Genomic DNA, 57,532 nt, shown 5'->3' with positions numbered 1-57,532 from the left:
TTGATTATTATTGGTGGGGGCTCAGCTGCTTTATCTGCAGGTATCTATGCAGGTCGCGCAATGATGGATACCTTAATTATTGAAAAAGACAAAATTGGCGGACAAGTAACGACGACTTCTGAAATTGTGAACTATCCAGCGATTCGTCACACAACAGGTCCAGAACTAATGGAAGAAATGCGCATTCAAGCACAAGACTTCGGTGTAGCTTTTACAAACGACGAGATTATTGATGTTGATTTTAGTCAAACGATAAAAACTGTTCAATCGGCGAGTCAAACCTACCAAGCATATGCAGTATTGATTGCGACAGGGGCCTCTGCTCGTAAAATTGGTTTCCCTGGTGAAAGTGAATTTACAGGACGCGGCGTGGCCTATTGTTCTACTTGTGATGGGGAGTTTTTCCAAGGTCTGGATATTTTTGTGATTGGTGGCGGTTATGCAGCAGCGGAAGAGGCCGTTTATTTGACACGTTACGGTAAATCAGTAACGATGATTATCCGAGAACCTGATTTTACATGTGCAAAATTAACTGCGGAGGCGGCCAAAAATCACCCGAAAATTAAGATTGTTTATAACACAGAAGTGAAAGAAATTACGGGAGATGATTTTGTCCGGAAAGCTGTGTTTGTCAATAACCAGACGGGAGAAGAAACGGTTTATGAAGCACCAAAAGACAGTACATTTGGTCTGTTTGTTTTTGCTGGAAATAAACCAAGTACAGAAATTTTTGAAGGGAAAATTGCCTTAGACCGTGGGTATGTGCCAACAACTGAGAATATGGAAACCAATATTCCTGGCGTTTATGCAGCAGGAGATTTACGAATAAAAGAATTACGTCAAATTGTGACGGCGGTTGCAGACGGTGCAATTGCCGCCACTCATGCGCAACGTTACGTGACAGAACAAAAAACACAGGCGGGCCAACCGATTGTAACGAAGCGAATGACTGAACGATTAGCTAATCAATCTGCCCCTGAAACAAACAGTCAGCAATCAAAAGAAAAACAGCCAGCGAAAGTTACTGGTAAGCATCAGTGGTTCCCAGAAAGTATGCGCCAACAATTAAGCGGTATTTTCGCTAAACTAACCAAAAAAGTGACATTGCTTCAGTTTTTGGATGCAAGTGATGAAAAATCATTGGAACTTCAGTCATTCTTAACAGAATTTGCAAGTCTGGATCAGAAGATTACTTTAGAAACGATTTTGAAAGATACTGAGCCAGCCAAAGAATTGCTGTATGGGATTGAAAAAATGCCTAGCGTTGTGCTCTTAGATGCGGCAGGAAACTATACAGGAATTAAATTTAGTGGTATTCCTAGTGGACATGAAGTAAACTCGTTGGTTTTGGCGGTTTATAATGTCGGCAGCGAGGGGCAGCCGTTAGAAGCAAGTCTGCAAAAGAACATACTTGCATTGCCAAAAAGAAAAATAGAAATCTTTGTTTCACTAACATGTCATTTCTGTCCCGATGTCGTGGCCGCTTGCCAACGGATTGCATCAATTAATCCTCATGTTGAAGCAGAAATGGTGGACATTAGTCTATTTCCAGAGTTGAAAAAAGAAAAGAAAATTATGAGCGTTCCAGCAATGCTGATTGATGGCGAACAAATGATTTTTGGTTCAAAAACAATGACCGAAATTATTGAAGCCTTGGCTTAAAAGAGGCGGAAAAAAGTAAATAGCCTAAAGACCTAAGTCATTCAAAAAAGTGAGAAATACGTCGAGATGATGTATTTCTCACTTTTTTCGCATAGTTAGTCAAGTACCTTTTTTGATTAAGCGATTGAGTTTCCTAAAAAGAATTAAAAAGACACAACAGCAAATGAACAATAGGCTTCCTGTTAGTGGTAAAAAGATACCTTGCATGTAGCTATCGATATGCATTAAACCAGGCACCTCGCTGAAAAAATCATGGATAAACTGTTGAATGAGCTTATTAGCTAGAAAAGCAGCTAAAGGCAAAACAAAAATCAAATAATAGATGGGTTGTAAGGCATAGCTAATTAAAATTTGTAATTTTGTCGTACCTAAAAGAGCTAAGATCAGTAAGTCGTTTTTTTGCTCTAAAAAAGTTAGGAAGAAAGCTCGGCAAATATAACTAATCAGGAAGAAAAAGAGTGTTCCAGTGCTGATTCCAGCCAAACCTCTGAAAATTTTCAAGGGAGGAATCACTGCATAATTATCAAGAAGAATCATTTGTGAAAGCCATCGAGAAAACAACAAAGTCAATAATAGAGCAGAAAAAGTCAGAAAACTAATAATAAAGATAAGAATCAACGTACTAAATTGGTTTTTTGAGCGCCACGCATTTTTGAGAGAGTCTGTGAATAAGTAAAGAATCGAATACATCATCGCGTCCTTTCTGAAAAATTTTTGTTTTAGCGGAAAAGTTATGTAAAAGAAAAAACGTTATCTCCTGCCAACTAGCCAATGAAAGAGATAACGCCTTCGCTGGAAACAAGAACTGGATTATTTCACCAATACTAATTTTTTTAAAGGTTCAACCCCAAATCGTTGTTCTTGCTGTAAAAGAATTTCGGCACAAGCACGGCTATCTTCTAAAGCATCATGATGATTATTTAAAGTGATATTGAGGTTTTCACAAACGGTATTTAATTTATGATTAGGAAATTCAGGAAACAGTTTGCGACTCGTTTTGACAGTACATAAAGAAAGGTAATTAGGTTGTTCTAAGCCATAGTAATCTAAACAGCCAGCCAAAACGCTACAATCAAAACTTGCATTGTGAGCGACCACTAACCGATTTGGCTGAAAACAATGCTGAATTTGTTGCCATACTTCAGGGAATTTGGGCGCATTGGCAACATCTGATTCATGAATGCCGTGAATTTGCGTATTTCGCCAGAAAAAAGGTGTTTCTGGTTTGATTAACGTGTAAAATTCATCCACAATCCGACTATTTTCTACTTTAACAATTGCAATGGAACAGGCACTATGTTTATCATAACTAGCTGTTTCAAAGTCAAAAGCGTAAAAGTTCATTAAAAAAACTCCTTTCAACGCGTTGAGTAACACTTAAAAATCAAGTACAACTTCCACTGGACAATGATCACTACCAAGAATATCTGTATGGATTTTAGCACTGACTAAACGTTCATTCAAGGATTCTGACACAACGAAATAGTCAATCCGCCAACCTGCGTTATTTTTTCGTGCATTAAAGCGATAACTCCACCATGAGTAGATGCCCTCAGCTTCTGGATAAAAATAACGGAATGTATCAGTGAAACCACTGTCTAATAACTCAGTAAATTTTTGCCGTTCTTCAGGCGTGAACCCCGCATTTTTTTGATTGGTTTTCCAATTTTTTAAATCAATATTTTGATGAGCTACGTTTAAATCACCGCAAAGAATTACGGGTTTTTCTTGATTTAATTCGTTTAAATAGGCACGAAAAGCATCTTCCCATGTCATTCGATAAGCTAAACGCTTTAGTTCAGCTTGTGAGTTTGGTGTGTAGCAAGTGACTATGAAAAATTCTGGATATTCTAACGTGATCACGCGGCCTTCTTGATCGTGAGCCTCGATACCTAAGCCATAGCGAACACTTAACGCTTCTTCTTTAGCGAAAATTGCTGTGCCAGAATAGCCTTTTTTTTCGGCGTAATTCCAATACTGATGATAGCCAGGAAGTTCTAAATCAATTTGCCCAGCTTGTAATTTTGTTTCTTGTAAACAGAAAAAATCTGCATCTAATTCATTAAAAACATCCATAAAATTCTTTTTAACAACCGCTCGTAAGCCGTTGACATTCCAAGAAATACATTTCATTGTTGAAACTCCTTTCAAATAAGAAACGCTTTTGCTCGTTTCAGTGCAAACCAGAACCAAAGAAAAGGTCGCTTGGTGCTTTCTTCTATTCTAATACTTTTTAAAGAAGTTTTAAATACTTGAAAAGAAAAAGAGAAAATGACTGATTTTTGGAAAGAAGTAGTCTATGATAAAATAGTAAAAAGAGCAGAAATGAGGACAAACGAATGAAAATTGGAGTCATTGGTTTAGGAAATATTGCACAAAAAGCGTATTTGCCAACTTATAGTGAATGCCGCCATTTGGCAGAGTTTGTGTTAGCAACTAGAAACCCAGAAACACGACAAAAAATCGCTGATCAGTATGGCTTTACAGAAACCGTTGGGACCATAGAAGAATTGATTGAAGCAAAGATTGATGCTTGTTTTGTCCATGTAGCCACAAAAGTGCATGGTGCAGTCGTTCGCCAATTATTACAGGCTGGTATTCACGTCTTTGTGGACAAACCTTTAAGTGAAGAGCTTGCTGAAGTCAAAGAATTACAAGCATTGGCAGCAGCAAAAAATCTGTGTCTGATGGTTGGTTTCAATCGTCGTTTTGCCCCTTATACGGAAGTATTGAAAAATATTCCTGAAAAACAAACTATTTTTATTAAAAAGAACCGCATCAATACAACGAGAGAAACAAGTTTTATGATGTATGATTTATTTTTACATGTCGTTGATACCGCAGTTTATTTAGCGGAAGGACCGCTCCACGTGGTGCAGTCAAAATTAGTGGAAGAAAACGGTTATTTAAAACGAGCAATTTTACAATTAGAAACCGAACAGACAACGATTGTTTGTTCCATGGATTTACACTCTGGGGCCAATACTGAAACTTTTGAAGTCACCAGCCCCACAGGTACTTATCGCTTGGAAAATTTAACGCATTTGACCATCCAAACAGAAGAAGAATACCAAGTAAAAGAGATGGGAGATTGGACGCCAACATTGGAAAAAAGAGGTTTTTACCAAATGGTTACTGCTTTCATCCAGGCCATTCAAAAACCGCAAGAGCAAGAGTTAAAACAAGAAAAAGTCTATGAAAGTCATGCGTTATGTGAAGAAATGCTACGCCAACAACAACGGCATGTTCTTTAAAGAGGACTAGCAACTTTCTTTCTATCATGCTAGAATAAGACAGATATTTTGAAAAGAAAGGACTAACTTTCGTGAACACTAAAGCTATGTTAGAAACATTAAACGAAATTACTTTATTAGTAGATGAACCATTAAAAAACGTAACCTTTACTAAAACAGGCGGCCCAGCTGATGTGTTGGCCTTACCCAAAACAAAAAAAGAAGTCGAAGAGATTGTGGCGTATTGCCGAGAACAAGGACTTTCATGGTTAGTATTAGGCAATGCTAGCAACTTGATTGTTCGTGATGGCGGTATTCGCGATGTCGTGATTATGCTAACAGAAATGAAAGAAATCAAAGTAGCCGGTACCACCATGATTGTGGATGCTGGTGCCAAGCTGATTGATACAACCTACGAAGCCTTAGCAGCTGATTTAACTGGTTTTGAATTTGCTTGTGGCATTCCAGGAAGTGTCGGTGGTGCTGTTTATATGAATGCTGGAGCATACGGCGGGGAAATTAAAGATGTTTTCCAGTCTGCAGAAGTGCTGTTGGCAGATGGAACTATCCAAACAATGACGAAAGAAGACCTGAATTTCCGTTATCGTCATAGTGAAATTCAAGAATTACATTGTATTGTCTTGCAAGCAACGTTTGCTTTAGAAAAAGGAAACCATGCAGAAATTAAAGCCCAAATGGATGAATTAACGGAACTTCGTGAACTGAAGCAACCGCTAGAGTATCCCTCTTGTGGCAGTGTCTTTAAACGCCCTGTTGGTCATTTTACAGGAAAATTAATCCAAGACGCAGGCTTACAAGGCTTGAAATGGGGCGGTGCTCAAATTTCCGAAAAGCATGCGGGATTTATTGTTAACATCGATCATGCAACCGCAACAGATTATGTGGAATTAATTGCACATATCCAAGAAGTGATTAAAGAAAAATTTGATGTTGAATTACAAACGGAAGTTCGAATTATTGGTGAAGAAGTCTAAAAAATAAGCTAGGGAGGTAAGTCATTTTGACTTGCCTCCCTAGCTTTAAATCCTAAGATAAAGGTCGTAAATTTTACTCGTCTTCTAAATTTTCCAATTCTACAACTTTAAAATTTTTCCGCTCTAAATGTTCTACAATGGCTGTACACGTTTCGGCAGTTGTGCCGGCTGGTAAAGTAATAAGTGTGCGACGAACAAATTCTTCACTATCAACATCCAATGTAATACAGCTGGCGATGCTGCTATATTTAGCAATGATTTTTGAAATGGCTGCTAAGTCGCCTTGTTGACCAACTGAAGCAATTGTTAAAACATAGCTCCCTTGTTTTACATTCCAAGATTGCGCTAAAATATTTAATAAGGTGCTGTGTGTTAAAATGCCGTAAAAATAATTATTTTCATCTAAAACAGCAATGTAAGGCAGTTCTTTAATAGTAAAAAATACCTTGAAAAATGAAGTGTTGACATAAATAAATTTTGTAGCATTTTTTAACAAATAGGTAACAGGTAAACTCATATCGCCACCGTTTGCTTTGTGGCGGTAAATATGCATTTTATAGATATTTCCTCGGAAAATTTTTCCAGATTCGTCTAAAATTGGGACACAACGGTAACCTGAGTCTTCTAAAATAGAAAGAGCTTCTTCTAGAGTACAAGATTCATTGACGGTTGTTAAATTATCTTTTTTAATAACTACAGATTTTAATAACATAAACAGGCCTCCTAAGGGTTCATTTTTAATAAATTTATCATATCATAACTTAGCAGAAAACAATAGCTGAGACCTCAGAATAAAAGCAATTTTGTTAAAATAAATAGAAAATAAAGAAAAATCAGATATTTTATAAAAGAAATCAAGCACATATTCGCGATAATGGTAAAAAATTACGTAAGAATCGGCACAGCGCTTCTTTAAAAAGTAAATTAAACTTTGACAACTTTTTCGAATAATGGTACTGTTAAGAAGTAAATTTGTGAATAGAGGAGGTCGAAGAACATGGCAACAAAGAAAGCAGCTCTTGCTTGTTCCGTTTGTGGCTCTCGCAACTATTCTAAATCCGTTAGTGAAGGTAAACGTGGCGAACGCTTAGAAATCAATAAATTCTGTAAATATTGTAATCAATACACGTTACATAAAGAAACGAAATAGATTTAGAGGAGGGTATCAACATGAAATTTTTCCGCAGCGTTGCTGATGAGATGAAGCAAGTAACTTGGCCAACAAAAAAACAATTGCGTAAAGATACATTAGTTGTAATTGAAACATCTATTTTATTTGCAGCATTGTTCTTTATCATGGATACTGTTATCCAAACGGCATTTGGCTGGATTTTAAAATAATTAATTCTAGTATTTCCCGACGAGGGGTGCTATAATAGTATTCGAGAAAAAGCTTCGGGAAACTGAGCTTTTTTTATTTGCTCGAAAAAAATAAACTAAAACATTTAAAGGAGCCGAATCAGTAATGGAAACTTTTGAAAGAAATTGGTACGTATTGCACACCTATTCAGGCTATGAAAATAAAGTAAAAGCAAACATTGAATCACGTGCACAAAGCATGGGGATGGGCGATTATATTTTTCGTGTCGTTGTACCAGAAGAAACAGAAAAAGAAGTCAAAAATGGTAAAGAAAAAGAAATCGTTCATAAAACTTTCCCTGGTTATGTGTTAGTGGAAATGATTATGACCGATGATTCTTGGTATATTGTTCGTAACACGCCAGGCGTAACTGGTTTTGTAGGCTCACATGGTGCTGGTAGTAAACCCGCTCCTTTATTACAAGAAGAAATTAACCACATTTTACGTTCAATTGGCATGAGCACCCGTCAATCAGACTTAGAAGTAGCGCTAGGCGATACAGTGAAAATTATCGAAGGTGCCTTTTCTGGTCTTGAAGGTGTTGTGACAGAAATCGATGAAGAAAAACAAAAATTAAAAGTAAACATCGATATGTTTGGTCGTGAAACAAGTACAGAATTAGACTTTGAACAAGTCGATAACATTGATTAATAAACAAGCTGACAAACTATTGTTCAGCTGATTGATACAGATTGTAGGGTCTGGAAAAGCAGTCAACTGACTTCTTTTCCAAGCCCTTTTTTATTTCATCGCAGAAAGGAATGAAAAAATGAAACAGGCCAAAAAATATCGTTATTTTTCTTTGCTAATGGGTCTTGTTCTATTATTAAGTGCTTGCCAAATTGGAGCAACCACGAAGAATGACAACCAAGCCCCCACAAAAGAAGCAACCGTTGAGTTAAACCGCACAACAACACCAACGCTCTTTTTTCATGGTTACGCGGGAACTAAAAATTCGTTTGGCTCGTTACTGCATCGCTTGGAGAAACAAGGTGCCACAACTCAAGAATTAGTGCTACTCGTTAAACCTGATGGGACCGTGGTTAAAGAGCGAGGAGCTTTAAGTGGCAAAGCGACGAATCCCAGTGTTCAAGTTCTATTTGAAGATAATAAAAACAATGAATGGAATCAAACAGAATGGATAAAAAACACATTACTCTATTTACAAAAAAATTATCAAGTGAACAAAGCCAATATTGTCGGGCACTCTATGGGTGGTGTTAGTGGTTTACGTTATTTAGGAACCTATGGGCAAGACACATCGTTACCTAAAATTGAAAAATTTGTCAGCATTGGAGCACCTTTCAATGATTTTATTGATACGAGTCAACAGCAAACCATCGAAACGGAACTAGAAAATGGCCCCACAGAAAAAAGTAGCCGCTATTTGGATTATCAAGAGATGATTAATGTTGTTCCAGAAAAACTGCCCATTTTATTAATTGGTGGTCAATTAAGTGCAACAGATTTAAGTGATGGAACGGTACCGTTATCTAGTGCCTTAGCAGTCAACGCCTTGCTAAGACAGCGAGGAACTCAAGTCACTAGCCAGATTATTAAAGGAGAAAATGCACAACATAGCCAATTACATGAAAATCCTGAAGTAGATCAATTGCTAATTGAATTTCTATGGCCGAGTAAAAAATAGCAAAAAGGCACATGTTCCATAAAAAATGGAACATGTACCTTTTTCTATACTTTGGCTAGCGAAATAGCTTTTTTCAGCTATAATAAATAAAATTATTTATTTTTAGGAGATATTGGAATGTAATCCTCATGATTTAAATAAGCACAAATCAAGGCTTCAAAGGTGATTAATGTTTGGCCAAAAAACATTTGTGGCTGAGCGACACTTGTTGAAAACGGGCTGTAAGAGTCAGTTGAAAAAACGAGATCTGCCAGTCGACCAAGAGTTGAATTTTTGGCACCAACAAAAGAAATGATAGGATGTTTTTTCTCTTTCGCAAGCAGAGCTGTTTCTTTTAGGTATTTTTCTTCACCAGAATGTGAAAGAATGATAAAAAGAAAATTCTGATTATTTTGACTATTTATCGAATGAGTATGGGCTGTTGTGATACTGGGGATGCCATGAAAATTGAAAACTTCACTAATGTAAGCCGCCAAATGTCGTGAAAAGTCATGACCTAAAATAACAAATAAATGACTCTTGTGTTTGGCAAGCAGTCGACAAAACTCGTTGGTTGTTTCAAATGAAGGCGCTGTTTCAAAAGGGATTGGCTGAGAAAAATGGGCTTCTTTTAATTTGTAAATAAGTTCATTATAACCTGATAAATTTAATTTTTTGGCTAAACGGATGATGGAACTAGGCGAAGAAAAGCAGTGTTTGGCAACTTCTCGAATACTCAAATCGGCCGCATTCGTACTTTGTTGATCCAAATAATACAAAATCTGACTTTCTGTTTTCGTTAAATGATACGTTTCTTTTAAGTAATCTAAGTTCATGAGCAAACCTCCTTTATCAGATTATAAATAATTTTGTGGGAAAAAGGTATCAAAAAATAAAAAAATGAGGTGTTTTTATGAAAAGGGCAACAAAGCAAAGGCTGTCTTTGACAGCAATCATGGTTTTACTTCTCTCGGGCTGTGGAAGTGTTGGGAAAGAAACCAAAAAGCAAGAACAACAGGTATTACGGGTCGGGATTGATTCGGAATTATCAACGGCAGACGTGTCGTTGGCAATGGATAATACAGCAGCAGATGTAATGAGCCAAGTAGGGGAGGGACTTTTCTCCTTTGACGAAAAAGGAGAAGCGAAACCAGCATTGGCAACTGAAAAAGTACAGCCCTCTAATGATGGTTTAATCTATACTTTTACGATTCGAAAAGATGCAAAATGGAGTAACGGCGAGCCAATCACAGCCAATGATTTTGAATATTCTTGGAAGCGCACAGTGGACCCAAAAACAGCTTCCCCGCAAGCGTATTATTTTGAAGGGCTAAAAAATTATCGTGCTATTGTTGACGGTGGCAAATCTAAAGAAGAGTTAGGGGTAACAGCCATTGATGACCATACCTTGGAAGTAGAGCTAAGCTATCCTATGAGTTATTTTCAACAATTATTGGCGGTGCCAGCTTTTTATCCATTAAATGAAGCATTTGTCGAAAAAACGGGCAAAAACTATGGTACATCAGCTGAGTCAACACTTTACAATGGCGCCTTCACATTAGAAGGTTGGGATGGCACGAATAATACTTGGTCCTATGTGAAGAATAAAAATTATTGGGATCAAGCGAATGTTTCGCTAGATAAGGTGGATGTCCAAGTCGTTAAAGAAGTCAATACTGGGAAAAATCTTTTCGAAGGGAAAGAATTAGATGTTGTAAAAATTTCTGGAGAAATTGTTGCACAAGAACAAGGCAATGCAGCTTTGAAAATTCGTGAAATTCCTGGAACGTATTATATCCAATTAAATACGCAAAAAGATCTTTTGGCAAATAAGAATGCACGTCGAGCGATAGCATTATCATTGAATTCTGAACGTTTAGCTAAAAATGTTTTAAATGATGGCTCAAAAAAAGCACTTGGCTTCGTGCCAACAGGTTTCACTAATCAAGAAACGCAAAAAGATTTTGCAGAGGAATTAGGAGATTTAAATCCTAGTGAACCAGAAAAAGCGAAAGAGTTATGGCAAACGGCTAAAAAAGAATTAGGAATTGAAAAAGCGGAGCTAACCATTTTAAGTTCGGATACAGAAAATGCAAAAAAAATCAGTGAGTATGTTCAAGGAGCTTTAGCAGATAATTTAGAAAATTTAACAGTCAATGTTTCGCCAGTTCCTTTTAATAATCGTTTAGAAAAAAGTCGCAGCGGAGATTTCGACATTGTGGTTGGTGGCTGGACGCCGGTGTATGCTGATCCAATCGATTTCTTAAACTTATTGCAATCAAAAAATTCCAATAATTTTGGTAAATGGTCTAATAAGACCTTCGATCAGTTGCTTCAAGAAGCAAACGTAACTTATGCAAACAAATATGAAGAACGTTGGAAAACATTACAAAAAGCGGATCAATTGGTTGCGGAAGAAGCACCCCTAGTTCCTCTTTATCAATTAACAGAAGCACGCTTAGTGGACGATTCTGTCCAAAATTTAGTCTATGGTCCATTAGGTTCAGGCTATTACAAATCAGTCTCTATCAGTGACAAGTAAAGGTTGGGAAAAAATGAAAAAAAGTCAAGCTGTTCAATTAATTCAGGAACTTTCAAATGCTAATGGTGTTTCAGGTTTTGAAACAGAAGTCGTTAGAATCCTTCAACACGCAACTGCGGATTTTACTATTCAACGGCTAGATGCCATTAAAAATTTATATCTTGAGAAGAAAAATAATCTAAGTGAAGGTCCAGTAGTGCTTTTTGATGCTCATAGTGACGAAGTGGGTTTTATGATTCAAGCAATTAAAGAAAACGGTTTGTTGCGTTTTCTTCCGTTAGGTGGCTGGGTCCCTAATACGATTTCTGCACAAAAAGTTCGGATTCGTAACCGGGAAGGCACCTATCTGCCAGGCGTAGTTACTAGTCGGCCCCCTCATTTTATGACACCAGAGGAACGTCAGCGGCCATTAACCATTGCTGATTTGACAATCGATATTGGCGCTACCTCAAAAGAAGAAGTAATTGAAACGTACAAAATCGATCTTGGTGCACCGGTCATTCCAGATGTGACGTGTTGTTACAACGAACAGACAGATCTTTTTTTAGGAAAAGCTTTTGATTGTCGCATTGGCTGTGCTTGCTTAGTGGACGTCATGGAGGAGTTGAAAGAAGAGACACTTCCATTCAAGTTAGTTGCGACAGTAACTGCACAAGAAGAAGTTGGCGAAAGAGGAGCACTTATTGCCGCAAAACAAGTCAATCCTGATTTAGCTATTGTTTTCGAAGGCTGCCCTGCTGATGATACGGCAGAAACGCCAGAGATGATTCAATCAGCAATGGGAAAAGGACCGATGTTACGCTATTTTGATGTTTCTATGATTACGAATCCGGAATTTCAAGAGTATGCACTAGAGATTGCTAAAATACACAAAATTCCTGTTCAAGTTTCTGTTCGAAGTGGTGGTGGAACCAATGGCATGGCGATTACACAAGTTCAAGGAGCCCCGACGATTGTTGTAGGAATTCCTGTCCGTTACGCACACACACACCATTGCTATGTGGACTTTCAAGATTACCAAGCGGCGAAAGAATTAGTCATTCAATTAATCAAAAATTTAGATGCTGACAAAATTCAAGCACTGGTTCAGCCATTGTCAAAGGAGTGGAACAAATGAAAATTTATGTGTCATGCGATATTGAAGGATTAGCAGGTATTGCGACATTTGATATGGAAAAAGAGGATACCGTTTTATTCCGAGAATTATATCACCAACATGTGGCTTGGTTGATTGAAGGGATTCAAAAGAGTGCTAAAAATGAACAAATTACAGAAATTACTATTGCCGATTCGCATAGCCGTGGATTGAATTTAGCTTATGCGCGCTTAGCAGAAATGGATGAACGAATTTCCTTAGTGAGCGGCTTTCCTCGCATGGATTATATGATGAGTGGCTTGGATAGTAGCTATGATGTAGTCTTTTTCTTAGGTTATCATGCTGGTATTGGTAAACAAAAAGGGAATATGGATCATGGGTATAGTGCTAGTGTTGCTTATGATTTAAAAATAAACGAATTAGCGATGAATGAAACGACAATTAATGCAGCTTACGCTAGCGAATTAGGTGTCCCTGTTGGTTTAATTATCGGTGAATCAGGCTTAGAGGAACAACTTTTTCAAGAAAAAATGATGCCCGAAGTCCCCTTTGTTTCCACCAAAGAATCTCTGGGACGTTATGCAATCAAAAATAGACCCATGCAACAAGTTCGGGAAGCTATCGTAGCAACTACAAGTCAGGTGTTAACTTCCTTTGCGTTGTCTGAATTACCCCGATATGCCTTGCAAACACCTGCAACTGTAAAATTGCAATGTGTGACGACAGCACAAGCAGATCGCATTGAAATGTTACCAATGATTAAACGCATTGATGGTAGAACCGTTTCATTTGTGGGTGAAACGATGAAAGATGTCATGAATGGAATTGTCGCTGTGGTTGGTTTAGGCGGAACAAGTGATTAAAGAAGAAGCTTACGGAAAAAACGAATGGACGTTTTTTTCTGTAAGCTTCTTGCTATAGTTATTTCTATTTTTGTTTCTCTAGAATTTCTTTGCTTAAACGTTGTGCAGTTGGTGTCACCGCAAGACCGCCTTCAGCGGTTTCCTTGAAAATTTGTGGCATTTGGCGACCCACTTGGTACATTGCGTGGATGACTTCATCTGGTGGAATGACACTTCGGATCCCCGCTAAAGCCATGTCAGCTGAGATGAAGGCTTGAGAAGAACCTAATGCATTTCGCTTCACGCAAGGGACTTCAACAAGTCCTGCAACAGGATCACAAATGAGGCCCATCATATTTTTTATCGTAATAGCCACAGCTTGAGCAGATTGATCAGGCGTACCGCCAGAAGCCGCAACTAAAGCGGCACTGGCCATTGCACTAGCAGAGCCGACTTCAGCTTGACAACCACCTTCGGCACCACTGATTGAGGCATTGTTGGCAATCACTAAGCCAAAAGCCCCAGCTGTAAATAGAAAATCCAATTGTTGCTGATGGGTTAACTTTAAGCGATCAATAACTGCCAACAAGACGCCAGAAACTACTCCGGCACTGCCTGCAGTTGGTGTAGCACAAATCAAGCCCATTTTTGCATTAACTTCATTAACAGCAATCGCATTTCGCACGGCTTGTAAAATGGTCTCACCGCTTAAAAAGTTGCCTGAATGTATGTAATCATTTAAGCGGGTTGCATCGCCACCAGTTAGCCCTGTTACTGAGGTAACACCAGCGATTCCTTCAGCGACAGATTGTTTCATAACGGCTAGATTTTTTTCCATTGTTTCAATAATTCGTTCACGAGAATACCCGCCATGAGCCATTTCTGTTGCAATCATTAATTCGCTCACAGAAGGGTACTCTTTCGCTTGAGCTACCAAATCTTCAATTGAATAAAACATCGTATTACTCCTTTACGTTCATTTAGTCAAAATAGTTAACGCTATATATATGAGGGATTTCAGCTAATTGCATGACAATGTCACCGACTTCGGCTTGATCAACTTCAATAATCATAATCGCTTTTTCCCCTTTAGATTCTCGGGTAACGGTCATTGTACTAATATTGATATCGCTAGCTGAAAGGATGTTGGTCACCTTAGCAATCATGCCAGGAACATCTTGATGGACAACAATAAATGTTGGCGTGCCCATACTTAAAGACAATTTGAAGCCATTTAATTCAGAAATTTGAATGTTTCCACCACCAATTGAAATTCCTGTCACAGATAGTTTTCGGTCGCCAGAAGAAACCACAATTTTAACGGAATTAGGATGGTCTGCTTTTTCACTTTTAGGAATAAAACAAACTTCCATTCCTTGTTCATAGGCAATTTCCAAAGAATTGGCTAGTTGCTCATCATCTGGTTCCATGCCTAAAAGGCCGCCAACTAAGGCGATATCTGTTCCGTGACCACGATAAGTTTTGGCAAAAGACTCATATAAATAAATGTCAACGCTATCAGGTTGCTGTCCAAAAATACTGCGAACCACTTTTCCAATTCTTGCCGCTCCAGCTGTATGAGAACTGCTTGGACCAATCATAACGGGTCCGATAATATCAAAAACACTATTAAAGCGTAACTCTTCCATTTCAGCACCTTCTTCATTAGAATATGTTTTCATTGGAAGTCTAACACAAAAAATGGCGGGGAACTAGGCAATCGCTTGTGTTTTAGCGAATAATTTAAATTTTTATCAGAATGAAAGCAAGAGGCCTTCGTTGACAAATCAGTGAAGAGATGCTAAATTCTAGATAATAAAAGACGAAAAGAGGGATTCGTGCGTTGAAAATTTAAGTTAATTTTTTAGAGAAACTGTATAACTTTGCCTGAATATAACGGGTGGAGTGTGCGGATTTTCGGAAATTAGCTTAAAGAATTCAGCCACGGGTCTTTTTGTATACCTTGGATTGATGCCGCTGATTTCCGTAAAGCTGCATCAATTTTGCTTTATGGAGGTATATTTATGTCGAAAATTGAACTAAAACAACTATCTTTTGCCTATGATAATCAAGAAGTATTGCTTTTTGATCAGGCAAATATCACGATGGATACCAATTGGAAATTAGGATTGATTGGCCGCAATGGCCGTGGGAAAACAACCTTATTAAGATTGTTACAAAAGCAGTTGGATTACCAAGGAGAGATTCTTCATCAAGTCGATTTCGTCTATTTTCCACAAACAGTTGCAGAAGAACAACAGCTCACTTATTATGTCTTACAAGAGGTGACTTCTTTTGAACAGTGGAAATTAGAACGAGAATTAACGCTTTTAAACGTTGATCCTGAAGTTTTATGGCGGCCCTTTTCTTCTTTATCAGGCGGCGAAAAGACGAAAGTTTTATTAGGTCTTCTTTTTATTGAAGAAAATGCCTTTCCTTTAATTGACGAGCCAACAAATCATTTAGATCTAGCTGGCAGACAACAAGTGGCTGAATATTTGAAGAAAAAGAAACACGGATTTATTTTAGTCAGCCACGATCGGGCATTTGTTGATGAAGTAGTTGATCATATTTTGGCGATTGAAAAAAGTCAATTGACACTGTATCAAGGGAATTTTTCTATTTATGAAGAGCAAAAAAAATTAAGAGATGCTTTTGAACTGGCAGAAAATGAAAAAATCAAAAAAGAAGTCAATCGCTTGAAAGAAACCGCTCGTAAAAAAGCGGAATGGTCGATGAACCGTGAAGGTGATAAGTACGGCAACGCTAAGGAAAAAGGAAGCGGGGCGATTTTTGATACAGGAGCCATTGGTGCCCGGGCTGCGCGCGTAATGAAGCGTTCGAAACACATTCAACAACGCGCCGAAACACAATTAGCAGAAAAAGAAAAACTATTAAAAGATCTTGAGTATATTGATCCTTTGTCAATGGATTATCAGCCAACGCATCACAAAACATTATTGACGGTGGAAGAGCTTCGTCTGGGCTACGAGAAAAATTGGCTATTTACGCCAATTTCTTTTTCAATAAACGCGGGAGAAATTGTCGGAATAACAGGAAAAAATGGCTCAGGAAAATCGAGCTTAATTCAGTATTTATTGGATAATTTTTCTGGGGATTCAGAAGGCGAAGCCACTTTGGCTCACCAATTAACCATTTCTTATGTGCGCCAAGATTATGAAGACAATCAAGGAACTTTATCCGAATTTGCAGAGAAAAATCAGTTAGATTACACCCAATTTTTAAATAACTTACGAAAACTTGGGATGGAGCGCGCTGTTTTCACTAATCGAATTGAACAAATGAGTATGGGGCAACGGAAAAAAGTCGAAGTAGCCAAATCATTGTCTCAATCAGCTGAACTTTATATTTGGGATGAACCCCTTAATTACTTGGATGTGTTTAATCATCAACAATTAGAAGCGCTAATCTTATCTGTGAAGCCTGCAATGCTAGTGATTGAGCATGATGCACATTTCATGAAGAAAATAACAGATAAAAAAATTTCCTTGAAATCATAAAAACATCTTGAAAAAGTAAAGGGAATCCTGTATAGTAATAGGGTATGTTTTAAATGTACGTTGAGTGGGAGGGGAAATCTCAACCCCATTAACCACGCACGAGAACTTAAGGAGGTATTTTCGTGGCTAAAAAAGTAGAAAAAATCGTTAAATTACAAATTCCTGCGGGGAAAGCAACACCAGCTCCACCAGTAGGTCCAGCGTTAGGTCAAGCAGGTATCAACATCATGGGATTCACTAAAGAATTCAATGCTCGTACAGCTGACCAAGCAGGCTTGATTATTCCAGTAGTAATCTCTGTATATGAAGATCGTTCATTTACATTCATTACTAAAACACCACCTGCTGCAGTCTTATTGAAAAAAGCTGCAAAAATCGAAAAAGGTTCAGGTGAACCAAACAAAACTAAAGTTGCAACAGTTTCAAGCGATCAAGTGAAAGAAATCGCTGAACTTAAAATGGCAGACCTAAACGCCGCTGACGTTGAAGCAGCAATGCGCATGGTTGCAGGAACTGCACGAAGCATGGGTATCATCGTAGAATAATTTTTATTCCACACTTACTCAAAGAAGTAGCTTCTCAGTTCGTTTCATATTTAAAGATATGAAAGACGTGGGAGGTACAACCGTTATAACCACAATCAAGGAGGAAACAAAATGGCTAAAAAGAGCAAAAAAATGCAAGAAGCATTGAAAAAAGTTGATGCTACAAAAGCTTACTCAGTTGAAGAAGCAGTAGCTTTAGCAAAAGATACAAACATCGCGAAATTTGACGCAACAGTTGAAGTTGCTTACAAATTGAACGTTGACCCTAAAAAAGCAGACCAACAAATCCGTGGAGCAGTTGTGCTTCCAAACGGAACTGGTAAAACACAAACTGTTTTAGTATTCGCTAAAGGCGAAAAAGCTAAAGAAGCTGAAGCTGCTGGTGCAGATTTCGTAGGCGACGACGACATGGTTGCAAAAATCCAAGGTGGATGGTTCGACTTTGACGTAGTTGTTGCGACTCCTGACATGATGGCTACAGTTGGTAAATTAGGCCGTGTCTTAGGACCAAAAGGTTTAATGCCAAACCCTAAAACTGGTACTGTAACAATGGACGTTACAAAAGCTGTTGAAGAAGTTAAAGCTGGTAAAGTAACTTACCGCGTTGACAAAGCTGGTAACATCCACGTACCAATCGGTAAAGTTTCATTTGATAACGAAAAATTGGTTGAAAACTTCAACACAATTAACGACGTATTATTGAAAGCTAAACCATCAACTGCTAAAGGTCAATACATCAAAAACATTTCAGTAACAACAACATTTGGACCTGGAATCCACGTTGACCAAGCTTCTTTCTAATTTGAAAGAAAATAATTAAAAAATTCTTGACTCACTCACTTACCCTATGGTAAAGTGAGTGAGGTTAATAATTAACTGTACCGAAGACAGTAGGTGACGCAAGTCTTAATTTCCTACCGAGGACAATTGTTGAGTTATATACAATTCGGTCCCTCTATGTCTACGGTGGCATGGAGTTTTGTTGTTTTACACGACTTTTTGATAAAAAGCCGATGTAAAACAATACTTGGCGAACGAAGTGAGCGAAGTTTCATTTGATTCTTCTACTTTACATATCGTAAACCAAGTCCAACTCCACCATCAAAATCAGGAGGTGAAATAAATGAGTGAAGCAGCAATCGCTAAAAAAGAAAGCCTAGTTCAAGCAGCCGCTGAGAAATTTGAATCAGCAGCATCAGTTGTAATCGTGGACTACCGTGGTTTAACAGTTGAAGAAGTCACTAACTTACGTAAACAATTACGTGAAGCAGGCGTAGAAATGAAAGTCATCAAAAACTCAATCCTTTCTCGTGCAGCTAAAAAAGTTGGTTTAGACGGCTTAGACGAAGTCTTTACAGGCCCAACTGCTGTCGCATTCAGCAACGACGATGTAGTAGCACCAGCTAAAATCATCGACGAATTTGCTAAAGATGCAAAAGCATTAGAAATCAAAGGTGGCGTCATCGAAGGAAAAGTTTCTTCAGTGGAACAAATTACTGCGTTGGCAAAACTACCAAACCGCGAAGGTTTACTATCTATGCTATTATCTGTATTACAAGCGCCAGTCCGCAACGTGGCTTACGCTGTCAAAGCAGTGGCAGAGAAAAACGAAGAAGTTGCTTAATTGCAGTCTAATTCAAACAAATAAAAAACAAACAATTTTAATTTAAATGGAGGAAATTCAAAATGGCATTAAACATTGAAAACATCGTTGCTGAGTTAGAAACAGCAACTATCTTAGAACTAAGCGAATTAGTTAAAGCTATCGAAGAAAAATTTGACGTATCAGCAGCAGCTCCTGTAGCAGTAGCTGGACCAGCAGCAGGTGGAGCAGCAGAAGAACAAACTGAATTCACTGTTGAATTAACAGCAGCTGGCGATCAAAAAGTTAAAGTTATCAAAGCAGTTCGCGAAGCAACTGGCTTAGGCTTGAAAGAAGCTAAAGCTGTAGTTGATGGCGCTCCTGCACCAGTTAAAGAAGGCGTTTCTAAAGAAGAAGCAGAAGCTTTAAAAGCTGCTTTAGAAGAAGTTGGCGCTTCAGTAACAGTAAAATAATTCATTCATTGAATAATTTTAAAACCTCTTGCTTAGCAAGAGGTTTTTTACGTTAAAAACTGTTGACGATATTGTCGAGGTGTCATCTCTTTTTTCTGGAAGAAAAATTTTGAAAAATAAGAAGGTGAAGAAAAACCTGCTTCAAAACTGATTTCCGTGATGGTTAAGGAACTTTTTCTTAACAGAGAACAGGCTTTTTGCAATTTTAAGTTTTGTACATAAATACTAGGATTTGTTTGTTCATAACGCTGAAATAGCTTAAATAAATAGCTACGATCAATGTTATACTCAGAAGCTAATTGACTAATTGAAAGATTGTTTGAAAAATTTTCGTGAATAGCCATTTTAATTTGGTTAAATAATTGTTGGCTTTGATTTTCGTGCTGTGTAACGGAATGATGCTCTAGATAATTCAACAATTGAAAGCTTTCACTTAAACTGCCAAAATGATTATGTTTCTTCGCTTCTTGGTAAATATTTTTAAATAAACTTTCTAATTTCTTATCAACAGTTCCTTTTAAAATACAATTTTCGGTAGTCAGGCCTATTTTTTCTAAATACTGAGACGAAAGATCTCCAACAAAACCGACCCAATGATAGGTCCAAGGATTTTGCCGATTAGGATAATAAATATTGCGACAATTGGCTGGAATCATAAACAAATCGCCAGCGGTAATGTGTTGTTTTTCCATAAAGGGTGTTGAAAAATAGCCTTCACCATCGCTACAATAATGCAAAACCCAATAATTAATGGGGGCAAACTCAGTTGGTTTTGTCGGGCGGCATTTTTCATAGCCAGCTTCATAAAGATGAAATTCTTGGCTAATAGGTTGATCATTAATCAGGATGCTGACATTATTTGTAAAAACATTTTGCATGCTATCACCTCTTTATAAGAGTATGTAAAGGCTTTCTGAAAGTCAACATCTTTACAAGAAATAGGCAACATTTTTTATTTTTAAAAAACTGGAAGCGTTTTACAATGTGTGAGTACTAATTAATTTGATAAAGAGAGGATGTAGTAAAATGGCAACACATTCACGGGAACGATTAGGTTCTGTCGCATTGATGCTCATGACTTTTTCAGCGGTTTTTGCCTTTCCCAGCATTGTTAACAACAGTATTCAGATTGGCCTAGCAACTATTCCAGGCTATTTATTCGGCTCTATTTTTTACTTTTTACCATTTATTCTAATGATTGCAGAATTTGCTTCTGCTAATTCTGAAAATGAATCAGGTGTTCACAGTTGGTTGGAATCTGTGTTAGGACCTAAATGGGCATTTTTAGGCGCTTGGTCATATTTCTTTGTCAACTTGTTTTTCTTCTGTTCATTACTACCGAATACATTGATTTATGGTTCATACGCTTTTTTAGGTCAAAACGTTTTTCAAGGAAACCATAGTACTAAAATAATTGCAGTGATTTCTATTCTGTTATTTTGGTTAATGACATGGGTTTGTATTAAAGGGGTTTCGTGGATTTCGAAAGTGACTAGCTTAGCGGGTGGTGCTCGTTTATTTATGGGCGTGGCTTTTGTGGTTTTAGCCTTTGTCGTCGTGTTTGGTTTTGGCAATGAGCCAGCACAAGAATTTACCACGACGTCAATTATGCCAACTTTTAATTGGACTTTTTTCATGACGATGGCGTGGATTTTACAAGCTGTTGGCGGTGGTGAAAGTATCGGCGTATACATTAAGGATGTTAAAGGCGGCAATAAAACGTTTGTCCGCACGATGATTGGTGCAACGATTGCGGTCGGTATCATGTATATTCTTGGTGCCGTTGCTGTAGGTTTGGTAGTGCCAACGGACGTCTTAAAAGGAAATTTTTCAAATGGTATTTTTGATATCTTTAAAATTTTAGGTACGTATTTCCATATTCCCGCAGCAATGATGGTGCGCTTAGTAGGAATTATCTTATTTGTCGGAAGTCTTGGTTCTTTGGCTCTGTGGACAGCAGCACCAGTTAAAGTATTTTTCTCAGAAATTCCTGATGGGGTCTTCGGTAAGTGGCTAGTGAAAACGAACGAAGAGGGAAATCCAACCAATGCTTTGTTAGTTCAAGGAATTATTGTGACGATTTTAGTTGCCATTCCAGCATTAGGAATTGGAAATATGGATAGCTTTTTAGAAACGTTAATTAATATGACAGCTTCTACGTCACTAGTGCCTGTCTTATTCTTGTTAATCGCCTATATTGGGCTTCGTTGGAAAAAAGAAACAATGCCGAGAAGTTTCCGCTTTGGTAATCGAACCTTTGGCTTAATTGCGGGGATTTTCTTATTAGCCATTTTTATCTTTGTATTCTTTATGTCAACTGTGCCGGATCCAAAATTAATCATGGAAGAAATCAATGGCACGTTACCGAAAGGAACCGCTAGTCCACTGGGCATGTTGGCGTATAACATTATTGGTTTAATTGTTTTTATGGGCTTTGCTTGGATTTGCTGGAAACGGTATGAAACAAAAGAAAAAAATGAAGTTGGTAAAGGAGAAATGGATTATGAAGACTTGGGAAAATTATAAAGTAGATAGTATCAATCGGTTGCCTGGACGAGCACATTTTTCGAGCTTTCCTTCGAAAGAAACAGCCTTACTAAATGAAAATAAATATACACAAGCATACAAAAATTTAAACGGACGCTGGCATTTTCTTTTTTTAGAAGCGCCAGAATACAGCCCAGAAAACTTTTTTGCGACGGACTTTGATACAAGCCAAATGGATCAAATCACTGTTCCTGGAAATTGGCAAGTCCAAGGATATGGCAAAATGCATTACTCTGATTTATGGTACAATTTTCCCATTAATCCGCCGTATGTACCAACGGAAAACCCAACAGGTATTTACAAACGGACATTTGCTATAGATGAAACATTTCACGATAAAAAAATCATTTTACGCTTTTGTGGCGTAGATTCAGCTTATCATGTTTGGGTGAACGGCCATGAAGTTGGCTACAGCAAAGGTGCACGAAATGAAGCAGAATTTGACATTACGCCTTACGCTAAAATTGGTGAAACAAATGATTTAACGGTGCGAGTCTATCAATGGTCAGATGGTACGTATTTAGAGGATCAAGATATGTGGTGGTTAAGTGGTATTTTTCGTGATGTTGAATTACTCGGTGTACCAGAAAATGGGCTGGAAGATTTCTTTGTTATTTCCGATTTAGATGATTCGTATCAAAATGGCCACTTGGCAATTACCAGTAAATTTTGGCAAGACAAAGGACAACAAGTTCAATTGGAGTTGATGGATCAGCAGGGAAAAACGGTTCTTAAAGAGACTGTCGCAGGAAATCAAGGTACGGTTGAATTTTCAGCGAGTTTACCGTCTGTCACTGCTTGGTCAGCGGAAAAACCATACTTGTATCAGCTATTTATCACTGTTTTTTCTGAAGGGGAAGTCGTCGAAGTTATTCCGCAAAAAGTTGGTTTCAGAAATATTCATGTATCTGGTGAGACTTTCTTAGTCAATGGTGTGGCCATTAAACTAAAAGGAATGAATCGTCATGATTATAATCCGAAAAATGGTCGAGTGGTTAGTCGTGAAGAAATTGAAAAAGATATTCGTTTAATGAAACAATTTAATATTAATGCCATTCGAACCAGTCATTATCCAGCATCTGCTTATTTCTATGATTTATGCGATGAATATGGAATGTATGTGATTGATGAAACTGATTTGGAATGTCACGGCTTTGAATTAACTGGAGAATATGATTGGATTAGTAACGATCCTGAATGGGAAACGGCTTATGTTTCTCGGATGGTACGGATGATTCAACGGGATAAAAATCATCCATCAATTCTCTTTTGGTCGTTAGGAAATGAATCTGCGTTTGGTCATAACTTTATTGAAATGGCCCGTATTGCCAAAGAAATGGATCCGACACGCTTGGTCCATTATGAAGGTGATTTTGAAGCAGAGGTCACGGATGTCTATTCTACAATGTATACGTGGTTGGAACACCCAACTAGAGAATTACTGATGAATACGATTATTGAAAATTCAAAAAAACCGCATATTTTATGTGAATATTGTCATGCGATGGGGAATGGCCCTGGGAATTTAAAAGAATACCAAGAGCTATTTTATGCTCATGATAAATTACAAGGTGGCTTTATTTGGGAATGGTTTGACCATGGCATTGAATCGGTAACAGATAACGGTGAAGTTTATTATCGTTATGGCGGCGATTTCGGCGATGATCCAAGTAACAAAGATTTTTGTATTGATGGGATGTTGATGCCTGACCGTACGCCATCTCCTAGCTTGTATGAATACAAAAAAGTCATTGAACCCATTACAACTAGCGCTATTGACGTTCTGTCAGGTGAATTCTCATTATTGAGTCGGTTTGACTTTGAAAACTTGGCTATCTTTAAGCTGGTTTATACAATTACTGAAGATCAAACAGTGATTCAATCAGGGACAGTAGCAGTGCCAGCAATTGCTGCTAGAGCAGAAGGAAGACTGCACTTACCTTATCATTTAGATTTTCCTAAAAAGGCAGGAGCCGCCTATTATTTAACTCTTTCATATCAATTGAAAGAAACGACCGCCTATGCATCTGCTGGTCATGAATTAGCTACCGCACAGTTTGAATTGCCAATTGCAACACCAGGGATTGAGATCACACCAGTTGGCTCGCTGATGGCAAAGGAAATTGGCCCTCATTTATACATTGAAGGACCAAACTTTTCAATTAATTTTGATAAAGTGAAGGGCGCCTTAACGAATGTGACACGAGATGGTAAAAAATTATTGCATAAAGGGCCGAGATTTACATTTTGGCGGGCACCAATCAGTAATGATATGGAAATTATTGATGAAATGAAGAAGAAATATTTCTTACATTTAGAGCATGAAATTGTCCGTTCTTTTGTGTGGAAAAAAGTTGATGATTTTATCCAAGTCATCGTAAAAACAATTAACGGAACGACTAACAGTGCTTGGCATTATCAATGTACCTATCAGTATTTAATTGCACCAAATGGCGAAATTTTCTTCGACTTAAAAGGTAGTCCTGCTGGTAAAATTGAAAATGCGCCAGATATGTTACCACGTTTGGGTGTGACTCTCCATTTAGACAAGTCTCTATCAGAAGTAAAATATTTCGGTAAAGGGCCGAGAGAAAACTATGTAGATTCACAAGAAGCTGGTTTACTTGGCGTTTATGATGCTACAGTGGCGGAAATGTTCACTAATTATGTTGTTCCACAAGCTAATGGTAACCACATGGCGACTAAATGGTCCGCATTCACGGATGATCGCGGCCAAGGGATAGTAGCAACAGCGGCTGAGTCATATAATTTTAGTGTTTCTTATTTTGATGAACAAGCGCTAGATGTTGCTAAGCATACCAATGAATTACAAGAAAGTGATTATGTTGTTTTAAATATCGATTACAAACAAAACGCCCTAGGTAGCTACTCTTGTGGCCAGTGGCAATTAGAAAAATACCGGACTACGTTTGAAGAATTCCAATTGGCATTCCGCTTAACATCTTTTAATAATAAAGAGATTCAAGCAGCGGATGTCGCACATGAACGAGTAAAACGCCCAACGATTTCTTAAATAAAAGCTCAGAACAGTGCACTTCGGTCTCCTGTTCTGAGCTTTTTTAATGAAATTATCAGAAATTATTGCTTTTTTTTCATGGAAACGAGCAAACTATTTTGTTATCTAATAAAAGTAGTCCATAATAGTAACATAGCGAATTATTCGCTAGATAAAGCATTTAGGAGGAATTATTTTATGCATACTTTATGGGTTTTAATCGTTGGTGCTGTTATCGGTGCTATCGCTGGCGCGCTTACAAGCAAAGGTCAATCAATGGGTTGGATTGCGAATATCGTTGCCGGTTTAGTTGGTTCATTTATCGGAGAAAAAATCTTAGGTAGCTGGGGTCCTCACGTAGCAGGTATGGCAATTGTGCCATCAATTATTGGGGCAGTAATTTTAGTTGCTGTGGTTTCATTCTTCTTCGGACGAAAAAATAGCTAATTAAGTAAATAATTGTTTAATTAGTTAAAGGAGGTCGGGACAGAACCGTTTAGCTCCGAGAACCAAGTAGGTACTGTTTAACATCTATTTGCTTTGCAAATAGTGTTTCTCAGCAATAAGAAGAAATTTCCGAAAATTATCATAAAACACAACGAGGAACGAGTTGATGTTGCATGATACCTACCCGGTGCTTTTTAATTTTTGGAGACCAAGTAGGTATTGTTCATCATCGAATCACTACGTTCTTCGTGATTCTCAACAATTTCGGCTTATTTCCGAAGGACCTTCAACTCTTAGAGCTTTAGCTCTTAGAAGTTGTTGAGATCGGAGCAACGCGTAGTGTTGGTTCTGTTCCCGCCGTTTATCAGTTTTTGAGCGTGGAGCAAAAATCCAAAGTGATTTTTGTCCCACGCTCCTTTTTTTATTTTCTCGTTAATTTTACGACAACTTCACAACGAGCGGTTTGTGGAAACATATCAACAGATTGTAAATAGTTTACTTGATATACTTTGGCTAATTGAACTAAATCACGTGCTAACGTGGATACATTACAAGAAATATACACCATTTTCTTAGGTGGTTGTTTCAAAAGGGCCGTTAATAATTTACGATCCAAACCAGTCCGTGGGGGATCAACTACAATGGCATCAGGTTTAAAGCCTTCTTTGAACCATTTAGGTAATAAGTCTTCAGCTGTTCCAACAGCATAATGTGTGTTCGTAACACCAAGTCGTTTTGCATTGAATCTAGCATCGTCAATTGCGGCGGGAATGGTATCCATACCACGAACTTGATGTGCTTGTTTCGCTAAACTTAAGCCAATGGTCCCGACGCCACAATAAGCATCAACAACAGTTTCATTTGGTTGTAAATCTAAGGCCTTGATTCCTTCATTATATAAAATTTCCGTTTGTTCTGGATTCAATTGGAAAAATGCTCGCGGCGATAAATCAAAGACAACGTCGTTAATGTGTTCTTCAATGCTTTCTTTGCCCCATAAGTGAAGGGTATCATCACCCATTACTAGAGAGGTTTTTTTATTTTGAACATTTTGCATAATAGAAACAACTTCTGGTAATTGTTCATTAATTGCGCGAACCATTTTTTCTTTTTGTGGAAATTTCTTCGATTGTGTAATGAACACTACTTGGACTTCGCCAGTTTGGATGCCCACTCGAACCATTAATGTTCGAAAGATACCACTATTTTTACGTTCATCATAAATTGGTAATTGAAAGTCATTCAATAAATCAACTAATGTATTCATCACCTTGGTTGTCGCAGGCTGTTGGACCAAACAGTTATCAATCGGTACTAATTGATGTGAATCAGCTTGATAGAGACCAGCTTCTACTTGGCCATCGATTTGGCGTAATTGGAATTGGGCTTTATTTCGATAATTCCAAGGATTCTCCATCCCAATTGTTTTTCGTAGTTCATAGTTTTGATAATTGACTGGTTTAAATTTGTTAAGCGCCTGCTTCAATAAATCTTTTTTAAAGTCTAATTGTGCTTTGTAGGCTAAATGTTGTAGTTGGCAGCCGCCACATGTTTCATAGACAGGACAAGGAGGGACCACGCGATCTTTAGCAGCTTTTTTGACAGATTGAAGGGTTCCTTCAGCAAATTTGGGTGTAACATTTGTGATTGTGGCAGTCACTTCTTCTTTGGGTAGCGCCCCAGGAACGAAAATAATTAATTTTTTATAATAGCCGATACCTTCGCCATTAATTCCTAATCGTTTAATTTTTAAAGAAATTTGTTGGCCTTTTTTTACTAGTTGTTGGGTCATATTCTTTCATCCTTTAGTCATCTCACATTTTTCACTTCCTCCCATTTTAGCACATTTTTATTTATTTGGCTTCCAAGGATTCTATGGTATAGTAGAATATATGTTCTGATTTAGAGGGGCAGGAGAATAAGATGACAACAATCACACGAATTAGTAAAGATAAAGGTGAATTTTATCTACTTTGGCTATCTTCCGGCGAAAAACTGCGTGTCTCGGAAGATATTTTAGTACGGCAGCGTCTGCTAAAAGGCCAAGAGTTATCAGATACTTTAATAGAAGAAATAAAAAAAGCCAGTTCTTATGATGTCGGGTTACAAATGGCGATGAATTACTTAAGCTATCAATTACGTTCAAAGAAAGAGATTTTTACTTATTTAAAAGAGAAAGAAATTGTACCTGAAGATCGAGTAAAAATCGTTCAACGTTTAGAAGAGCTACGGTTGTTGGATGATGCAATTTTTAGTGAAAGTTACGTACGGACAGCTATGCGAACCAGTGATAAAGGACCACGAAATGTGGCACAACAATTAAAGCAAAAAGGCATTAGTGAAGAAGATATTCAGCATGGCTTGACCTTTTATACGTTAGATGAACAGCTTAATGTTGCCACAGCAACTGCAGAAAAGGCCATGAAACGCTATCGAACTAAAAGTTTTAAAGATGCACTACAGAAAACGCGTCTGCATCTGATGCAAAAGGGCTTTACAAATGAAATCATTGATCTAGCTTTGGAATCTTTAGCTTTTGAAAAGGACGAAGAACAAGAACAACAAGCGTTAAACAAGGAAGGCGAACGTTTATGGCGTGCTAATCAGCGATTTGATTTTTCTAAAAAAGTCCAAAAAGTCAAACAAAGCTTATTCCAAAAAGGGTTTGACTATGATTTGGTTCAGCAATTTATTAGCGAAAAGGAAGTAGAACATGACGAATAAAGAGCCTTGGGAGGCGTGGAGTCCCGAAAAAGTTAGTTCATTCCAGGAAGATTTTTTAGCTTGGTATGAACGAGAAAAACGCAATTTACCTTGGCGAGCGAATACAGATGCGTATCGTATTTGGATTTCTGAAATTATGCTACAACAAACTCGCGTAGATACAGTCATTGATTATTTTTATCGATTTATGGAATGGTTTCCGACGATTCAAGATTTAGCGGAAGCGCCAGATGATAAGTTGTTGAAAGCTTGGGAAGGGTTAGGCTACTATTCACGAGCACGTAATTTAAAAGTGGCAGCGCAACAGATTGTTTCAGAATTTGGTGGGAAAATGCCTGACACAATCGAAGATATTCGGAGTTTAAAAGGAATCGGCCCCTATACGGCTGGTGCAATTGGCAGCATTGCTTTTAATCTCCCCGAACCAGCAATTGATGGTAACGTCATGCGGGTAGTGAGCCGTTTATTTGAAATTGATGCAGATATTGCAAAAGCGAGTAATCGTAAAGTATTTGAAGCGGCGATGCTTAAAATCATCGATCGTGAGCGTCCAGGGGATTTTAATCAAGCCTTAATGGATCTAGGCTCAGCCGTCTGCACCCCAACTTCACCTAAGTGTGAAAGCTGTCCGCTTCAGCAATATTGTGCGGCCTATCAGGCAGATAAAATGACCGCTTATCCAGTTAAATCAAAAAAAGTTAAGCCGAAAGATGTGTATTATGTCGGCACTATTATTGAAAATAAAAAGCAAGAATTTTTATTAGAACAACGCCCTGAAACCGGTTTGTTAGCCAATATGTGGCTGTTTCCGATTGAAGAAATTAGCAAAAAACAATTTCAACAATTGCAAAAAATGGCGCAACCAGCAGAAACGGAAAAACAATTAACTTTAGAGTTAGAGCCTGTAACAGAGCCTTTGGTCGCTGAAGAACCTGTCAATGTTTTTGCTGACTATGAAACAGTTGTCTGGCAAAAACGTGCCTTAGGCGAAGTCGTTCATATTTTCAGTCATTTAAAATGGCATATCTTAGTCTTTTATGGCCGAAATACAGGCGAATTAGCCACACTAGAGTCGCAGCGATGGGTGGCAGCACAACAATTTTCAGAGTATGTTTTTCCAAAACCACAGCAAAAAATGGTGGAATTGTTCAAAAAAGAACACAAAAATAAATAACAAAAAAGAGAGGCTTTTAAACAAACAAGCCCCTCTTTTTTGTTTCCTCTAGGTTATACCCCTATATAAATTCTGCTATGTTTAGTTTTGAAGGGGACTGGTAAGATAGACTTGTCTCTTGTCTGCTTAGAGGAGTAGTAATTATGGTGGAGACTTTTCAAGAGAGAGGAAGTACAGCCAATGAGTAGGAAGCGAAAAATCAGCTTAATTAGTTTAGTCATCATTTTGTTTTTTGTCACAGTCGGCTCAGCATACTTTGCTGTAGCGGGTAGCTATTTAAAGAAAACAATTGATAAAGGCTATGTTCCCATAAAAAATGATTATAATGAAGCGCAAAATAAAGATAGTCAATCGTTTTTGATTATGGGGCTAGACAATACAATTGAACGGAAATTAGGCACAACTAGGACTGATGCTATGATGGTGATTACCGTGAATAACAAGACGAAGAAAATAACCTATTTAAGTTTGCCACGGGATAGTTTTGTGCAAATTGATGCGAAAAATTACCAAGGGATGCAGCGAATTGAAGCCGCCTATACCTACGATGGACCGACAGCTTCTGTTAACACAGTTGAGAAATTATTGAATATTCCAATCAATCATTACGTTGTGTTTAACTTTTTATCTTTTATTAAGTTAATTGATGCAGTTGGCGGCATAGATGTCAATGTCAAGCAGGCGTTTGATGGTGTCACCAAAGACGGGCCAGGATCCATTCATTTTGATGCAGGGAAACAGCATTTAGATGGTACGAAAGCTTTATCTTATGCCCGTGAAAGACATAGCGATAACGATATTATGCGTGGATTCCGACAACAAGAAATTATTCAAGCAGTTGAAGACAAGTTGAAATCTGGTCAATCAATCATGAAAATAATGGACATTATTGATTCGTTAAATGGAAACATTCAAACTGATGTGGATTCCAATGAATTGACTCATTTAGTCAAAGAAGGTTTGACTTGGACCAATTATGATAAACAACAGCTTTCTTTTGACTGGCGCACTTTTAGTAATGAAGGGCGCAGTATGGTTGAACTATATCCAGATAGTATTGAAAATGTCCGTCATCAATTACGTGTGTCTTTAAATTTAGAAAAGCCAGATGAACGAGATCAAGACGGCTATGTCTTCCATACGAACGGTGAATTTTTATATCAAAGTGATTATACCGTTCAAGATGAAGCAGCTGAGGAAAACGAAATGACTTCCATCAACGGCAATACGTATATTGGTGTTCCTGGCAATACACAGACTGGCCCGTTGCCATCAGTTAAAACGGAAAATGGCTTTATAAAATAATTTATTTTCCAAGTCTAGAAAATCCGAACATAACAGATTAAGTAATCCGCTTACTTATTATTCTTCTAAGGAAAAAACGAAGGATTTTAGCAAGAAAACAGCGTATCATTTGATATAAACCCAACATTCCCTTTATAATGAAAGTAACAAGCAAATTTTTGTTACTTAGAAGGGGAAGGGAGCAAGGAGTTATGTTTAGTTATACAGATACCATTTTGTCAATTATGCAAAGAATTGAAGTATACAACGAAATTTTCAAAGCCATCTCTAAAGAAGTTCAAGAATACGGTTGTAATCAGGCTGCACATCGGAGAGGCCGTGATACTTATATGTTTTGCCGAAATAATGTGAATCGTTTTTTTACAGAAGAAATGATGTTTCGTAAAAATTTAGAGCCGTATTATGATAAAGAAGCAACGAAAATCTTGCTAGAAGGATTAGATACGTATAAAGAAGGAGTATTTTTCTGGTTAGAGGCATTAAGTGAATCTTGCCAAGTGACAGATGAATTGAAATATCAATTAGGAATCCGCCAAAAAGAATCCTCTTATTTATTAATTAATCAAGCTTGTAAAAGAAGCCTGTGAGGGCATTCAAAGCGCTCATAGTGTTCATAAGATGTAAAAAGTTAGGGATAGCTGTCAATCTGGCAGTTATCCCTAACTTTTTTATTTCAATATCATCTGATAAGCATAACGTTCGCCATCGTTAACATCTAAAATCACGTCACCTTGATAAACAAAGCCAGCTTTTTTAATCAGGTGCTGCATAGCGAGATTTTGTGGATGTGTATCGATTCGAATATCAGTAGCACCTTGCAAACGAGCGGCTGTAACCAGTGAGCGCAAAAGCACCAAAGCCAGTCCTTGACCTTGAAAGGAACTTTTTAGAGCAACACGGTGAATTGCTGTATACGTAGCTTGGGAATGAGGTTGCCAAGAACCATTAAAAATCGCTTCATAAGCAGGATCAATCTCCGAACATAAAACACCAACGCCTGCCAAGGCATTATCAACCATTAAAATATAGCAAGTTTGCTGGTCGATATCTTTTGCTAAAATTTCTTGATTCGGGCCATCGCCGTTTTGCCATTGGGGAATGCCACTTTTTTGTAAGGTGCGGCGTCCATCTTCAATGATAGCAAGGATGTCAGGCAAATCAGAAGGTTCTGCTTTTCTTAAGTAAACAGTCAAAAAATATTCCCTCCTCTTAGAACCCTGTCGTTGTTTTCAATTGGTAAATTTTTGAAGGGCGGCCAATGCCAACGGGACGTTCACCTAACTCTTCAAAATATTGTGTCATGGCTTTTTTAAAATTTGAATGGTCAATGCTGCGATAATCAACGCCGAGGAACTTTGCAAAAACTTTACGGGCTTCCGTAATGGTGAAATCTTTTCCTAAGACTTGAAGCACTTGCGGTTCATGTTCCATCTTATCAACAACACGATTAAACGCCTTAATTATAATTTCACTATGGTCGAAGGCTAATGTATCTTTACCAAGAGAGGCCGCTGTTTTCAAGTCTAAAGTAATTTCCACATCTTCATGAGATAACGTGATGTGTTGACCATGCCGTTCAAGATTGAACCAGTGGACTTCTTTGGCATCGTCGCCAGCAATTAAAGGTTCTTCACCAATAAAGGCTAAATAGCTAACTGTCACGACCCAGCCACGAGGATCTCGATCTGGGCGACTAAAGCTGTGTAATTGTTCAATATTTTCTTGAGAAATCACCACACCAGTTTCCTCTTTTGTTTCTCTTAAAACACTATCTTCAGTAGATTCGTTACGATTAACAAAACCGCCAGGAAGCGCCCATGAGTTTCTAAAGGGGTGACCTTTACGTTGAATCAGTAAGACTTTTAATTGATCGGCTTCCTTGTTGTAACAAAGAAGAACCATATCAACGGTTAAAGAGGGTTTTTCATATTCAGGTAATTCTTGTTGATGATACCAAGTTAAAAACTCTGCTAAGCTAGCTTGGCGTTCATAATAATTTTTTTCTTCGGCTTTAGAAGCAAATTGTGGCACAATTGCTCCTCCTTTCAAAAAGAAACATGGTTTTCTTTTATTGTATCATTAAGTGGCTGAAATACAATATTCAAGCGTAAAAAGAAAAGCAAGCCTGGGACAAAAATCACTTTGGATTTTTGTCCCAGGCTTCTACTATAAGAAGTTTGTTCTAAACGTTGTTTATTGTGTTAATTCTAATAATTTATTTTTCAAATCTTCTTCCATATGGCCAAGTTCGATTTCGGCAGCTTGGCGTTTTTCTTTTCCTTCTTGTTGAATACGTAATGTTTCTTGGATAGTTTCAATTAAATCATTTTGTGTTTTTTGTAATGTTTCAATATCGACTAGGCCACGTTCGTTTTCTTTTGCTGTTTCAATTGCAGAAATTTTTAGCATTTCTGAATTTTTCTTCAGTAAGTCATTGGTGGTTTCAGAGACTTGACGTTGAGCAGTCACAGCATCTTTTTGACGGAGTAAGGTCAAGGCGATGACTACTTGGTTTTTCCATAACGGAATCGCTGTATTCACCGATGATTGAATTTTCTCAGCCAAAGCTTGGTTAGTATTTTGGATTAAACGAATTTGTGGGGCTTGTTGAATCGTAATTTGACGAGCCAAGCGTAAATCATGGGTTCTTTTTTCTAAACGGTCTAGGAATTGGTTATAATCATTAACAATTTGGACATCCATTTGATCCCCAGATTCTTCCGCTTTTTTCATGGCTTCAGGGATAATTTGCGTCCGTAGTTCTTCTGCTTTTAATTCCCCAGCGGCAATATAGATGTTTAAGGCATCAAAATAATCTTTATTTTTTTGATACAATTGATCTAACATGGCATTATCTTTTAAAAGACCATCTTTTTCATGGGTTAATTTGACAGCAATTTTGTCAATTTGCGCACCAATTTTTTGATATTTGGCGGTAATTTCGTAAACGGATTGTTTGACTTTACCTAACATTTTTTGAATAAAGTTGCCTTCGCCAGCACGTAATTCATTGGGATTGGCTTCATTTAAACGAAACATTAAATCGGTCAGTGAATCACCAACAGGACCAATGTCTTGTGCTTGAACGTGGTTTAACATCGCTTGCGAAAATTCGCCAAGTTTGATTTGGGCATTTGAACCATAGGTAATTACTGCTTGTGAATCTTGAACGTCAATTTTTGAAGCTAACTCTTTTGCTTGGGCTTGACGTTCTTGTGGTAATTTATCAATTAAACGAGGAGCTGCTTGCTGTTCTTTTAACTCAGATAGTTCATTTTGTTGCGTTGGTGTTAGTTCATCCATTGATGAAAATGGATTACTTAATAAATCGTCCAATGTATTGGTTACAGATGTTGTTTCTTTGGGTTGTTGCTCAGTCATTTTTTTTCCTCCCTAATGATTATTGCTGGTCTTCGTTTACTTGAGGTGATTCCTCAGTTGCAGCTTTTTGCGACAAGCTGCTTTTAGCGATCGACATTTCGACATCTAAATCGTCTAAGTCATCGGAAACGATTTCCTCATAATCATTTTTAACTAATTTTGACAATTGGTCAATGATTTGTGCGCTTTCTTCTAATTTTTCATACGTTTGTTTGTTTTTTACTTCATGTTGTTCGATTTCTAAATGTTTACTTGTTAAGTCAACGATATTTGGTAAATGTGTGTAGAGAAAGTGATTGGCTAAGTGTAACTTTTTAGGTTCTTTCACTAACTCTTTAAACAGAGCTTTAGAAACCTTCGTTGTATCATTACGTAAGTCAATCGCCCGTAATTTAGTTGAACGATTCATGTTTTCTTGTAATTGTATGATTTGTTTTTTGGCTGTGCTCATTGTACTTCTGAAAAAATCAATTTCTTGTGGAGATAACCCCAACTCACGATAATGGGCTTCTTTATCTTTCGTTAAGTAAGGCATTTGATCGCTCTTGTCGGCGGCATTTTTCTTTTTTCGATAGAGAACGAATACTAAAAAGCCTACCAGAATCACAAAAGCGAAGAAGCCATATTCTCTAGCGACAGCAATGATTAAGGCTCCTAAAAGAATATAGCCAATCAGTAATTTTGTATTTAATTTGTTCATTTATATAGTTCCTCCTATCTATCTAATCCTCGAAAGAGTCAGCTCTCGTTACAATAGTTATTTTAGCATACTCTGTGAGAGAAAAGACATACAGCGGAAGATGTATTTTATGATTTAGTGAAATCCTAAGAAAAAAAGTATAAAACGCAAAAAAAGACCCGTCCTAATTGGGGGTAGGACGGGAAAGGAGTTAAAAATGAAAAAGTGTTTTGTTAGGGTTGTTTGTTGGTATGCTTAAATAATACAAGGAAGTTGTGAATTTTTTATGTCTATTTTTTTTCGAAAATGTAATTTTTTTCTAAAGCAATAAATTTTTTTCTTTGAAAAGGGTTTAACTAGAGAAGAAGGGGTGCGATTTTTATCATTTTAGGGTATGATAAACAAGAAAGGTTGGTGAAAGATATGTTAAATTATGAGGACTTCGAAGAAAAAACACTTCAACGTCGAGAAATTTTTAAAGGAAAGATTATTGATGTTTTTTTGGATGACGTGGCTTTACCGACAGGCGGCACAGCTAAACGCGAATTGGTTTTTCATTCAGGCGCAGTAGCTATGATTCCGTTAACCGCAGAAGGAAAAATCGTCTTAGTTAAACAATTTAGAAAACCCTTGGAACAAGTGATTTTAGAGATTCCGGCGGGAAAAATTGATCCTGGAGAAGAAAATCAATTGGAAATGACGGCTATGCGGGAATTAGAAGAAGAAACTGGGTATCGTGCAGGTAAGCTCACCTACATAAATTCAATGTATCTGTCACCAGGATTTGCTAACGAAAAATTGGCTCTCTATTTGGCAACGGATTTGCAGAAAGTCGAAAATCCGCGTCCTCAAGATGAAGATGAAATCTTGGAACTTTACGAGCTAACAATAGCTGAAGCCAAAGCAGAAGTGGCAAAGGGCACGATTTGTGATGCCAAAACACTTTTTGCTATACAATACTGGGAATTGTATTTACTGCAGAGACAGTTTAAGGAGGACACGCAATGAGCAAAGGTCCGTTAGTCACTCGGACAGAACTTCGCAAACGCAGAGAAGCAGAAGAAAAAGAAGCAGAACGTCGTCAGCAGGAAGAACAGAAGCTGGCGGAAAAAGCGTATAAGCGAAAAGAAAAAGAAATTTCGACGTTTTATCGTAAAGAAAAGAAAAAACAAAAACCAATCAACAAGTCACGAGTAGGAGAATACTCGAAGCGTCGAGAACGGAGTACTTGGTTAAACAAGGCAATTATTATTGTAGCGATTTTATTAGCCGTTGTGGCGTATATCGTTTTGAATTTATAGAAAAGAGGAATCACTATGAAAATTGGAATTATTGGAGCAATGGATCAAGAGGTCAAAATTCTAAAAGAAAAATTGACAGACACGATGTCATGGGAACGAGCAGGCGCTTTATTTGTTTCTGGTTCGTTAGGAAGACATGAGGTGATTGTGGTTCGTTCAGGAATTGGTAAAGTGGCCTCAGCTGTGACCACGACTTTATTGATTCATCAATATGGCGTAAATATGGTGATTAATACAGGTTCTGCTGGTGGTATCGGTGAAGGACTAAAAGTCGGCGATTTAGTCATTGCAGACAAATTAGCTTACTTTGATGTTGATGTCACTGGTTTTGGTTATGCCTATGGACAATTGCCTGGTGGTGTGCCTTTGTATTTTGAAACAAGTGAATACTTGCGGATGGAAATTGCGAAAGCTGCTGAAAAAACTGGTTTAGCTATTCGTAAAGGATTGATTGTTACTGGAGATACTTTTGTGGATAGCGCTGAGAAAATCGCCAAAATTAAGAAAGAGTTTCCTGAAGCCTTAGCTTGTGAAATGGAAGGCGCAGCAATTGGCCAAGCCGCTTCACAGTTCAATATTCCATTCTTAGTTGTACGGGCAATGAGTGATACAGCAGATGGCGAAGCAACTCAAAGCTTTGACGAATTCATCGATGAAGCTGGGAAAAAATCAGCCGAAATGGTTATTCATTTTGTCGAAAACTTAGTTTAAAAAGAGAAAGAAACAGCCATCATTTCATCAATGAAATGATGGCTGTTTCTTTCTGAGTTATTGTCATTTAATGGAAGGTTTTTAAATACTGTTCTTTTTGTTTACGCGTTAATTTTTTAAAGGCGGCTTCGGCTTTGGTGGCCGCGCTACGTGTTTCAAATTTCTCTGTATGAATCATTTTGACTGGCCGTCGTTTGGCTAATCGAGTATATTTTGCACCAGTTCCGCTATTATGTTCGGTTAATCGACGTTCTGGCTCAGTTGTATAGCCACCGTAAAAGGAACCATCTTGGCAAAGTAAAACATAAAAATAATGGGATTTCTTATTCTCCATAAAGCATAGCCTTCATTTCTGCTTCGTATTCGTTCTTTTCATTGTATGTAAAAAGAGGTGGTAACACACGAAAACCGTCTTTTTTGCCTTGTTTAATGCCTTCAATTAGTAAAACATTAGCTTCTTTGCCTGGCTTCGGATAAACAAACCGAGCTTTTTTCGGCGCAATATTGGCGTTTTCCATGGCATGTAAAATATCCAGGAAACGATCAGGACGATGAACCATTGCGAGGCGACCATTTGTTTTTAATAAATCCGCCGACACAGTGACCACTTCTTGAAGAGACGTGTGAATTTCATGACGGGCAATCGCTAAGTGCGGGTTTGGATTTTTTTGGCTAGTTGGTCGTTCTTTAAAGTATGGGGGGTTACATAGTACTAAATCGACAGAATCTTTTTTGATGACCTCTGTCGCTTGTTTTAAATCACGTTCATACATCGTTACTTGTTTTTCCAATTTATTTAATAGAATACTTCGTTGACCCATATCTGCCAAACGAGGTTGTAATTCGATTTGGTCGATCTTTGCAGCTGTTTTCCGACTAACGAAGAGGCCGACCGCGCCATTGCCAGCACACAAATCGACAATCTTGCCTTTTTTTGGTAGTTGCGGAAAATTAGCCAATAAGACTGCATCAATGGAAAAAGAAAAGACTTCTTTGCTTTGAATAATTTGAATATCATCCGCATATAATTGATCAATCCGTTCGCCGGATAATAACATAGATTAAGAACCTCCAACTTTTCATCTGATTGTTCATGTATTATACTACTTTTAAACCCGTATGACAAAATCTGTTCCCTAGATTAGTGGGGGCATGTTATTTCTCTGATTGATAGAAGTAAAAAAAGCTTGTCAAAAGGTAGAGCTTTCGGCATACTAGAAAGCGGAGAGAAGAAAGGAAGAAAATTATGTTTTTTACATTTATGCGTGGCGTGGTTCGCGTCATTTTATTTGTGATTAATGGAAATGCACATTATGAAAATAAAGAAAAATTACCAAAAGACCAAAACTATGTCTTAGTTGCGCCGCATCGAACATGGTGGGAACCGCTGTATTTAGCTGTTGCTGGCAGTCCTAAGAAGTTTAGCTTTATGGCAAAAAAAGAGTTGTTTAAAAATCCTGTTTTACGTTTCATTTTAAAACATGCGAATGCGTTTCCGGTGGATCGTGAGAAGCCCGGTCCCAGCGCGATTAAAACACCTGTCAAAATTTTAAAAAATTCTGATTTAAGTTTGATTATGTTCCCTAGTGGCACGCGTCATTCCTCAGAATTAAAAGGTGGGGTAGCCTTGATTGCTAAAATGGGGCGAGTACCTATCGTGCCATCTGTTTATCAAGGTCCGTTAACTTTAAAAGAGTTGTTTAAACGTAAAAAAGTAACGGTTCGTTTTGGGGAGCCAATCGATATTAGCGATATTAAAAAAATGGATAAAGACGGTTTAGCTGAAGTGGAACGTCGGATGCAAGAAGCATTTGATCAGTTAGATAAAGAAATTGATCCAACTTTTAAGTATGATTCAACAGAAAAAGAATAAAACAAACCGCTATAGAATAGGTATGTTACTGGCAGGTAGTCTCATCAAAAGATGATGCTCCCTGTCTTTTTTCTTGCGTTAAGAAAAAAGTTTGTTAAAAATCTAATTCTTCTGTCCGATTTTCTTAAAAAATACCAGAAATTTGTTATAATAATAAGAAGGACTTTTTTAGGCGGTGAAAAAATGAAATTTTTACATACAGCAGATTGGCATATTGGCAAAAAATTACATGGTTTTGATTTGTTGGCAGAACAAAGAGAAGCCTTTAAACAAATCTTAGCAATTGCGAAAGAAGAGCAAGTGGATGCTGTTGTGATCGCTGGAGATTTGTATGATCGCTCTGTTCCAGCGGTTGAAGCAGTCGAGGTTTTTAATGAAATGATGATTCAAATGAATCTCAAAGAGCATTTCCCCGTGTTAGCTATTTCGGGAAACCATGATAGCAGTACTCGTTTAGAAACAGGAGGCCCTTGGTTTAACCAAACGCAATTTCATTTGAATACGCGTTTAGAACAAGCCTTTCAACCAATTGAAATCGACAATACCCAATTTTATTTGTTGCCTTATTTTGAACCGATTGCGGCTCGCTTATATTTTGAAGATGAAACGATTCGAACGATTCAGGCGGCGATGGAAAAAGTTGTCGCGAAAATGCAGGAATCTTTTCTCCCCAACAAAAAACAAGTGTTAGTTAGTCATTTTTTTGTCGCTGGCAGTGAAAAAACTGATTCTGAAACAAAATTAACAGTGGGTGGTTTGGATGTTGTTCCAACGGCTTTGTTAGAGCCTTTTGATTATGTCGCGTTGGGCCACTTACATGGAAAAAATGCGTTGCAGGTACCTAATGCTCGATACAGTGGTTCGCCTGTAAAATTTTCTTTATCAGAAATGATACAAGAAAAGGGTGTTTGGCTTGTTGAAACAGAAACTGAAGTTCATTTTCAATTCCGTGCTTTGAAACCATTACGAGACATTCAACAATTGACGGGCTCGTTTCAGCAGTTAACGGATCCCACTTTTTATCAAGAAGTGAATCGGGAAAATTATTTACATGTCCAATTAACCGACCGAGCGATCATTCCCAACATGATGAATCAATTGCGAAAAATTTACCCCAAAATTATTGGGTTGGAACGTTTGAATGGTCGAGAAACAAGCAACGGAAATCAGAAAAAAGTGGTACAAATAGAACAACGTTCACCAGAAGAACATCTGCATGACTTTTTTAACGATGTGACAGGAGAGGCCTTGACAGAACAACAAGCACAATGGGTCCAAGAAGAACTGAGTACACTTAATCAATTAGAAAGAGGGAAGTAACAGGATGAAACCATTATCTTTAACATTGAAAAACTTCGGACCGTATATTAATGAAACCATTGATTTTACGAAGTTTGAAGATTCTTCACTTTTTCTAATTAGTGGAAAAACAGGGTCTGGGAAAACAACGATTTTTGATGGAATGAGCTATGCTTTGTTTGGTGAAAGTTCTGGAAAATTACGTTTAGGCAAAGAAATGCGTTCCACATTTGCTGACCCCTCAGAAGCCACTGAAGTTACTTTGCTTTTTAAACATAACGAGTATCTCTATGAACTGAACCGCCTTCCCGAACAAGAACTTTTTAAAAAACGTGGCACAGGAGTCCGTAAACAAAGTGCCAAAATTTCTTTAATTGTCAAAGATGCTCAAGGAAAAGAACTACGAGCCTATTCTAAAAGACGTGAAGTGGACGAACTCATTCAAGAATTATTGCATTTAAATGCCAATCAATTTGCTCAAATTGTATTGTTACCACAAGGAGAGTTTCGGACTTTTTTAATTGCTAAAAGTGATGAAAAAGAAAAGGTTTTGCGTAATTTATTCGGAACAGAATTGTATCAGTTGTTCAGCGAAAATTTAAAAGAACGCTTAAAAATTGCCAATCAAGAGATTCAAGAAACCCAGCAAAAAATTGAACTGAAAACAGAACAGTTGCATTGGTCAGAAGAACCTGAACCGACAATGACACTTTTTGAAAAACTTCAATTATTAGAAAGCCAACAACAAGAGGCTCAGCAACAACTATTAGTTGAAAGAGAACAAATTGCAACCTTAAAACAAGCCAAACAAGCAAAAGAGCAAGTTCGTTATGCTATTGAAGAACGGCAAAACTTGCAACAGCAAAAAGAAGAATTACTGGAAAAGAAAGCAAAACAAGCTGAACAGGAAACCGTCATTGAGCGGCTAAAGGAACAGATTCAGCAATTAAAATGGAGCCAAAAACAGCAATCTTTAGCTGAAAAAGTCTTTGAAAAACGAAGCGAAAAACAACAAAAAGAGCAAGAAACAAAGTCCAAACAACAAGCTCTCATGGAAACGCAACAAGCATTGACGGATTGGCAAGCAATCCTGAGTGAGTTGGAAGAACAACAACCATTGATTGCTGAAAAACAAGAACGTCTTCAAACGATTCAACGTCAATTACCACAATACCAAGAATATGAACAGTTAGCCCAACGAAAAATAGCAGAGCAAGCCAATTATCAAGCCATTCAAGAAGAGTATGAATCTTGCCAACAGGAAAAAATAACATTAGAGGATAAAGTGGCGACAGCCAAACAATTTATTGAACAAGAAGGAACACTTGAAAAAGCAAATTTTGAATGTTCTAGTGTAGCAGATCATTGGCAAAATTTTGTAGAACGTTGGCAAAAAAATCAAAAAGCTTGGCAAAAAATTAGTCAAAACCAAGGGGAATTGCACGAGTTGACACAACGGTTTGCAGTTGAACAGCAACAAAAAAGCGCCGAAGAAACGAAGTTGCAGACAAAGAAAAGTCAATGGGCCTCTTTACAAATCCAACGATTAAGCTTGTTACTTGAAGAGGGGGCACCTTGCCCAGTTTGTGGCTCTTTAGAACATCCAAAGCAACAAACTCATCAAGAAGTTTCCCTAGAAGAGATTGATCAAGCGGAACGGGAATTAACGGAAGTTGAAAAAACGGTTCAACGATTTACTGAAACGCTCTCTGCATTAGGGGCGGAAAAGCAACAGAAAGAAAGCCAATTACAAGAACAGGAAGCTGCGTATACTGAGGAACAAGAACAATTAGCAGCCCAGTTTGCTGACTTGCAGTTGCCGTTAACAGGACTAACTTTTTCACAAGTAACACCTGCAGAAATTGCGGAAGTTGAGTCGCAATTAGCTAAAGAAAAACAACAAATAGCACAAAAACTAACGGAAATTTCAGTCGAAAAGGACCATCTAGCGGAACTAGAAGAACAAGTAGCTGAAAATTCCCAACGCTTTGAAGTGCTCCGACAACAAGTAGAAACAATGCAACAAAGTCTGGAAAGAATCACTATCCAGCAGCAAATGATTGCTAGCCAATTATTGGATGCAACCGTCACATACGAAGAAATGACCAAACAACAAACTTTGCTTCAAGAAGAACTCTCTGCATTTGAACGTCAAAAAGAAAACGTGACGACACAAGGAGAAACCTTGAAGAAAGAAGAAATGATCCTTGAAAGTACCTTGACGCATTTGGAGAAAGAACAACAAACACTTCAACAAACAGTCGCGCAACTTGAGAGTCAGTTAAACGCAATTTTAACGGAACAAGGAGTGACAGAGGACCAATTGACGGAGTGGTTGAAAGAGGTACCGACACTAGAAAGTCAGCAAGAACAAATTTCTTTATTTGAACAAGAGCAAACCCAACTGACTATCCAACTCGCTGAAATTGAGAAAAAATTATCTAGTGATACGTTCCCAGAATTATCTTTAATCACCACAGAAATTGAACAAATAACACAACAAATTGAAGAACAAGAAAAAAAATACTATCAACTGCATGAAAAAATGCTGAACAACCAACAGTTGGTTCAAGAAATTAATGCGCAAAGAACAACAATTGAAGACAAGTTTGAGGAAGTTGCTGCACTACAACAGTTGGCAGATACGGTGAATGGCAATAATTCTAAAAAAATTAGTTTTGAACGGTATATGTTACAAACGTATTTAGAAAGAGTGCTGACAGTCGCTAATCAGCGTTTAGACCGCCTGACCAATAGTCGTTATCAATTTGAATTGAATCACGAAGCAGGCAGTTATCGGAATCAAACGGGGCTAGAAATCAATATTTATGATGACAATTCAGGGACGGTGCGCAGCGCTCACACGTTATCAGGCGGGGAAAGTTTTATAGCAGCGTTAGCTTTGGCACTTTCTTTAGCAGAAGTGATTCAAGAACAAGCAGGCGGAGTCTTAATTGATGCGTTGTTTATTGATGAAGGCTTTGGTTCCTTAGATGAAGAAGCATTGGAAATGGCAATGGAGGCGTTAGAAACGATTGAAAATGAAGGCCGCATGATTGGGATTATTAGTCATATTGGCGAATTAAAAGCACGAATTCCACAACAATTACAAATAAAAAGCAATGGGAATGGTCAAAGTACCGTTCGCTATCAGCTAGCTTAGTAGAAGAGGAGGTGAGTCGATGAAATGGAGTATTCCAGAGCGAATCGTTGAACAGGGGCGCGAATATATGCAAGAAGGCCGGGTCTTATCTATCGTTCAAAATCCAGAAAAAAGGATCTGGTTGTCTGAGGTTTTAGGGGAAGAACTTTATCTTGTTGAACTGGATGGTACCGCCAAAGAACAAGATGTTTGTGAATGTCAATATTGGATGGAACATGGCTATTGCAAGCATACAGTGGCAGTTGAACTGGCACTGAAACAACGAGGCGTGTCAAGAATTATTCAAGCGAATCAAACAGTCAGTTTTGAGAAAACAAATCGATCAACAGCTGAAATGTTTACCAAAGGCTTTGCCAAATTAAGCAAACCTTCTGCCGAAGTTCCCTTGCAGCCTTTACGTTTAGAATTTCATTTAGATGTGATTGAAACGAATAATTACTATCCAGAATTATCAACGATTGGTCTTTCTTTAAAAATTGGTTTGGAAGGCACCAAACCTAAAACATATATTGTGAAAAATATTGGTGATTTTTTACAAGCATATGAAAAAGAAATGACTTTTATGGTGAATAAACAACACCAATTTACTTTGCTACATGATTCTTTTTCAATGGAGATTCAAGAAATTTTAACAGAACTTGCGGCAATTTATCATACCAGCCAATTATTAGGTGCAAACGGTATTCAAGTTAAAGGGAAAATCGACAAACGTTATCTATTATTACCAATTGATCGCAGTCAATCGTTAGTTGAAAAAATGAATCGAACGGGTCAGTTTATATTGACCAATCAAACTCATAAGTATCGCTATCTAACGTTCAAAGAAACCAGTTTGCCACTTACGTTTACAGTGCAAAAAACCGAGGAACAAAGCTTCAAATTAACTATTCAGAATCCTATTACAACGTTTCTAGCCCACTATCACTGGGCGATTGCGGATCAAACGGTTTATTTACTAACAGAAGAGCAGGAAGCCATCTACACCACGTTACTTCAATTAATGAAACGCTTGGAAGAGCCGTCAATTATTTATGAAAAAGAAACAGTTTCTGATTTATTTAGTGAAGTGTTACCATTATTGGAAAAAATTGGTCGAGTGTCTGTTGAAGAATCAGTTGAAGAATTAGTCGTCCATCATCCTTTAAAAGCAGTCTTTATTTTTAAGAAAATTAAAGGTCGGATTAACGCTCGGATTGACTATCACTATGGAGAAGTCATTTTCTCGACAAACCCGAAATATGCTCAATTACCTGAAGTTAATCAAGAAATCGTTCGAGATAAAGCAAAAGAAACAGCAATTAAACAGCAATTTCAACAGTTTGCCTATCAGCAAACAACCACAGGCTTTGAAAAAGTCTTACCTGCTGGAGAGTCCTTGTATTATTTCTTTAAAGCCGAGGTTCCAGCTTTCCGTCAATTAGGAGAAGTTCGGATGGGACGGAAATTACGGGAATTGTATTTAGATGCCCAGCATCATCAACCAACGATTGAAGTTGCGGAAGGGGATTCTTGGTTAGATATTCGGTTTGATGTCACTGGCATTGATGAAACCGAAATCGATGCAGTCTTGACTAGTCTGCTACGTAATGATGCTTTTTATACGTTAAAAAGTGGTGAAATTCTTGCTTTTGACTCAGAGGAATTTTTCCATACAAGTGCAATTTTAACGAAGCTGCGAAAAAATATGCATCAAGAAGACAATGTCATTCATGTGCCCAAAAATCAAGGTCTCATGATCGAAAGTTTATTAGAAGACAACGAGCGGGCACATTTTTCAGATTCCTTTAAAAAAATGGTCACGGATTTAACGCATCCAGAAAACTTTGAAGCGCAAGTCCCCAAAACCTTACAAGCAACGTTACGCCATTATCAAGAAACAGGGTATAAATGGCTGAAAATGCTTAGCCATTATCAATTTGGCGGTATTTTAGCTGATGAAATGGGTTTAGGGAAGACACTGCAAACCATTACCTATTTACTTTCGGAAAAAGAAGAAGAGCGCTTGAAAGGGACCGCTTTGATTGTCGCACCTGCAAGTTTAACCTATAACTGGTTAGCCGAAGTCAAACGTTTTGCGCCAACCTTAAATGTTCAAGTGGTTTCTGGCAATCGCCAAGAACGAGCAGCGCTTTTACAAAATAGCACCGAAGATATTCTGATTACTTCTTATGCAAGTATGCGACAAGATGTTCAGCTTTATCAGGAAATGCGTGTCGGCTATTTGATTCTAGATGAGGCCCAAATGGTTAAAAATAGTGGGACTAAAACGGCGCAAGCCTTAAAAAGTTTAAAAGTACCACAACGTTTTGCATTAAGTGGCACACCAATTGAAAATAATTTAGATGAAATGTGGTCAATTTTCCAAATGATCTTACCGGGATTGTTCCCAGGCAAAAAAGTCTTTCGAGAAATTAAGCCAGAAGAAATTGCCAAAATGATTCAACCATTCATTTTACGACGAGACAAGAAAACGGTGCTCGCAGACTTACCAGAAAAAATTGAAAATAATATGTACAGTGTCTTAACAGAAGAACAAAAAACGGTTTATTTGGCCTATCTAAAACAAATGCAAGCAGATGTCAGTCAAATGGATCAGGCAACCTTCAAGAAAAATCGCATGAGTATTTTAGCAGGCTTGACCCGTTTACGACAAATCTGTTGCGATCCGCGTTTGTTTATTGAGGATTACACGGGAGGTTCTGGCAAAGTGGAACAAGTCAAAGACTTTTTAGTGGCTGCCAAAGAAAACAATCGTCGTGTCCTATTATTTTCTCAGTTCACAAGCATGCTTTCTATCTTAGAAAAAGAATTGAATGAATTAGGTTTAGAGACGTTCTATTTACGAGGAAGTACGAAGCCCCAAGATCGGTTAACGATGGCGAATGCCTTCAATGAAGGAGAAAAAGATGTCTTTTTAATTTCATTGAAAGCAGGGGGAACCGGACTAAATTTAACTGGTGCAGATACAGTTATTTTATACGATTTATGGTGGAATCCCGCAGTCGAAGAACAAGCGGCTGGTCGGGCGCACCGCATGGGACAAAAAAAGGTTGTTGAAGTGTGGCGGATGATTGCAGAAGGAACGGTTGAAGAAAAAATGAATTCCTTACAGCAAGAAAAACGCGAGCTGTTCCAAAAAGTGATTCAAGGAAATGAAGAGCAATTAGCGAAAATGACGGAAGAAGATATTCGCACAATTTTAAGCATTGGAGAATAGAAAAAAACCTAACTACATTTCAAATTTGAAGCGTAGTTAGGCTTTTTTATTTTTAAAGATTAAATAATTTCTCCACAGTCGGACAAAGTTCAGTGAAACAAGTGACTTCTGCAAGGTGTGATGCAGGTTGGCAACTTGGTAGTTCACGAGAGCGGTGGTTAAACCAAAGAGAATGCCAGCCACCATTACGTGCGCCTACAATATCATTGTCATAACTATCACCAACATATAAAGTATGTTCAGGTTCCATACAAAATTGATTACAGGCTAAATCAAAAATTTCCTTTTCAGGTTTTTGAAAACCCGTACTTTGAGAAATAATGATATTTTGGCTTGGAACCCATTTTTCAAGATTCAATTGTTTAACTTTTTTAAATTGATGGTCTGTTGGACCATTTGTAATAATCCCCATCGGAATTTCCTTTTCTTGTAAAGTATCAAGAAGCTTAGTAACTTCTGGATGCATCGTAATATTATCCAATTCTTCTTCATAAACTTGTTGGAAAATTTTTCCTTCTTCTTGTGAAATTCCTGGATAGTTTAGATCCTTTAATGTTTCATTCATCCGGAAAAACCGCATGAAATCTAGGGACCATTCATTGGCTAAAACTTTCGGAAACGTTTCATCGCTGTGGTGTCTAAAACGAAGATACAATTCATGCATATCCTCTGTCGCAACGTTCGGGAAAATTTTAGTCATCGCATTTCGAAAGGGTTGTTGCTGATCGTACAGCGTGTCATCAACATCAAAAACAATGGTTCTCATTTAACAAGTGCACCTCTTAACTTTTTTACAAAACTTTTCATATGTTATATTGTAGCTGATATTTTCACAAATAAATAGAGTATTTTTCACTGTATTTCAAGGTTTTTCGCAGAAATCAAAGCCTTGCGGGAAAAGACAATTATAGTTATTTTTACCGAAAAAATGGAAACGATAAATGAAAAAATATTCTGATAATGAAAAGTTTGTGAAAATGATTTTGAGTCAAAGTTACTTAAATAACATGCGTTCTGATAGAAGTTAGAATTTTGCAAGAGACCGTCTTTTTCCGTATAATGAGTGAGAATGAAGGGGGAGAGTTAAGGAGTTATGTTAAAGCGTTTTTTTGGGTATTATCGACCTTATCGTCGATTATTTATTTTGGATTTTGGGTGTGCCGTTTTTGCGGGGCTGTTAGAGTTGGCTTTTCCAGTAGCAGTCAACCAAGTAATTGATAAGATTATGCCAAAAGGAGATTTTCACCTCATTGCATTAGCTAGTGCGGGCTTATTTGCATTTTATATAATCAATACGTTTTTACAATTTATTGTGGTTTATTTTGGTCATATGTTAGGCGTGAATATTGAAACAGATATGCGTGAAGAATTATATCAGCATCTTCAAACACAACCGTTTGAGTATTATGATAATCAAAAAACAGGGAAATTAATGAGCCGTTTGACCACTGATCTTTTTGAAATTTCGGAAGTGGCGCATCATGGTCCAGAAGACGTCTTTATTACGATTATGACGTTAGCAGGTTCTTTTTTATTAATGTTAACCATTCACGTGAAATTAGCCATCGCTACGTTTATTTTATTGCCATTTATCACGATTGCGCTAGGCTATTTTAATAAAAAAATGACAAAAGCGAATACGGATATTTACGATAATTTAGGTGAATTTAATGCTGGGATTGAAGCGTCAGTAAGTGGGATACGTGTCACGCAATCTTTTGCAAATGAACCATTTGAACGAAAACAGTTTAATTATTTAAATCAAATGTATCGAAAATCGAAATTATATTTTTATAAGGTGATGGGTGTCAGTTCCGCCTATAATTACTTATTAATTCGTCTGATAAATTTATTTTCATTAATTTTTGGTGCGTATTATACAATTAAAGGAGAAATTACAGAAGGTCAGTTTGTAGGATTTATTTTATTAGCCAATATTTTTATTCGGCCGATTGAAAAAGTCAATAATATGATTGAAAGTTATCCCAAAGGATTTGCTGGTTTTAAACGTTTTACGGAAGAAATGGACAGACAACCGTCCATCAAAGATTTGCCAGGAGCTGTTGCTGTTTCGCATTTAGAAGGGACGATTGCCTATAAAGATGTTTCATTTGCTTATGAAGATGGCACAAAAGTTTTAGACCATATCAATTTAAAAATTCAACCTGGTGAAACCGTTGCTTTCGTTGGACAAAGTGGTTCAGGAAAAACGACCTTGTGCAATCTGTTGCCTCGTTTTTATGAAGTCAGTAGTGGTGAAATTACGATTGATGGTAGAAATATCCAGCAAATGACCTTGGCTTCATTACGTAAGCAAATTGGAATTGTTCAACAAGATGTGTTTTTATTCCCTGGAACATTACGAGAAAATATTGCTTATGGGAATTTAAATGCTACAGAAATAGACATTCAACAAGCGGTGAAATTAGCACATTTAGAACATGTAATTCAGCTAATGCCAGATGGCTTGGACACAATTATTGGCGAACGTGGCGTGAAATTATCGGGCGGTCAAAAGCAACGAGTGGCAATTGCGCGAATGTTCTTGAAGAACCCGCCGATTTTAATTCTAGATGAAGCGACTTCTGCATTAGATACAGAAACAGAACAAGTGATTCAAGAGTCATTAAACTCGTTAGCTGACGGGCGAACAACATTAATTATTGCCCACAGACTGGCCACGATTAAACATGCTGATCGAATAATCGTAGTGAGTGACCAAGGAATTTTAGAAGATGGAACACATGAAACTTTGTACGCGCAAAGAGGACACTATCGTCGCTTGTACGATGCTCAATTTAGAACATAAAAAAAACCGCGAATAAAAATTCGCGTTTTTTTTTTTTGTTTAGTTAGCGCCGAACTTTTCTTCCCAAACCAACAGCATTTTTCATTCGTTGAAGTGTTTTGTTGGCTACCTGGCGAGCGTTTTCTGCGCCCTCATCTAAAATCATATCTAATTCTTCTGAAGCTAGAAGCTCTTGGTAGCGCACTTGAATAGGTTCTAATAAGGCAACCACTGCTTCTGCTAAATCTGCTTTGAAGTCTCCATAGCCTTTGCCTTCGTAAGCTTGAACAAGCTCCTCAACAGTTTGACCTGTCGCAGCAGAATAAATATTTAGTAAGTTAGTAATGCCAGGTTTTTCTTCTTTATTATATTCAATTACACCAGTTGAATCAGTTACAGCAGAGCGTATTTTTTTGCGAATCACTGCTGGCTCATCAAGCATTGAAATAAAGCCCTTCACATTTGTATCAGACTTACTCATCTTTTTCGTTGGTTCTTGTAAGCTCATAATTCGACTACCTTGCTCAGCGATTTTTACTTCAGGCATCGTTAAAATTTCTTGATTTTTTTGGGCGTAACGTTTGTTGAAGCGTTCCACAAAATCACGTGTTAATTCTAAATGTTGTTTTTGATCATCTCCGACTGGCACTAAGTCAGCGTTGTACAACACGATATCACCAACCATTAATGGAGGGTATGTTAAAAGACCAGCGCTTACGCCAGCACGACCATTTTTTTGAGATTTATCTTTAAATTGTGTCATTCGTTCTAACTCACCAATAGAAGTATTGCACTGAATGATCCAACCAGCTTCTGCATGGGCACTCACTTCAGACTGTATGAAAATTGTTGCTTTTTGTGGGTCTAAACCAACCGCTAGGTAAAGAGCTGCTAAGCTACGAATTTGCTGGCGTAGCTTTTGCGGTTCTTGGGGAACAGTAATGGCATGTTCATCTACAATACAAAAATAACAATTGTATTCATTTTGTAATTCGATAAATTGTTTCATTGCACCAATGTAATTTCCGATTGTCGGAGTACCACTGGGCTGAATACCAGAAAAAATTGTTTTCATTAAATAACCACCTGACTTTAGACTTAAGATAGTGAATAGTTCTATTATACATTTTATTAGAAAAAAATACATGGGAACTTCTTGAAAAATCACCAAGAGAAGTAAATTATAACAGCAACCATAAAAATAGAAAACTGTATTACTTTTTTACAGAATCATAACGAATATCCATAAAATTTCATAAAAATTAACCCTAATTTTACACGGATGTAATGAAGGAAAAATAAACAAAGTTAATAAAAAATGTTTAAAAACCCCTAGTATTTTTATTAGAAATTAGGTATACTGGTTTTAAATAGAGGAACAGTACAGTTCCCTGTTTCAGAAACGCGATGATTCGCGAAAAGGAGTGATGCACAATGTTGACACTTTATACTTCCCCGAGTTGCACGTCATGTCGTAAGGCTAGAGCCTGGTTGCAAGAGCACGAAATTCCTTTTAAAGAAAGAAATATTTTTTCTGAACCTTTAAATATTGAGGAATTAAAAGCAATTTTAATCATGACAGAAGATGGAACAGAAGAGATTATCTCTACTCGCTCTAAAGTTTTCCAAAAATTAAATATGGATTTGGACGAGCTTCCACTTCAAGATTTATTAGAGTTGGTTCAAGAAAACCCTGGATTGTTGCGTCGGCCAATTATGATTGATGAGAAAAGATTACAAGTCGGTTTTAACGAAGATGAAATTCGTCGATTCTTACCAAGAGATGTTCGACAACTGGAATTGCGCCAAGCACAATTAATGGCAGGTTTATAAAAAATATAAAATTTTGTTCTTTATTTGTTAATTGTAATAAAGAACGATTCATATGAATTTAGGGCCAGGGATTTTTATCTCTGGCTTTTTAATACATATTTAGAACTTGTATTCATTTGATTTGGCAGAACGTGGTCAAGGAAAAATAGTATCTTTTTTGGAGAGACTGCGTTAAGATGAAGAGGTAGAAGGAGCGAAAAACCAATCGTTAAAAAAGTTCAAAGTTTATAAAACGTTCGCTAGTTTTCGAGGATTTACAGACTTTCCACTTTACTTTTGTGTAGTTTTCGCTACAATGAACGTAAGAAGTTTCCTGATTGAAGCAAAGAGAGGTGTAGCGCTATGGAAATGGAACATATTAATGAAAATACGATTCGTGTGTTAATTGGCAACGAAGACCTGGCGGATAGAGGGATTACTTTTCTTGACTTACTAGGAAACCACAAAGATGTTGAAAATTTCTTTTATAGTATTTTAGAAGAAGTTGATGTCGAAGATGAATTCCAAGGTAGTGAAGCAGTCACTTTCCAAGTCTTGCCTAAAAATGATGGCTTAGAACTGTTTATTAGTAAAAATGTCGCTATGGACGACTTGTCTTCCTTAGAAGGTCTGAGCGAAGTCAATGCAGATGTTAGCGAATTAATTCGCAAACAAATTGAAGCAGACAAAGCAGCCGCCGATGAACTTGATGAGATGGAAGCCACAGATGAAACAAACAGAAATGTAATCTTTGAATTAGATAATTTTGAAGCGATGATCCAATTATCCAAAGAAGTCTTCATGCAATCTGTTTTGACTAACTTATACACGTACAACGATCGTTATTACTTACAAGTTTTGTTCTTAACCGATGAATTAGAAAAAACAAATGTTGACAATGAAATTGCACAGATTTTAGAATTTGCTCATAAAACAACTGTCACTCAGGATACTTTAGTCGAATATGGCACTTGTATTATGGAACGCAGTGCGCTGGAATTAACACGTTATTACTTTAATGATTAAGCAAAAAAGCAAAAACTTTCGAGTTTTTGCTTTTTTTTTTGATGAAAATTAAGAAACTTTGCGTAGTTTATTTATGAGAGGTGAAAATCATGTTAACAGCTTTAACGGCAGACAACCAAGAATTATTTTCTTTAATCGATTGCTCGATTGATGAATTAACACAGATACGAAGCGAACAAGCTTTTGTGTGTCCAATGTGTCATCAATCGGTCATTTTGAAGGCAGGCCCCATTAAAATACCCCATTTTGCTCATCGTAAAAAGAATAGTTGTTGGTACGAAGCAGAAGCTGAAACAGAAGAACACCTCCGCTTGAAGCAGCTTTTTGCGGAAAAGTGTTTACGCGAAAAGCTGTCCTTTCAAGTTGAGGCATACTTACCCACCTTGAAGCAACGCCCAGATTTACTCATTGGGAAGATAGCCATTGAAATTCAATGTAGTCCATTGCCAATTAAACGTTTGGTGGAACGGACGGAGACTTATCAAACTCATGGCTATCAAGTTGTTTGGATTTTAGGTGAACGATTAGTGCCTAAAGACAAGCTCACGCAATTAACGAAACAATTTCTTTACTTTTCGGAGTCCTTGGGGTTTTATTTATGGACGGCCAATAAGAAACAAGAACGAATAGAGTTACTTTGTCATATTGAAGAGAGTCAATGTCAACAATTTTATAGAAGAAAACAATCATGGGATTTTTACGAAAAAAAATTACTAGAAATCATCCAACTACCGACTGCTAATTTAAATTTACTGCCAGGTAGACAGCATACTGGTCAATTGATGCATGATTATTATCAAAAATTGACTCAACAACTTGGTTACAGAAATGCTCAGTTGCTTAGAACACAAAGCTTTTTATACACGAAAGGTTGTCACCTTCTCCAGTTACCTCCTTGGTTTTACTATCCTGGATTGAAGCTATTACCTTCTTCTGAAGAAGATATTCATTTAAAAATGCTTGTTTGGGAAGCACTAAAAACCAAAGAAGGGCGTTTAGTGACCAAACAGGAACTATGGCGTATCTTGGAAGCTAGTTTTTTGGAAGAAGGGAACTTTATTTGGCAACCACTGCCGAATATTGGCTTAAAAAAGCTTTTTAAAATCGTGGGGAATAGCTTATTGAGCTGGTTACAAGAATGTTATGTGTTAATTAAAGTAAACAATAAGTACCTAATAACTAGTATTTTCCTAAGAGAAGATCCTGAAAAGCTCGTTCATTGGCTAAAAAAAGTGAAAAAACAACATTTTTTTAGTCACACGTGTTAAATTATGATAGTATAATGAGTAAAACGTTTCTTAAAGGAGAGTAAACTATGAGCGAAATTAAACAATTACCAACACGTGATGAAGTTCCAACTCCATTGACTTGGGATTTAACCAAAATTTTTAAAGATGATGCTGCTTTTGATGTTGCGTATAATCAGTTGACAGAGGAGCTAAATCAAGCAGAGTCATTTAAAGGTACCTTAGGGAATGGCGCAGAAGCTTTTCTAGCTGCGTTAGAATACGTTTTAGATGTCTATCGAAAAGTGGAAACATTATATGTCTATTCTCATTTAAAAAATGATCAAGACACTACAAATACAGCTTACCAAGCTTTATATGCCAGAGCTAGTTCTTTATATGCACAAGTTAGTGAAGCTGTTTCTTGGTTTGACCCAGAGGTTTTAACATTAAGTGATGAACAAATCTGGGGATATTTTGAAGAGCAGCCGAAATTAGCTGTTTATCGTCACTATATTCAAAATATTTTAGATGAACGTCCCCATGTTTTATCGATGGAACAAGAAGCTTTACTGGCGGGGGCTAGTGAAATTTTTGGTGCCTCAAGTAATACATTTTCAATTTTAAATAATGCAGACTTAGAATTTCCAACTGTGCAAAATGCTGAAGGCGAAACGATTCAACTTTCTCATGGCGTTTATGGTCAATTAATGGAAAGTGTCGATCCATCTGTTCGTGAAGCAGCATTTAAAGGGTTGTACAAAGTGTACAAACAATTTAGAAATACATTAGCCTCAACTTTAGGTGCACATGTTAAAACGCATAATTATAAAGCAAAAATTAGAAATTATGATTCTGCTCGGGCAGCCTCTTTAGCAAGTAATCATATCCCTGAAAGTGTTCACGAAACATTAGTAGCTGTAGTAAATAAACATTTACCTTTGCTACATCGTTATGTAAAATTAAGAAAAAAATTATTAAACGTAGAAGAATTACACATGTACGACTTGTATGCGCCTTTGCTAGGTGAAGCACCAATTCGTTACAGCTATGAAGAAGCAAAAGAAAAAGCAATTGAGGCTTTAAAACCACTAGGTGAAGACTATTTATCTATTGTTAAAGAAGCTTTTTCAAGTCGTTGGATTGATGTGATTGAAAATCAAGGAAAACGAAGCGGCGCATATTCTTCAGGAGCTTATGATACAGCCCCATACATTTTAATGAATTGGCATGATAGTTTGGATCAACTATTTACATTAGTCCATGAGATGGGCCATAGTGTTCATAGTTACTATACAAGAAATAATCAGCCGTATGTTTATGGCGACTATTCAATTTTCTTAGCTGAGATTGCTTCAACCACAAATGAAAATATTTTAACAGAATATTTATTACAAACAGAAACAGATCCTAAAGTACGTGCGTATGTCTTAAATCACTATTTAGACGGCTTTAAGGGAACCATTTTCCGTCAAACGCAATTTGCGGAATTTGAACATTTTATTCACACGGAAGATGCTAAAGGCACGCCATTAACGAGTGAATATTTGAGTGAGTATTATGGCGAGCTCAATGCTAAATATTATGGACCAGAAGTAGTTAGAGACGAAGAAATCAGTTACGAATGGGCGAGAATTCCCCATTTTTATTACAATTACTATGTTTATCAATATGCAACTGGCTTCTCAGCCGCTTCGGCATTGTCTAAACATATTTTAGCTGAAGAAGAGGGAGCTTTAGAGAACTATCTTAACTACTTGAAAGCAGGAAGTAGTGACTTCCCAATTGAAGTGATGAAAAAAGCGGGCGTGGATATGACGCAAGCCGCGTATATCGAAGATGCAATGAAAGTTTTTGAAGAACGTTTAACGGAATTAGAAGCTTTGGTTGAAAAATTATAGACAAAAAAGTGGGCTATAAGTCGAAATGACTTATAGCCCACTTTTTAACTCTTAAGATAATCAGTTAACCGCTTTTCTCGCAGCATCTTTTTTATAATAAATGTAAATGTCCATTTGGAAAATGATAATTGGAGCGACGTTTAAATTCAAAGGTTGCGTCACCTTGGTCCAGCAACGGTTCGTTATGTGGATGGACACGACAAAGTTGTTTAATTTCATCCATGTTTTCAAAATTTTCGACTAAAATGCCGAAATCGTTCTCGCAAGTATAGTTGTAAACGACTGCGGTAGGATGTTGTTTAATCCCCATTTCTCGAGCAACTTTTTGGTCGGTTTGGAAAGATTCTTTGACAAAATCGGATTGTCGGTCTTTACGATACATATCAATATCCCCGCCGGCCGCTAGAAGTAGTTCTTCTGATAACTCAGGAGAGTAAGCTAGACCGTCTTCAGCTACTGCTTTTTGTAGGCCAATCAACAATTGTCGGCCTTTTTTTCGGCCTTGTAACTGTGCTGCTTTATAGTCAAGAGCGGCTGAGTATAAATCTTCAAAAATTCGATTCCGTCGTTTAATGTCATTAATCGGAATATGTTGACGACTCAAAAATTCATTGATCGTTTTCATGTTTAATAAAGGGATAAAGCGCAATTGTATTTTCTTCTTGTCGTTAACAGACAATTGTATAATTTCTTTTTCAATTTCTAAACAGACGCCGCCTAAAGGATTGACGAACAAATAAATTTCAACCATTCATACTTCCTCCAATGCCATGCTTTTTCAAATACAGGTGCCAGAACGTCAGTGCTTCGAATACTAAGGGGCAGTGGTCCGCATCATGCGTTGAATCTTGTTAGGTGCAAGCGTAATGGGAATGTTCAAATCAGCCATTAATGTTTGAAACGCTTGCTTGCCGCTTTCAGCTTCAGTAACTTCTAACTCTAATTCAAAATCGTGCTGTTGGTTATACCAACTTTCGTCTAACGCAAGTAGTCCTTGAGGAATTTGTTTTTCTGCACGTGCTGTTTTTAATGAACCAATTAAATGGATCGAGGCGATTTCAATCCCTAATTCTTGTAATTTCTTCGCCACAGCCCCCTCAGTAGGGAGGTGATTCCTCTTGATAAAGTGGTTCGCCGTCTCAAGCGATAAAGGGTCATTGATTTCTAATAATCCTTCTGGCGCAGGAACTTTTAAGGTTAACTCACCACGATCTGCTAATACGCGAATTCTTAAGCCCATTCGTTGTGCTTTTAATTGAAAATCGTCCGTATCAAAATAATGATTTGTTTGCGTAAAAAAGTCCGTTTTTTGAATAGCAAAATGGTCGATTAATCGTTTGAAATCTTGCGGACTAACTAATGTTTTAAATTCAATTTCTAAGTGCTCACTCATGGGGTTCTCTCTCTTTCTTAAATCACTCCAATTTTCACATATTATATAGGTGTCCGTCAAGAAAAGTGGTCTTCTCTGTGAAAATTTTTTCTAATGAAAGGCGTTTGGAAATCAAATAGCGAATAACACCCTATTTTAGGGAGGACTGTGGTAAAATAATCAGTGAATGAAATTCAAGGAAATTGAGGGATCTACCATGGAACGAGAGTGGGAGCTGTTTTTAGCGCCATATGAACAGGCGGTCAGCGAATTAAAAGTAAAACTACGAGGTATTCGTAAACAATTTCGGGAGCAAGATAAACACATACCAATTGAATTCGTTACAGGACGTGTGAAACCAGTAGATAGTATTTTGACAAAGACGGCTATTCGGCATATTCCTTTAAATCGGATTGAAGAAGAAATGCAAGACATTGCTGGTTTGCGGATTATGTGCCAATTTGTGGAAGACATTTATCAGGTAGTCGCACTTTTAAGAAATCGTAAAGACTTAAAAATTGTGGAAGAACGGGACTACATTGAAAATAAAAAAGAAAGTGGCTATCGTTCGTACCATGTGGTGGTGGAATATCCTGTGCAATTAGTCACCGGGGAAAAGATTATTTTGGCCGAAATCCAAATTCGGACACTCTCCATGAATTTTTGGGCAACGATTGAACATTCTTTGAATTATAAATATCAAGGTGTCTTTCCTGAAGAAATGAAAGAACGCCTTCAGCGAGCGGCAGAGGCAGCCTATTTATTAGATGAAGAAATGTCATCTATTCGTGAAGAAATTCAAGAAGCACAACATTACTTCTCTCATGGCCGTGGATTGCTAGAAAACGAATACTATAAGCAAATTAAAAACGAAACACCAGAAAATCAGTAAAGGAGTCTGCTTATGAAAGTGGCGATTGTTCATAACTCGGAAGAAAAATCGAAACAAGTCACAAAACAACTGACAACACTATTAGAGCAAAACCAAATTCAAATAGACAATCGTCAACCTGAACTTGTGATTTCAGTCGGCGGAGATGGTACGCTTCTTTCCGCTTTTCATCGATTTAATCATCTTTTAAACGAAGTAAG

54 protein-coding genes, 1 pseudogene and 1 other annotated feature (2 of these 56 running past the window's edge) are annotated in these 57,532 nt (G+C 37.4%); of the genes and pseudogenes, 36 read left to right on the top strand and 19 right to left on the bottom strand.

All coding sequences use genetic code 11. The annotated features are described in order from the left end of the window. Positions 1-1,662: the 3' portion of an FAD-dependent oxidoreductase gene (locus MKZ30_RS10515; RefSeq protein ID WP_129226132.1), read on the top strand. 21 nt of this gene lie to the left of the window's left edge; the window shows 1,662 of its 1,683 coding nt (coding positions 22-1,683); the start codon falls outside the window, past its left edge; it ends in the stop codon at positions 1,660-1,662. Between the two features lie 99 nt (positions 1,663-1,761). On the opposite strand, the gene MKZ30_RS10510 is transcribed toward MKZ30_RS10515, so the two are convergent. The 3 genes from MKZ30_RS10510 to MKZ30_RS10500 form a co-directional block, all read right to left on the bottom strand. Further along, positions 1,762-2,352 carry a hypothetical protein gene (locus MKZ30_RS10510; protein WP_033601219.1) on the bottom strand — a complete coding sequence of 197 codons (591 nt, stop codon included), beginning with the start codon at positions 2,350-2,352 and terminating at the stop codon, positions 1,762-1,764. A gap of 120 nt (positions 2,353-2,472) precedes the next feature. Continuing rightward, on the bottom strand, positions 2,473-3,006 hold the full coding sequence (locus tag MKZ30_RS10505; protein ID WP_010713133.1) for a 3'-5' exonuclease: 534 nt from the start codon (positions 3,004-3,006) through the stop codon (positions 2,473-2,475). A 33-nt stretch (positions 3,007-3,039) separates the two neighbouring features. After that, positions 3,040-3,795, bottom strand: coding sequence for an exodeoxyribonuclease III (locus MKZ30_RS10500; RefSeq protein ID WP_010816721.1), 756 nt, complete (start codon positions 3,793-3,795; stop codon positions 3,040-3,042). Positions 3,796-4,001: 206 nt separating this feature from the next. Here MKZ30_RS10500 and MKZ30_RS10495 point away from each other — a divergent pair, with 206 nt between their 5' ends. Further along, entirely contained in the window at positions 4,002-4,916 is a 915-nt protein-coding gene (locus MKZ30_RS10495; protein WP_002419269.1) for a Gfo/Idh/MocA family protein, read from the top strand. A gap of 86 nt (positions 4,917-5,002) precedes the next feature. Continuing rightward, positions 5,003-5,890: a UDP-N-acetylmuramate dehydrogenase gene (gene murB, locus MKZ30_RS10490; RefSeq protein WP_002387193.1), complete on the top strand. Its 888-nt coding sequence runs from the start codon at positions 5,003-5,005 to the stop codon at positions 5,888-5,890. A 73-nt stretch (positions 5,891-5,963) separates the two neighbouring features. Here the strand turns inward: murB and cbpA are convergent, their stop codons facing one another. Continuing rightward, complete coding sequence (gene cbpA / locus MKZ30_RS10485; protein ID WP_002365057.1) at positions 5,964-6,602, bottom strand: cyclic di-AMP binding protein CbpA; 639 nt, start codon at positions 6,600-6,602, stop codon at positions 5,964-5,966. 285 nt (positions 6,603-6,887) lie between these two features. On the opposite strand from cbpA, the gene rpmG reads away from it, so the two are divergent. The 4 genes from rpmG to MKZ30_RS10465 all read left to right on the top strand — a co-directional run bounded on the left by rpmG (position 6,888) and on the right by MKZ30_RS10465 (position 8,898). Then, on the top strand, positions 6,888-7,040 hold the full coding sequence (gene rpmG / locus MKZ30_RS10480; RefSeq protein WP_002356408.1) for a 50S ribosomal protein L33: 153 nt from the start codon (positions 6,888-6,890) through the stop codon (positions 7,038-7,040). Between the two features lie 20 nt (positions 7,041-7,060). After that, positions 7,061-7,231, top strand: coding sequence for a preprotein translocase subunit SecE (gene secE / locus MKZ30_RS10475; RefSeq protein ID WP_002356409.1), 171 nt, complete (start codon positions 7,061-7,063; stop codon positions 7,229-7,231). 124 nt (positions 7,232-7,355) lie between these two features. Next, entirely contained in the window at positions 7,356-7,901 is a 546-nt protein-coding gene (gene nusG / locus MKZ30_RS10470) for a transcription termination/antitermination protein NusG (protein WP_002384070.1), read from the top strand. 118 nt (positions 7,902-8,019) lie between these two features. Next, positions 8,020-8,898: an alpha/beta hydrolase gene (locus MKZ30_RS10465; protein ID WP_010707189.1), complete on the top strand. Its 879-nt coding sequence runs from the start codon at positions 8,020-8,022 to the stop codon at positions 8,896-8,898. Positions 8,899-8,990: 92 nt separating this feature from the next. Here MKZ30_RS10465 and MKZ30_RS10460 read toward each other — a convergent pair whose 3' ends face one another. Further along, on the bottom strand, positions 8,991-9,713 hold the full coding sequence (locus MKZ30_RS10460) for a MurR/RpiR family transcriptional regulator (RefSeq protein ID WP_002407921.1): 723 nt from the start codon (positions 9,711-9,713) through the stop codon (positions 8,991-8,993). Positions 9,714-9,790: 77 nt separating this feature from the next. Here MKZ30_RS10460 and MKZ30_RS10455 point away from each other — a divergent pair, with 77 nt between their 5' ends. The 3 genes from MKZ30_RS10455 to MKZ30_RS10445 are packed head-to-tail and all read left to right on the top strand — an operon-like array spanning position 9,791 to position 13,378. Next, positions 9,791-11,419 carry a peptide ABC transporter substrate-binding protein gene (locus MKZ30_RS10455; protein WP_033601215.1) on the top strand — a complete coding sequence of 543 codons (1,629 nt, stop codon included), beginning with the start codon at positions 9,791-9,793 and terminating at the stop codon, positions 11,417-11,419. Positions 11,420-11,432: 13 nt separating this feature from the next. Continuing rightward, complete coding sequence (locus tag MKZ30_RS10450) at positions 11,433-12,536, top strand: M42 family metallopeptidase (RefSeq protein WP_025194202.1); 1,104 nt, start codon at positions 11,433-11,435, stop codon at positions 12,534-12,536. Continuing rightward, entirely contained in the window at positions 12,533-13,378 is an 846-nt protein-coding gene (locus MKZ30_RS10445) for a M55 family metallopeptidase (protein WP_010827695.1), read from the top strand. The genes MKZ30_RS10450 and MKZ30_RS10445 overlap by 4 nt, the downstream gene beginning before the upstream one ends. A 64-nt stretch (positions 13,379-13,442) precedes the next feature. On the opposite strand, the gene sdaAA is transcribed toward MKZ30_RS10445, so the two are convergent. Then, entirely contained in the window at positions 13,443-14,315 is an 873-nt protein-coding gene (gene sdaAA / locus MKZ30_RS10440) for an L-serine ammonia-lyase, iron-sulfur-dependent, subunit alpha (RefSeq protein WP_002367199.1), read from the bottom strand. Positions 14,316-14,337: 22 nt separating this feature from the next. Further along, positions 14,338-15,006, bottom strand: coding sequence for an L-serine ammonia-lyase, iron-sulfur-dependent subunit beta (gene sdaAB, locus MKZ30_RS10435; protein ID WP_002414070.1), 669 nt, complete (start codon positions 15,004-15,006; stop codon positions 14,338-14,340). Positions 15,007-15,381: 375 nt separating this feature from the next. On the opposite strand from sdaAB, the gene lsa(A) reads away from it, so the two are divergent. The 5 genes from lsa(A) (at position 15,382) to rplL (ending at position 19,478) form a co-directional block, all read left to right on the top strand. Beyond that, the gene (gene lsa(A), locus MKZ30_RS10430) at positions 15,382-16,878 is read left to right on the top strand and encodes an ABC-F type ribosomal protection protein Lsa(A) (RefSeq protein WP_016613945.1); all 1,497 of its coding nucleotides are present in this window, start codon (positions 15,382-15,384) and stop codon (positions 16,876-16,878) included. A gap of 122 nt (positions 16,879-17,000) precedes the next feature. After that, on the top strand, positions 17,001-17,423 hold the full coding sequence (gene rplK, locus MKZ30_RS10425) for a 50S ribosomal protein L11 (RefSeq protein ID WP_002356424.1): 423 nt from the start codon (positions 17,001-17,003) through the stop codon (positions 17,421-17,423). Positions 17,424-17,534: 111 nt separating this feature from the next. After that, positions 17,535-18,224 (top strand): 50S ribosomal protein L1, encoded by a 690-nt coding sequence (rplA, locus tag MKZ30_RS10420; protein WP_002356425.1) that lies wholly within the window; start codon positions 17,535-17,537, stop codon positions 18,222-18,224. 62 nt (positions 18,225-18,286) lie between these two features. Beyond that, positions 18,287-18,416, top strand: a sequence feature (ribosomal protein L10 leader region). Positions 18,417-18,546: 130 nt separating this feature from the next. Continuing rightward, positions 18,547-19,047 carry a 50S ribosomal protein L10 gene (rplJ, locus tag MKZ30_RS10415; protein ID WP_002388423.1) on the top strand — a complete coding sequence of 167 codons (501 nt, stop codon included), beginning with the start codon at positions 18,547-18,549 and terminating at the stop codon, positions 19,045-19,047. A 62-nt stretch (positions 19,048-19,109) separates the two neighbouring features. Continuing rightward, positions 19,110-19,478: a 50S ribosomal protein L7/L12 gene (rplL, locus tag MKZ30_RS10410; RefSeq protein ID WP_002382519.1), complete on the top strand. Its 369-nt coding sequence runs from the start codon at positions 19,110-19,112 to the stop codon at positions 19,476-19,478. A gap of 47 nt (positions 19,479-19,525) precedes the next feature. On the opposite strand, the gene MKZ30_RS10405 is transcribed toward rplL, so the two are convergent. Beyond that, a complete protein-coding gene (locus tag MKZ30_RS10405; protein WP_002356429.1) occupies positions 19,526-20,356 on the bottom strand; it encodes an AraC family transcriptional regulator in 831 nt (276 codons plus the stop codon). Between the two features lie 148 nt (positions 20,357-20,504). On the opposite strand from MKZ30_RS10405, the gene MKZ30_RS10400 reads away from it, so the two are divergent. The 3 genes from MKZ30_RS10400 (at position 20,505) to MKZ30_RS10390 (ending at position 25,488) form a co-directional block, all read left to right on the top strand. Then, complete coding sequence (locus MKZ30_RS10400) at positions 20,505-22,004, top strand: amino acid permease (RefSeq protein WP_002359464.1); 1,500 nt, start codon at positions 20,505-20,507, stop codon at positions 22,002-22,004. Then, positions 21,937-25,059: a beta-galactosidase subunit alpha gene (gene ebgA / locus MKZ30_RS10395; protein WP_161633706.1), complete on the top strand. Its 3,123-nt coding sequence runs from the start codon at positions 21,937-21,939 to the stop codon at positions 25,057-25,059. Before MKZ30_RS10400 ends, ebgA begins: the two co-directional genes overlap by 68 nt. 180 nt (positions 25,060-25,239) lie before the next feature. After that, entirely contained in the window at positions 25,240-25,488 is a 249-nt protein-coding gene (locus MKZ30_RS10390; protein ID WP_002356434.1) for a GlsB/YeaQ/YmgE family stress response membrane protein, read from the top strand. A 421-nt stretch (positions 25,489-25,909) separates the two neighbouring features. Here MKZ30_RS10390 and rlmD read toward each other — a convergent pair whose 3' ends face one another. After that, a complete protein-coding gene (gene rlmD / locus MKZ30_RS10385) occupies positions 25,910-27,280 on the bottom strand; it encodes a 23S rRNA (uracil(1939)-C(5))-methyltransferase RlmD (protein WP_002408694.1) in 1,371 nt (456 codons plus the stop codon). Positions 27,281-27,411: 131 nt separating this feature from the next. Between rlmD and recX the strand changes: the two genes are divergently transcribed. The 4 genes and pseudogenes from recX to MKZ30_RS10365 all read left to right on the top strand — a co-directional run bounded on the left by recX (position 27,412) and on the right by MKZ30_RS10365 (position 31,315). After that, a complete protein-coding gene (gene recX / locus MKZ30_RS10380) occupies positions 27,412-28,212 on the top strand; it encodes a recombination regulator RecX (protein ID WP_002367194.1) in 801 nt (266 codons plus the stop codon). Next, positions 28,202-29,386 (top strand): A/G-specific adenine glycosylase, encoded by a 1,185-nt coding sequence (gene mutY / locus MKZ30_RS10375; RefSeq protein ID WP_002367193.1) that lies wholly within the window; start codon positions 28,202-28,204, stop codon positions 29,384-29,386. The genes recX and mutY overlap by 11 nt, the downstream gene beginning before the upstream one ends. 180 nt (positions 29,387-29,566) lie before the next feature. Next, entirely contained in the window at positions 29,567-30,691 is a 1,125-nt protein-coding gene (locus tag MKZ30_RS10370; protein WP_002374081.1) for an LCP family protein, read from the top strand. Positions 30,692-30,828: 137 nt separating this feature from the next. After that, positions 30,829-31,315 (top strand): annotated as a pseudogene (locus tag MKZ30_RS10365) (hypothetical protein). A 44-nt stretch (positions 31,316-31,359) separates the two neighbouring features. On the opposite strand, the gene MKZ30_RS10360 reads toward MKZ30_RS10365, so the two are convergent. The 4 genes from MKZ30_RS10360 to MKZ30_RS10345 form a co-directional block, all read right to left on the bottom strand. Continuing rightward, positions 31,360-31,884, bottom strand: coding sequence for a GNAT family N-acetyltransferase (locus tag MKZ30_RS10360; protein WP_033601129.1), 525 nt, complete (start codon positions 31,882-31,884; stop codon positions 31,360-31,362). A 16-nt stretch (positions 31,885-31,900) separates the two neighbouring features. After that, entirely contained in the window at positions 31,901-32,740 is an 840-nt protein-coding gene (locus MKZ30_RS10355) for an NUDIX domain-containing protein (protein ID WP_002384084.1), read from the bottom strand. Between the two features lie 144 nt (positions 32,741-32,884). After that, complete coding sequence (locus MKZ30_RS10350) at positions 32,885-34,072, bottom strand: toxic anion resistance protein (RefSeq protein WP_002356447.1); 1,188 nt, start codon at positions 34,070-34,072, stop codon at positions 32,885-32,887. Positions 34,073-34,091: 19 nt separating this feature from the next. Continuing rightward, on the bottom strand, positions 34,092-34,772 hold the full coding sequence (locus MKZ30_RS10345; RefSeq protein ID WP_002356448.1) for a 5-bromo-4-chloroindolyl phosphate hydrolysis family protein: 681 nt from the start codon (positions 34,770-34,772) through the stop codon (positions 34,092-34,094). 402 nt (positions 34,773-35,174) lie between these two features. Between MKZ30_RS10345 and MKZ30_RS10340 the strand changes: the two genes are divergently transcribed. The 3 genes from MKZ30_RS10340 to MKZ30_RS10330 are packed head-to-tail and all read left to right on the top strand — an operon-like array spanning position 35,175 to position 36,763. Continuing rightward, complete coding sequence (locus MKZ30_RS10340; RefSeq protein ID WP_033601136.1) at positions 35,175-35,759, top strand: NUDIX hydrolase; 585 nt, start codon at positions 35,175-35,177, stop codon at positions 35,757-35,759. After that, the gene (gene macP, locus MKZ30_RS10335) at positions 35,756-36,052 is read left to right on the top strand and encodes a cell wall synthase accessory phosphoprotein MacP (RefSeq protein WP_002356451.1); all 297 of its coding nucleotides are present in this window, start codon (positions 35,756-35,758) and stop codon (positions 36,050-36,052) included. The genes MKZ30_RS10340 and macP overlap by 4 nt, the downstream gene beginning before the upstream one ends. Positions 36,053-36,067: 15 nt before the next feature. Next, the gene (locus MKZ30_RS10330; RefSeq protein ID WP_002356454.1) at positions 36,068-36,763 is read left to right on the top strand and encodes a 5'-methylthioadenosine/adenosylhomocysteine nucleosidase; all 696 of its coding nucleotides are present in this window, start codon (positions 36,068-36,070) and stop codon (positions 36,761-36,763) included. Between the two features lie 67 nt (positions 36,764-36,830). On the opposite strand, the gene MKZ30_RS10325 is transcribed toward MKZ30_RS10330, so the two are convergent. Together MKZ30_RS10325 and MKZ30_RS10320 are read right to left on the bottom strand one after the other, a co-directional pair. Beyond that, positions 36,831-37,097, bottom strand: coding sequence for a GIY-YIG nuclease family protein (locus MKZ30_RS10325; RefSeq protein WP_002356455.1), 267 nt, complete (start codon positions 37,095-37,097; stop codon positions 36,831-36,833). Then, positions 37,087-37,821, bottom strand: a complete 735-nt coding sequence (locus tag MKZ30_RS10320) for a tRNA1(Val) (adenine(37)-N6)-methyltransferase (protein WP_002356457.1) — start codon at positions 37,819-37,821, stop codon at positions 37,087-37,089. The genes MKZ30_RS10325 and MKZ30_RS10320 overlap by 11 nt, the downstream gene beginning before the upstream one ends. Positions 37,822-38,009: 188 nt before the next feature. Between MKZ30_RS10320 and MKZ30_RS10315 the strand changes: the two genes are divergently transcribed. Genes MKZ30_RS10315 through MKZ30_RS10300 form a run of 4 tightly spaced genes read left to right on the top strand, consistent with a single transcriptional unit; the run spans position 38,010 to position 46,315 of the window. After that, complete coding sequence (locus MKZ30_RS10315) at positions 38,010-38,636, top strand: lysophospholipid acyltransferase family protein (RefSeq protein WP_010816715.1); 627 nt, start codon at positions 38,010-38,012, stop codon at positions 38,634-38,636. A gap of 51 nt (positions 38,637-38,687) precedes the next feature. After that, on the top strand, positions 38,688-39,956 hold the full coding sequence (locus tag MKZ30_RS10310) for an exonuclease SbcCD subunit D (RefSeq protein ID WP_025189232.1): 1,269 nt from the start codon (positions 38,688-38,690) through the stop codon (positions 39,954-39,956). Between the two features lie 4 nt (positions 39,957-39,960). Continuing rightward, on the top strand, positions 39,961-43,098 hold the full coding sequence (locus tag MKZ30_RS10305) for an SbcC/MukB-like Walker B domain-containing protein (protein ID WP_033601130.1): 3,138 nt from the start codon (positions 39,961-39,963) through the stop codon (positions 43,096-43,098). 19 nt (positions 43,099-43,117) lie between these two features. Then, positions 43,118-46,315, top strand: coding sequence for a DEAD/DEAH box helicase (locus tag MKZ30_RS10300; protein WP_249958762.1), 3,198 nt, complete (start codon positions 43,118-43,120; stop codon positions 46,313-46,315). Positions 46,316-46,367: 52 nt separating this feature from the next. Here the strand turns inward: MKZ30_RS10300 and MKZ30_RS10295 are convergent, their stop codons facing one another. Next, positions 46,368-47,081, bottom strand: coding sequence for an HAD family hydrolase (locus MKZ30_RS10295; RefSeq protein ID WP_002356474.1), 714 nt, complete (start codon positions 47,079-47,081; stop codon positions 46,368-46,370). A 327-nt stretch (positions 47,082-47,408) separates the two neighbouring features. On the opposite strand from MKZ30_RS10295, the gene MKZ30_RS10290 reads away from it, so the two are divergent. After that, a complete protein-coding gene (locus MKZ30_RS10290; protein WP_033601132.1) occupies positions 47,409-49,124 on the top strand; it encodes an ABC transporter ATP-binding protein in 1,716 nt (571 codons plus the stop codon). Positions 49,125-49,167: 43 nt separating this feature from the next. Here the strand turns inward: MKZ30_RS10290 and trpS are convergent, their stop codons facing one another. Further along, a complete protein-coding gene (gene trpS, locus MKZ30_RS10285; protein WP_002359559.1) occupies positions 49,168-50,178 on the bottom strand; it encodes a tryptophan--tRNA ligase in 1,011 nt (336 codons plus the stop codon). A 359-nt stretch (positions 50,179-50,537) separates the two neighbouring features. On the opposite strand from trpS, the gene spxA reads away from it, so the two are divergent. From spxA to pepF, 4 genes are all read left to right on the top strand, one after another. Then, complete coding sequence (spxA, locus tag MKZ30_RS10280; RefSeq protein ID WP_002356477.1) at positions 50,538-50,936, top strand: transcriptional regulator SpxA; 399 nt, start codon at positions 50,538-50,540, stop codon at positions 50,934-50,936. A 342-nt stretch (positions 50,937-51,278) separates the two neighbouring features. Beyond that, positions 51,279-51,941 (top strand): adaptor protein MecA, encoded by a 663-nt coding sequence (locus MKZ30_RS10275; protein WP_002356478.1) that lies wholly within the window; start codon positions 51,279-51,281, stop codon positions 51,939-51,941. Positions 51,942-52,030: 89 nt separating this feature from the next. Continuing rightward, a complete protein-coding gene (locus MKZ30_RS10270; protein WP_033601133.1) occupies positions 52,031-53,209 on the top strand; it encodes a competence protein CoiA in 1,179 nt (392 codons plus the stop codon). A gap of 47 nt (positions 53,210-53,256) precedes the next feature. After that, positions 53,257-55,068 (top strand): oligoendopeptidase F, encoded by a 1,812-nt coding sequence (gene pepF, locus MKZ30_RS10265; RefSeq protein ID WP_002382553.1) that lies wholly within the window; start codon positions 53,257-53,259, stop codon positions 55,066-55,068. A gap of 91 nt (positions 55,069-55,159) precedes the next feature. Here the strand turns inward: pepF and MKZ30_RS10260 are convergent, their stop codons facing one another. Then, entirely contained in the window at positions 55,160-55,819 is a 660-nt protein-coding gene (locus MKZ30_RS10260) for a ClpXP adapter SpxH family protein (RefSeq protein WP_002356482.1), read from the bottom strand. Between the two features lie 63 nt (positions 55,820-55,882). Further along, on the bottom strand, positions 55,883-56,461 hold the full coding sequence (locus tag MKZ30_RS10255; protein ID WP_002356483.1) for a CYTH domain-containing protein: 579 nt from the start codon (positions 56,459-56,461) through the stop codon (positions 55,883-55,885). Between the two features lie 196 nt (positions 56,462-56,657). Between MKZ30_RS10255 and yjbM the strand changes: the two genes are divergently transcribed. Both yjbM and MKZ30_RS10245 read left to right on the top strand, forming a co-directional pair. Continuing rightward, a complete protein-coding gene (gene yjbM, locus MKZ30_RS10250; protein ID WP_002356484.1) occupies positions 56,658-57,332 on the top strand; it encodes a GTP diphosphokinase in 675 nt (224 codons plus the stop codon). Positions 57,333-57,344: 12 nt separating this feature from the next. Beyond that, on the top strand, positions 57,345-57,532 hold the 5' portion of the coding sequence (locus MKZ30_RS10245; protein WP_002356486.1) for an NAD kinase. It continues 610 nt past the right edge of the window; 188 of the gene's 798 nt are visible here — the first part of the coding sequence; its start codon is at positions 57,345-57,347; its stop codon lies off the right edge, out of view.

It is taken from the genome of Enterococcus sp. LX10 (assembly GCF_023539285.1).
GTDB classification, from domain to species: domain Bacteria; phylum Bacillota; class Bacilli; order Lactobacillales; family Enterococcaceae; genus Enterococcus; species Enterococcus faecalis.
The sequence above is the reverse complement of the archived record's forward strand: the minus strand, read 5'-3'. Positions and strand labels throughout refer to the sequence as shown.

What these genes read in the sequence shown, in the direction of transcription:
- MKZ30_RS10510 (WP_033601219.1), bottom strand. Translation starts at nt 2,352, where the DNA reads ATGTATTCGATTCTTTACTTATTCACAGACTCTCTCAAAAATGCGTGG.
- MKZ30_RS10505 (WP_010713133.1), bottom strand. Translation starts at nt 3,006, where the DNA reads ATGAACTTTTACGCTTTTGACTTTGAAACAGCTAGTTATGATAAACAT.
- MKZ30_RS10500 (WP_010816721.1), bottom strand. Translation starts at nt 3,795, where the DNA reads ATGAAATGTATTTCTTGGAATGTCAACGGCTTACGAGCGGTTGTTAAA.
- MKZ30_RS10495 (WP_002419269.1), top strand. Translation starts at nt 4,002, where the DNA reads ATGAAAATTGGAGTCATTGGTTTAGGAAATATTGCACAAAAAGCGTAT.
- murB (WP_002387193.1), top strand. Translation starts at nt 5,003, where the DNA reads ATGTTAGAAACATTAAACGAAATTACTTTATTAGTAGATGAACCATTA.
- cbpA (WP_002365057.1), bottom strand. Translation starts at nt 6,602, where the DNA reads ATGTTATTAAAATCTGTAGTTATTAAAAAAGATAATTTAACAACCGTC.
- rpmG (WP_002356408.1), top strand. Translation starts at nt 6,888, where the DNA reads ATGGCAACAAAGAAAGCAGCTCTTGCTTGTTCCGTTTGTGGCTCTCGC.
- secE (WP_002356409.1), top strand. Translation starts at nt 7,061, where the DNA reads ATGAAATTTTTCCGCAGCGTTGCTGATGAGATGAAGCAAGTAACTTGG.
- nusG (WP_002384070.1), top strand. Translation starts at nt 7,356, where the DNA reads ATGGAAACTTTTGAAAGAAATTGGTACGTATTGCACACCTATTCAGGC.
- MKZ30_RS10465 (WP_010707189.1), top strand. Translation starts at nt 8,020, where the DNA reads ATGAAACAGGCCAAAAAATATCGTTATTTTTCTTTGCTAATGGGTCTT.
- MKZ30_RS10460 (WP_002407921.1), bottom strand. Translation starts at nt 9,713, where the DNA reads ATGAACTTAGATTACTTAAAAGAAACGTATCATTTAACGAAAACAGAA.
- MKZ30_RS10455 (WP_033601215.1), top strand. Translation starts at nt 9,791, where the DNA reads ATGAAAAGGGCAACAAAGCAAAGGCTGTCTTTGACAGCAATCATGGTT.
- MKZ30_RS10450 (WP_025194202.1), top strand. Translation starts at nt 11,433, where the DNA reads ATGAAAAAAAGTCAAGCTGTTCAATTAATTCAGGAACTTTCAAATGCT.
- MKZ30_RS10445 (WP_010827695.1), top strand. Translation starts at nt 12,533, where the DNA reads ATGAAAATTTATGTGTCATGCGATATTGAAGGATTAGCAGGTATTGCG.
- sdaAA (WP_002367199.1), bottom strand. Translation starts at nt 14,315, where the DNA reads ATGTTTTATTCAATTGAAGATTTGGTAGCTCAAGCGAAAGAGTACCCT.
- sdaAB (WP_002414070.1), bottom strand. Translation starts at nt 15,006, where the DNA reads ATGGAAGAGTTACGCTTTAATAGTGTTTTTGATATTATCGGACCCGTT.
- rplA (WP_002356425.1), top strand. Translation starts at nt 17,535, where the DNA reads ATGGCTAAAAAGAGCAAAAAAATGCAAGAAGCATTGAAAAAAGTTGAT.
- rplJ (WP_002388423.1), top strand. Translation starts at nt 18,547, where the DNA reads ATGAGTGAAGCAGCAATCGCTAAAAAAGAAAGCCTAGTTCAAGCAGCC.
- rplL (WP_002382519.1), top strand. Translation starts at nt 19,110, where the DNA reads ATGGCATTAAACATTGAAAACATCGTTGCTGAGTTAGAAACAGCAACT.
- MKZ30_RS10405 (WP_002356429.1), bottom strand. Translation starts at nt 20,356, where the DNA reads ATGCAAAATGTTTTTACAAATAATGTCAGCATCCTGATTAATGATCAA.
- MKZ30_RS10400 (WP_002359464.1), top strand. Translation starts at nt 20,505, where the DNA reads ATGGCAACACATTCACGGGAACGATTAGGTTCTGTCGCATTGATGCTC.
- ebgA (WP_161633706.1), top strand. Translation starts at nt 21,937, where the DNA reads ATGAAACAAAAGAAAAAAATGAAGTTGGTAAAGGAGAAATGGATTATG.
- MKZ30_RS10390 (WP_002356434.1), top strand. Translation starts at nt 25,240, where the DNA reads ATGCATACTTTATGGGTTTTAATCGTTGGTGCTGTTATCGGTGCTATC.
- rlmD (WP_002408694.1), bottom strand. Translation starts at nt 27,280, where the DNA reads ATGACCCAACAACTAGTAAAAAAAGGCCAACAAATTTCTTTAAAAATT.
- recX (WP_002367194.1), top strand. Translation starts at nt 27,412, where the DNA reads ATGACAACAATCACACGAATTAGTAAAGATAAAGGTGAATTTTATCTA.
- mutY (WP_002367193.1), top strand. Translation starts at nt 28,202, where the DNA reads ATGACGAATAAAGAGCCTTGGGAGGCGTGGAGTCCCGAAAAAGTTAGT.
- MKZ30_RS10370 (WP_002374081.1), top strand. Translation starts at nt 29,567, where the DNA reads ATGAGTAGGAAGCGAAAAATCAGCTTAATTAGTTTAGTCATCATTTTG.
- MKZ30_RS10350 (WP_002356447.1), bottom strand. Translation starts at nt 34,072, where the DNA reads ATGACTGAGCAACAACCCAAAGAAACAACATCTGTAACCAATACATTG.
- MKZ30_RS10345 (WP_002356448.1), bottom strand. Translation starts at nt 34,772, where the DNA reads ATGAACAAATTAAATACAAAATTACTGATTGGCTATATTCTTTTAGGA.
- MKZ30_RS10340 (WP_033601136.1), top strand. Translation starts at nt 35,175, where the DNA reads ATGTTAAATTATGAGGACTTCGAAGAAAAAACACTTCAACGTCGAGAA.
- macP (WP_002356451.1), top strand. Translation starts at nt 35,756, where the DNA reads ATGAGCAAAGGTCCGTTAGTCACTCGGACAGAACTTCGCAAACGCAGA.
- MKZ30_RS10330 (WP_002356454.1), top strand. Translation starts at nt 36,068, where the DNA reads ATGAAAATTGGAATTATTGGAGCAATGGATCAAGAGGTCAAAATTCTA.
- MKZ30_RS10325 (WP_002356455.1), bottom strand. Translation starts at nt 37,097, where the DNA reads ATGGAGAATAAGAAATCCCATTATTTTTATGTTTTACTTTGCCAAGAT.
- MKZ30_RS10320 (WP_002356457.1), bottom strand. Translation starts at nt 37,821, where the DNA reads ATGTTATTATCCGGCGAACGGATTGATCAATTATATGCGGATGATATT.
- MKZ30_RS10315 (WP_010816715.1), top strand. Translation starts at nt 38,010, where the DNA reads ATGTTTTTTACATTTATGCGTGGCGTGGTTCGCGTCATTTTATTTGTG.
- MKZ30_RS10310 (WP_025189232.1), top strand. Translation starts at nt 38,688, where the DNA reads ATGATGCTCCCTGTCTTTTTTCTTGCGTTAAGAAAAAAGTTTGTTAAA.
- MKZ30_RS10305 (WP_033601130.1), top strand. Translation starts at nt 39,961, where the DNA reads ATGAAACCATTATCTTTAACATTGAAAAACTTCGGACCGTATATTAAT.
- MKZ30_RS10300 (WP_249958762.1), top strand. Translation starts at nt 43,118, where the DNA reads ATGAAATGGAGTATTCCAGAGCGAATCGTTGAACAGGGGCGCGAATAT.
- MKZ30_RS10295 (WP_002356474.1), bottom strand. Translation starts at nt 47,081, where the DNA reads ATGAGAACCATTGTTTTTGATGTTGATGACACGCTGTACGATCAGCAA.
- MKZ30_RS10290 (WP_033601132.1), top strand. Translation starts at nt 47,409, where the DNA reads ATGTTAAAGCGTTTTTTTGGGTATTATCGACCTTATCGTCGATTATTT.
- trpS (WP_002359559.1), bottom strand. Translation starts at nt 50,178, where the DNA reads ATGAAAACAATTTTTTCTGGTATTCAGCCCAGTGGTACTCCGACAATC.
- spxA (WP_002356477.1), top strand. Translation starts at nt 50,538, where the DNA reads ATGTTGACACTTTATACTTCCCCGAGTTGCACGTCATGTCGTAAGGCT.
- MKZ30_RS10275 (WP_002356478.1), top strand. Translation starts at nt 51,279, where the DNA reads ATGGAAATGGAACATATTAATGAAAATACGATTCGTGTGTTAATTGGC.
- MKZ30_RS10270 (WP_033601133.1), top strand. Translation starts at nt 52,031, where the DNA reads ATGTTAACAGCTTTAACGGCAGACAACCAAGAATTATTTTCTTTAATC.
- pepF (WP_002382553.1), top strand. Translation starts at nt 53,257, where the DNA reads ATGAGCGAAATTAAACAATTACCAACACGTGATGAAGTTCCAACTCCA.
- MKZ30_RS10260 (WP_002356482.1), bottom strand. Translation starts at nt 55,819, where the DNA reads ATGGTTGAAATTTATTTGTTCGTCAATCCTTTAGGCGGCGTCTGTTTA.
- MKZ30_RS10255 (WP_002356483.1), bottom strand. Translation starts at nt 56,461, where the DNA reads ATGAGTGAGCACTTAGAAATTGAATTTAAAACATTAGTTAGTCCGCAA.
- yjbM (WP_002356484.1), top strand. Translation starts at nt 56,658, where the DNA reads ATGGAACGAGAGTGGGAGCTGTTTTTAGCGCCATATGAACAGGCGGTC.